This is a genomic window from Streptomyces capillispiralis, assembly GCF_007829875.1.
GTDB lineage: Bacteria > Actinomycetota > Actinomycetes > Streptomycetales > Streptomycetaceae > Streptomyces > Streptomyces capillispiralis.
Genome location: NZ_VIWV01000001.1, coordinates 5,676,468 through 5,734,138 on the forward strand (window position 1 = coordinate 5,676,468; position 57,671 = coordinate 5,734,138).

At 73.8% G+C, this 57,671-nt stretch carries 36 protein-coding genes and 1 pseudogene (2 of these 37 cut by a window edge); 28 read left to right on the forward strand and 9 right to left on the reverse strand.

The genetic code is table 11. The annotated features are described in order from the left end of the window. Positions 1-819, reverse strand: partial view of an AraC family transcriptional regulator gene (locus FHX78_RS24750; RefSeq protein ID WP_145869600.1) — the 5' portion only. The gene continues 168 nt to the left of window position 1, outside the view; the window shows 819 of its 987 coding nt (coding positions 1-819); it begins with the start codon at positions 817-819; the stop codon falls past the left edge of the window. Positions 820-944: 125 nt separating this feature from the next. On the opposite strand from FHX78_RS24750, the gene FHX78_RS24755 reads away from it, so the two are divergent. The 13 genes from FHX78_RS24755 to FHX78_RS24815 all read left to right on the forward strand — a co-directional run bounded on the left by FHX78_RS24755 (position 945) and on the right by FHX78_RS24815 (position 16,162). Further along, positions 945-2,258: an FAD-dependent monooxygenase gene (locus FHX78_RS24755; protein ID WP_145869601.1), complete on the forward strand. Its 1,314-nt coding sequence runs from the start codon at positions 945-947 to the stop codon at positions 2,256-2,258. A gap of 135 nt (positions 2,259-2,393) precedes the next feature. Next, positions 2,394-3,893, forward strand: coding sequence for a 4-hydroxyphenylacetate 3-hydroxylase family protein (locus FHX78_RS24760; protein WP_145869602.1), 1,500 nt, complete (start codon positions 2,394-2,396; stop codon positions 3,891-3,893). Then, complete coding sequence (locus tag FHX78_RS24765) at positions 3,880-5,340, forward strand: MFS transporter (RefSeq protein WP_145869603.1); 1,461 nt, start codon at positions 3,880-3,882, stop codon at positions 5,338-5,340. The genes FHX78_RS24760 and FHX78_RS24765 overlap by 14 nt, the downstream gene beginning before the upstream one ends. A gap of 71 nt (positions 5,341-5,411) precedes the next feature. Next, on the forward strand, positions 5,412-6,332 hold the full coding sequence (locus FHX78_RS24770; RefSeq protein ID WP_145869604.1) for an SDR family oxidoreductase: 921 nt from the start codon (positions 5,412-5,414) through the stop codon (positions 6,330-6,332). 83 nt (positions 6,333-6,415) lie between these two features. Beyond that, complete coding sequence (locus FHX78_RS24775) at positions 6,416-7,855, forward strand: beta-ketoacyl [acyl carrier protein] synthase domain-containing protein (RefSeq protein ID WP_145869605.1); 1,440 nt, start codon at positions 6,416-6,418, stop codon at positions 7,853-7,855. Between the two features lie 207 nt (positions 7,856-8,062). Continuing rightward, entirely contained in the window at positions 8,063-9,184 is a 1,122-nt protein-coding gene (locus FHX78_RS24780) for a monodechloroaminopyrrolnitrin synthase PrnB family protein (RefSeq protein ID WP_145869606.1), read from the forward strand. Continuing rightward, entirely contained in the window at positions 9,181-10,464 is a 1,284-nt protein-coding gene (locus tag FHX78_RS24785; protein ID WP_145869607.1) for a flavin-dependent oxidoreductase, read from the forward strand. The genes FHX78_RS24780 and FHX78_RS24785 overlap by 4 nt, the downstream gene beginning before the upstream one ends. Beyond that, positions 10,461-11,111: a DsbA family oxidoreductase gene (locus FHX78_RS24790; RefSeq protein ID WP_145869608.1), complete on the forward strand. Its 651-nt coding sequence runs from the start codon at positions 10,461-10,463 to the stop codon at positions 11,109-11,111. Before FHX78_RS24785 ends, FHX78_RS24790 begins: the two co-directional genes overlap by 4 nt. Positions 11,112-11,585: 474 nt before the next feature. Then, positions 11,586-13,409: an ATP-binding protein gene (locus tag FHX78_RS24795; RefSeq protein WP_145869609.1), complete on the forward strand. Its 1,824-nt coding sequence runs from the start codon at positions 11,586-11,588 to the stop codon at positions 13,407-13,409. A gap of 117 nt (positions 13,410-13,526) precedes the next feature. Then, a complete protein-coding gene (locus tag FHX78_RS24800) occupies positions 13,527-13,949 on the forward strand; it encodes a roadblock/LC7 domain-containing protein (protein ID WP_189908700.1) in 423 nt (140 codons plus the stop codon). Further along, positions 13,946-14,302, forward strand: a complete 357-nt coding sequence (locus FHX78_RS24805; RefSeq protein WP_167531847.1) for a DUF742 domain-containing protein — start codon at positions 13,946-13,948, stop codon at positions 14,300-14,302. The genes FHX78_RS24800 and FHX78_RS24805 overlap by 4 nt, the downstream gene beginning before the upstream one ends. After that, complete coding sequence (locus FHX78_RS24810; protein ID WP_145869611.1) at positions 14,283-14,900, forward strand: GTP-binding protein; 618 nt, start codon at positions 14,283-14,285, stop codon at positions 14,898-14,900. The genes FHX78_RS24805 and FHX78_RS24810 overlap by 20 nt, the downstream gene beginning before the upstream one ends. After that, positions 14,897-16,162: a cytochrome P450 gene (locus FHX78_RS24815; protein WP_145869612.1), complete on the forward strand. Its 1,266-nt coding sequence runs from the start codon at positions 14,897-14,899 to the stop codon at positions 16,160-16,162. The genes FHX78_RS24810 and FHX78_RS24815 overlap by 4 nt, the downstream gene beginning before the upstream one ends. Before the next feature lie 254 nt (positions 16,163-16,416). Here the strand turns inward: FHX78_RS24815 and FHX78_RS24820 are convergent, their stop codons facing one another. Further along, positions 16,417-17,643, reverse strand: a complete 1,227-nt coding sequence (locus FHX78_RS24820; RefSeq protein WP_145869613.1) for a cytochrome P450 — start codon at positions 17,641-17,643, stop codon at positions 16,417-16,419. A 243-nt stretch (positions 17,644-17,886) separates the two neighbouring features. Here FHX78_RS24820 and FHX78_RS24825 point away from each other — a divergent pair, with 243 nt between their 5' ends. Continuing rightward, positions 17,887-18,618 (forward strand): DUF7873 family protein, encoded by a 732-nt coding sequence (locus FHX78_RS24825; RefSeq protein ID WP_145869614.1) that lies wholly within the window; start codon positions 17,887-17,889, stop codon positions 18,616-18,618. Positions 18,619-18,891: 273 nt separating this feature from the next. Here FHX78_RS24825 and FHX78_RS38220 read toward each other — a convergent pair whose 3' ends face one another. Beyond that, complete coding sequence (locus FHX78_RS38220; protein ID WP_373313100.1) at positions 18,892-19,299, reverse strand: transposase family protein; 408 nt, start codon at positions 19,297-19,299, stop codon at positions 18,892-18,894. A 177-nt stretch (positions 19,300-19,476) separates the two neighbouring features. Between FHX78_RS38220 and FHX78_RS24835 the strand changes: the two genes are divergently transcribed. From FHX78_RS24835 to FHX78_RS24850, 4 genes and pseudogenes are all read left to right on the forward strand, one after another. Beyond that, positions 19,477-22,188 (forward strand): GDSL-type esterase/lipase family protein, encoded by a 2,712-nt coding sequence (locus FHX78_RS24835; protein ID WP_167531848.1) that lies wholly within the window; start codon positions 19,477-19,479, stop codon positions 22,186-22,188. 183 nt (positions 22,189-22,371) lie between these two features. Continuing rightward, a pseudogene (locus FHX78_RS24840) lies at positions 22,372-23,046 on the forward strand (transposase family protein); the annotation flags it as partial. 467 nt (positions 23,047-23,513) lie between these two features. Further along, complete coding sequence (locus FHX78_RS24845; RefSeq protein ID WP_145869616.1) at positions 23,514-23,732, forward strand: MbtH family protein; 219 nt, start codon at positions 23,514-23,516, stop codon at positions 23,730-23,732. A gap of 4 nt (positions 23,733-23,736) precedes the next feature. Then, a complete protein-coding gene (locus FHX78_RS24850; RefSeq protein ID WP_229924109.1) occupies positions 23,737-24,528 on the forward strand; it encodes a thioesterase II family protein in 792 nt (263 codons plus the stop codon). A gap of 85 nt (positions 24,529-24,613) precedes the next feature. On the opposite strand, the gene FHX78_RS24855 is transcribed toward FHX78_RS24850, so the two are convergent. The 3 genes from FHX78_RS24855 to FHX78_RS24865 all read right to left on the reverse strand — a co-directional run bounded on the left by FHX78_RS24855 (position 24,614) and on the right by FHX78_RS24865 (position 27,852). After that, positions 24,614-25,432 carry a hypothetical protein gene (locus FHX78_RS24855; protein WP_208766192.1) on the reverse strand — a complete coding sequence of 273 codons (819 nt, stop codon included), beginning with the start codon at positions 25,430-25,432 and terminating at the stop codon, positions 24,614-24,616. Positions 25,433-25,642: 210 nt separating this feature from the next. After that, positions 25,643-26,644 carry a beta-ketoacyl synthase N-terminal-like domain-containing protein gene (locus FHX78_RS24860; RefSeq protein WP_145869618.1) on the reverse strand — a complete coding sequence of 334 codons (1,002 nt, stop codon included), beginning with the start codon at positions 26,642-26,644 and terminating at the stop codon, positions 25,643-25,645. Then, entirely contained in the window at positions 26,641-27,852 is a 1,212-nt protein-coding gene (locus tag FHX78_RS24865) for a beta-ketoacyl-[acyl-carrier-protein] synthase family protein (RefSeq protein ID WP_145869619.1), read from the reverse strand. Before FHX78_RS24865 ends, FHX78_RS24860 begins: the two co-directional genes overlap by 4 nt. A 45-nt stretch (positions 27,853-27,897) precedes the next feature. On the opposite strand from FHX78_RS24865, the gene FHX78_RS36905 reads away from it, so the two are divergent. The 6 genes from FHX78_RS36905 to FHX78_RS24890 are packed head-to-tail and all read left to right on the forward strand — an operon-like array spanning position 27,898 to position 30,490. Next, a complete protein-coding gene (locus tag FHX78_RS36905; protein ID WP_167531650.1) occupies positions 27,898-28,071 on the forward strand; it encodes a hypothetical protein in 174 nt (57 codons plus the stop codon). Further along, complete coding sequence (locus FHX78_RS24870; protein WP_229924108.1) at positions 28,068-28,319, forward strand: acyl carrier protein; 252 nt, start codon at positions 28,068-28,070, stop codon at positions 28,317-28,319. Before FHX78_RS36905 ends, FHX78_RS24870 begins: the two co-directional genes overlap by 4 nt. Further along, positions 28,319-28,690 carry a DsrE family protein gene (locus tag FHX78_RS24875; protein WP_145869621.1) on the forward strand — a complete coding sequence of 124 codons (372 nt, stop codon included), beginning with the start codon at positions 28,319-28,321 and terminating at the stop codon, positions 28,688-28,690. The genes FHX78_RS24870 and FHX78_RS24875 overlap by 1 nt, the downstream gene beginning before the upstream one ends. Further along, on the forward strand, positions 28,690-29,100 hold the full coding sequence (locus tag FHX78_RS24880; protein ID WP_145869622.1) for a hypothetical protein: 411 nt from the start codon (positions 28,690-28,692) through the stop codon (positions 29,098-29,100). Before FHX78_RS24875 ends, FHX78_RS24880 begins: the two co-directional genes overlap by 1 nt. Beyond that, complete coding sequence (locus FHX78_RS24885; RefSeq protein WP_145869623.1) at positions 29,100-29,525, forward strand: hypothetical protein; 426 nt, start codon at positions 29,100-29,102, stop codon at positions 29,523-29,525. The genes FHX78_RS24880 and FHX78_RS24885 overlap by 1 nt, the downstream gene beginning before the upstream one ends. Continuing rightward, complete coding sequence (locus FHX78_RS24890) at positions 29,522-30,490, forward strand: ApeI family dehydratase (protein ID WP_145869624.1); 969 nt, start codon at positions 29,522-29,524, stop codon at positions 30,488-30,490. The genes FHX78_RS24885 and FHX78_RS24890 overlap by 4 nt, the downstream gene beginning before the upstream one ends. An 87-nt stretch (positions 30,491-30,577) precedes the next feature. On the opposite strand, the gene FHX78_RS24895 is transcribed toward FHX78_RS24890, so the two are convergent. From FHX78_RS24895 to FHX78_RS24905, 3 genes are all read right to left on the reverse strand, one after another. Beyond that, positions 30,578-31,381 (reverse strand): hypothetical protein, encoded by an 804-nt coding sequence (locus FHX78_RS24895; protein ID WP_145869625.1) that lies wholly within the window; start codon positions 31,379-31,381, stop codon positions 30,578-30,580. 115 nt (positions 31,382-31,496) lie between these two features. Further along, the gene (locus FHX78_RS24900; RefSeq protein WP_145869626.1) at positions 31,497-31,694 is read right to left on the reverse strand and encodes a ferredoxin; all 198 of its coding nucleotides are present in this window, start codon (positions 31,692-31,694) and stop codon (positions 31,497-31,499) included. Between the two features lie 5 nt (positions 31,695-31,699). Beyond that, positions 31,700-32,923 (reverse strand): cytochrome P450, encoded by a 1,224-nt coding sequence (locus FHX78_RS24905; protein WP_145869627.1) that lies wholly within the window; start codon positions 32,921-32,923, stop codon positions 31,700-31,702. 289 nt (positions 32,924-33,212) lie between these two features. Between FHX78_RS24905 and FHX78_RS24910 the strand changes: the two genes are divergently transcribed. The 4 genes from FHX78_RS24910 to FHX78_RS24925 form a co-directional block, all read left to right on the forward strand. Then, complete coding sequence (locus FHX78_RS24910) at positions 33,213-40,913, forward strand: non-ribosomal peptide synthetase (RefSeq protein WP_145869628.1); 7,701 nt, start codon at positions 33,213-33,215, stop codon at positions 40,911-40,913. 4 nt (positions 40,914-40,917) lie between these two features. Then, on the forward strand, positions 40,918-48,684 hold the full coding sequence (locus FHX78_RS24915) for a non-ribosomal peptide synthetase (protein ID WP_145869629.1): 7,767 nt from the start codon (positions 40,918-40,920) through the stop codon (positions 48,682-48,684). Next, on the forward strand, positions 48,681-57,536 hold the full coding sequence (locus tag FHX78_RS24920) for a non-ribosomal peptide synthetase (protein WP_145869630.1): 8,856 nt from the start codon (positions 48,681-48,683) through the stop codon (positions 57,534-57,536). Before FHX78_RS24915 ends, FHX78_RS24920 begins: the two co-directional genes overlap by 4 nt. A gap of 68 nt (positions 57,537-57,604) precedes the next feature. Further along, positions 57,605-57,671: the 5' portion of a thioesterase II family protein gene (locus tag FHX78_RS24925; RefSeq protein ID WP_145869631.1), read on the forward strand. It continues 635 nt past the right edge of the window; 67 of the gene's 702 nt are visible here — the first part of the coding sequence; the start codon lies at positions 57,605-57,607; the stop codon falls past the right edge of the window.

Consider the following 57,671-nt stretch of genomic DNA (forward strand, 5'->3'; position numbering starts at 1 on the left):
CTGGGGGACGGAGGTGTCCGTCAGCAGGCGTCGGGCCTCCTGGAGGCGGCGGACCGTCAGGTGCCGCATGGGGGGTTCGCCCACCAGCTCACGGAACAGCTGCGCGAACACCGACCGGGACATGCCGGCCTCGCGGGACAGCGACTCCACCGTCCACGGTTCGGCGTAGGAGCCGTGGATCGCCATCAGCGCCCTGCTGATGCCCGGGTGGTGCAGGGCGCGCAGCGCGGGTGACTCCTCCGCCAGTTGCTCCATGGCGATCCGCAGGGACAGGACGAACACGGTCTCGAACGCCCGCAGCGTCACCAGCCGGGTGCCGGGCGCCGTGCGTCTGATCTCGCAGGGCAGGGAGTCGAGGGTGCGCAGCAGCAGCGGCTCGCCCTCGAGCATGTGGCGCCGGAGCACGATGATCTGGGGCAGCGCCTTGTAGAGCCCGGGCTCACCGATCGCGCTGTAGTGCAGGCTCGCGCAGAGCATGCGCGTCCCGTAGGGAGGCGTCCCGACCCTGACCACGTCGGACTCGCCGGGGCGGCAGTGGGGTACCAGGGCCGACAGCGGTGTCGTCTGCACACCGTGTTCGGCGGCGAAGGAGTGGGCGGTGCCGTGCGGGAAGATCGCCAGGTCGCCCTGGTGCAGCTCCACGGGCGTGGAATCGTCGCCGAAGCCGATGACGCAGCCGTTCTCGATCATGTAGTGGACGATCGCGCAGTTGTCGTCGTGCCCCTTGACGCCCCAGGTACCTCCCGCCTGCCACATGCTGTGGAAGACGTCGATCAGCCACAGGGGGCGCAGTACCTCGCTGAGTACGTCGTCATGCACGGACGATCCTTAAAGCGATTCGGCTCTTGATTAATTGATCGTAGTCACCGCTCCACGAACGATGAGAGGCGAAGCCGGGCTGATTGGCCGGTTTGCGGGGGTCGCAGTTCTGGGGGGCTTGTTCCATGAAGATCGTGATTGCCGGTGCGGGCATCGGTGGCCTGACCGCGGCGCTCAGTCTCGACGCCGTCGGACTGCACGACGTCCGTGTCCTGGAGGCGGTTCCGGAGATCCGCCCGCTGGGGGCCGGGGTGAACCTCCAGCCCAACGCGGTGCGTGAGCTGGCCGCCCTCGGACTGGCCGAAAACCTCGCGGAGCTGGGCGCCGAACTGACCGGGCTCGGCTACTACAACCACCTCGGACAGGAGATCTGGCGCGAATCGCGCGGCCGGGCGAGCGACTCCCGGTGGCCCCAGCTGGGGCTGCACCGCGGCATGCTGCAGAAGGTCCTGGCCGACACCGTCCGCGCCCGCCTGGGGGACACGGCGATCACCACCGACGCGCGCGTCACCGGCTTCGCCCCGCTGCCCGGCGGGGGCGTCGAGGTGACCGTGGGCCACCGTGCCGGCGACCGGAGCGCGGACCGCATCCTGGCGGACGTGCTGATCGGGGCCGACGGACTGCGTTCCGCCGTACGGCGGTCCCTGTACCCGCGGGAAGGGGAGCCCCGCTCCCACGGCACCGCCGTCTGGCGGGGCGTGACCCGCGGCGCTCCCTTCCACGGCGGTCGCTCGATGGTCGTCATGGGGGACGGCCACTGGAAGGCGGTCGTCTACCCGCTGGCCGTACGCCCGGACGCGGACGGCCTCGTCCCGGTGAACTGGGCGGTCTCCCGCGCCGGACCCGAGCGGGACGTGCCGCCCGGCCCGGCCGACGACGGCTTCCTCGACGCGGTGTCCCACTGGCGGTGCGGCGACCTGCGGCTGGACGCGCTCGTCACCGGCACCGGCACCGGCACCGGGGCCGTCCCGTCCTTCCCCCTGCTCGACCGGGACCCCGTGCCCCGCTGGTCGTTCGGCGCCACGACCCTGCTCGGGGACGCCGCGCACGCCATGGCCCCGATGGGGTCGAACGCGACGACCCAGGCGGTCCTGGACGCCCGCAGCCTCGCCCACGCCCTGGCCACGCACGAGCACCCGGTCGCGGCCCTCGCCGCCTACGACCGGGACCGCCGGCCCCGGATGAACCGGCTCCAGCTGCTCAACCGCGCCAAGGGGCCCGAAGTGGTGATCGACCTGGTCCACGAGCGGGCCCCGGAGGGCTTCGGACGGGTGGAGGACGTCATCCCGGCCGCCCGGCTCGCCGAGGTCGCCCACACCTACGCCCGCGCCGCCGGCTTCGACGCCGCCTCCGTCAACGCCCCCTCCCCCTACGGCCGTCCGCTCCGGTCGCACCTGCCGCACACCACCGTGCACGGGCGCACCCCGCACGGACGCTGACGCGACCGCCGCGCACGACTTCCGCGCCACCGCCGCGCGGCCCCGCGCGCCACCGCCCGGCAAGCGGCCCGGCAAGCGGTCCGGGCTCCCGAACCTCCCCCGCACGACTCATCGCACCCCTCTGTCAGGAGAGACATGACCCGCAGCGGCCAGGAATACCTCGAATCACTGCGCGACGGCCGGGCCGTCTGGCTCGACGGTGAGCTGGTCAAGGACGTCACCGAGCACCCCGCCTTCCGCAACACGGCCCGCTCCATAGCGCACCTCTACGACCTGGCGCGGGAACCGGAGCTGCGGGACGTCCTGACGGTGCGCCCCGAGGGCCGGGACCGTGCGGTGCTGCGCGCCTACCACGTGCCGCGCACCCAGGCCGAACTGGTCGAGCGGCGCAAGGCGTTCAAGACCTGGTCCGAGGCCAGCTTCGGCTTCCTGGGCAGGTCCCCCGACTACATGGCCGCCGGCAGCGCCGGCTTCGTCTCGGTGCCGGACGTCTTCGCCGGGGAGACCTTCGACGGACGCGACAACCTCGCGGCGTACTACCGGCGCACGTCCGAGGGCGACCTCTACCAGGCGTTCACCATCACCAACCCCCAGATCGACCGCACCAGGGCCGCCGCCGAGCAGGAGGAGGACGACCTGTTCGTACGGGTCGTCAAGGAGCGCGACGACGGCATCGTGGTGCGCGGCGCGAAGATGATCGGCACCGGCGCGGTCTTCGGCGACGAGGTCGTCGTCGGCACGATCGAGCCACTGCCCCGCCAGGACGTCGAGTACGCCCTGTGCTTCTCCGTGCCCCTCGACACCCCCGGGCTGAAGTTCATCTCCCGGACCTCCTACGAGGCACGGGCCCGCAGCGTCTTCGACAACCCGCTGTCCGCCCGCTTCGACGAGAACGACGCGCTCCTCGTCTGCGACGACGTGTTCGTCCCCTGGGAACGCGTGCTGACCTACCGGGACGTCGACACCACCTTCAAGATGTGGTGGTTCACGCCCGCCTACAACAACTTCGTCCACCAGGCCGCCACCCGCTTCTGGACCAAGCTGGAGTTCCTCACCGGCCTGGCCATCCTCGTCACCCGGGCCAACAACACCTACGACCTGCCGCCCGTGCGGACGCAGATCGGCCGGCTCATGGGCTGGCTCAACATCGCCAAGTCGATGGTGCTGGCGGCCGAGACGACGTACGAGCGCGTGCCCGGCGAGGGCGGTGCCGTGCACATCAACCGGGAGATCGCCTCCGCCCACCGGGCCATGGCCGGCGACCTCTACCCGAAGGTGCTCGCCGAGATCAAGCTGCTGGCCGGCGGCGGCCTCATCCAGCTCCCGGCCTCCGGTTACGACCTGACGCACCCGGAACTGGGCCCGCTGGTCGCCAAGTACGTGCGCTCGCCCGGCACCCCGGCGGAGCAGCGGATCAAGCTGCTGAAGCTCGCCTGGGACGCCCTGGGTTCGGAGTTCGCCTCCCGGCACGAGCAGTACGAGCGCTTCTACCACGGCGCGCCCCACGTCTACCTGCCCGGCATCGTGCGCGACGGCGACCCCGACCTGCTGGCCGCCTTCACCCAGTCCTGCCTGGACGGTTACGAGATGGACGAACTCCCGGGCGGCGCGGGAGGTTTCGATGGCGTCCGCTGACCGCCGGCGGGCCCTGGCCCTGCTCGCCTGCACCCAGTTCGTCCTGCTCCTGGACACCTCGATCATCAACGTGGCGGCGCCGTCCATCGGCGAGAGCCTGGACATCTCGCCCGCCGCGCTGTCCTGGGTGGCCAACGCCTACCTCGTCTCCTTCGGCGGGCTGCTGCTGCTCAGCGGCCGCGCCGCCGATCTGCTCGGGCAGCGCGCTGTGTTCGCGGCCGGGCTGGGTGTCCTCTCGGCCGCCTCGCTGCTGGGCGCCCTCTCCGACAGCGCCGCCCTGCTGATCACCGCTCGCGCGGTCCAGGGCGTCGGCGCGGCCATGGCCGGCGCGGCGGCGTTCGCCCTGGTGCTCACGCTCTTCGAGGGCGGACCCGAACGGCACCGCGCGCTCGGGGTGTTCGCGGCGATGGCCGGCGCCGGAGGCGCCGCCGGCACCGTGCTCGGCGGGGTGCTCACCAGCTGGCTGGGCTGGGAGTCGACCTTCGTGCTGAACGTGCTGGCCGGCGCCGCCCTGCTGCTGCCCGTGCCGAGGCTGCTGCCGTCCGGCACGTCCCGTGCGGCCGACAGGTCCGCTGCACCGGCCGGGCGCGGTTTCGACGTGCCCGGCGCGGTGACGGTCACCGCCGGCCTGGGGCTGCTGGCCTTCGCCGTGGTCAACGCGGGCGAGGCCGGCTGGAACTCCACGCCGACGCTGGCCACCGGGGCGGCCGCCGTCCTGCTGCTGGCGGCGTTCGTGCTGATCGAACGCCGGGTGCCGCACCCGCTGGTCCCGCTCGCCGTGCTGGCCCGGCCCACGCTGCGGCTGGCCAACGTCCTGGCCGCGCTGTGGCAGGTGTCGCTGTTCCCGATGTTCTTCCTGGTGAGCCTGTACCTCCAGGCGGTGCTCGGGTACGAACCCGTCCTCGGCGGCCTCGCCCTGCTCCCGCTGTGCCTGGTCGTCATCACCGTCGCCTCCCTCACGGACCGGCTGATCGGCCGGTTCGGGCTGCGCGCGGTGATGGGCGCTGGGTTCGCGCTGGTCGCCGTGGGCATGGCCTGGCAGTCGCTGCTGTCGGCCGACGGGTCGTTCGTGACGGACGTCCTGCCGCCGAGCCTGGTGCTGGGCGTCGCCCTGCCCCTGGTCTCCATCACCGCGAACGTCGCGGCCACCCTCGACACCCGCGAGGAGGAGGCCGGCCTTGCCTCCGGCCTGGTCAACACCAGCCTGCAGTTCGGCTCCGTCATCGGGCTGGCCGTCCTGTCCGGTGTCGCCGCCGCACGCACCGACGCCTCCTCCGCGGCCCACGACGTGGCGCTCACCGAGGGCTTCGGCACGGCCCTGCTGATCGGGGCGGTCCCGGCCGTGGTCGCCCTGCTCCTCACCTTCCGGCTGCGGCTGCCCGCACCGGACGCCCCGGCACCGCCGGAGACGGTCACCGCCGCCGAGCGACGGCGCGCCGTGCCCTGAACACAACACCCCGCACACGTCCCCATGAACCTCAAGAACCCCCCTGCAGACCCCATGATGAAAGGCACGACATGACAGAACAGCACCGCAAACGCGTCCTCGTGACGGGAGCCAACGGTTTCCAGGGCGGTGCCGTGGCCCGGCTGCTGGCCGACCAGGGCCACGAGGTGCGCGGACTCGTCCGGGACGAGACGAAGGCCGTGGCGTCCCGCACCGCCGGGATCACCCCGGTGCGCGGCGACCTGGGCAGCCCCGAGGACCTGCGCGCCGCCTTCCGGGACGTCACGCACGCCGTCGTGGTGATGCCCCTGGAGTACGACCCCGACACGGTGGCGGGCTACGCCCGCAACATCGCCGAGGCCGCCCGCGAGGCCGGGGTGCGGCGGCTGGTCTACAACGTCAACACCCCGGTCCCGGACGAGACCACGCCGTACGCCGGGTTCGAGACGCGCCGCCTGGCGGAGGAGGTGCTGCGCGGCGGCGAGGTGCCCGTGGTCGTGGTCAGGCCGCCGGTCTACCTGGAGAACCTCTTCAGCCCCTGGAACGGCCCCGCGATCGTCAACGACGGTGTCCTCGCCTACCCGCTGCCGGCCGGGCAGCGCGTGGCGTGGATGAGCCACGGCGACCTCGCCCGCGTGGCGGCCCGGGCCCTGGACGACGACGTGCCGGCCGGCCAGGTGCTGAACGTCGGCGGCGCCGACGTGTTCACCGGCCCGGAGCTGGCCGACGCGTTCGGGCAGGCGCTGGGCCGGGAGGTCCACTACGTGCCGCTGGACGTCGCGCAGTTCGAGCAGGGGCTCGCCCGGATGCTCGGCGCCGAGGCCGCGGCGGGCGTCGCGGGGATCTACCACTACGCCGGCACCGGCCGGGCCGGTGACCTGCTCGCCCCGTCGCCCGCCGCCGTGGAGGGCGCCCTGGGCGTGCGGCTCACCCCGGTGATCGAGTGGGTCAAGGCGCAGCCCTGGGAACACTGGGCCCGGTCCGCCGGGTGATCCGCTGCCGGCACCGGGGCGCGTCCACGTGGCCCGGTGCCGGCCGGCGGCAGGTCAGTCGCACACCACACGGGGGGAAAGACGTGTCACACCAGAGCAGCCCGCTCGCCCAGGGGCGCACGCCGGTGCCCGTCGCCGTGATCGGCGTCGGATGCCGCCTGCCGGGGGCACACGGCTCCGGGCAGCTGTGGGAGCTGCTGCGCTCCGGCCGGGACGCCACCCGCCCCGCGCCCGCGGACCGGTTCCCGCCCGGCACGACCGTGCCGGCGGGCGGCAGGCGCGGTGGATTCCTGGACGGCGTCGAGGAGTTCGACGCCAGGTTCTTCGGCATCCCGGACGACGAGGCCGCCGCGATGGACCCCCAGCAGCGCCTGCTGCTGCTCACCGCGTGGGAGGCCGTCGAGGACGCGGGCCAGGACCCGCGGCGGCTCACGGGCAGCCGTACCGGCGTGTTCGCCGGGCAGTCGCACGCCGACCACTGGGAGCGGCTGCGCGAGGCCCGGGCCGGATCGCTCGACCTGGACGCCCTGGTCGGCGGCCACCAGCGGGCGATGCTCGCCGGCCGGCTCTCCTTCCACCTCGGCCTGCACGGGCCCAGCGTCACCCTGGACTGCGCGCAGGCCTCGTCGCTGGCCGCCGTCCACCTGGCCTGCCTCAGCCTGCGCGCGGGCGAGTCGGAACTCGCCCTGGCCGGCGGCGCGAACCTGCTGCTCGGCACCACGGCCACCGAGGTGTTCGACCGTGCCGGAGTGCTCTCCGGCGAGGGGCGCTGCCGCTTCGGGGACGCCGGCGCGGACGGTTTCGTACGGTCCGACGGTGTCGGCGTCGTCGTCCTCAAGGCGCTCGACCGGGCCGTCGCCGACGGCGACCGGATCCGCGCGGTGATCCTGGGCAGCGCCATGAGCCACGACGGCGCCACCAAGGAACGCGTCACCGACCCCTCCGGCCGCGGCCAGGCCCTGGCGATGCGCTGGGCCTACCAGGACGCCGGGATCGCCCCGGGTGACGTCGGGTACGTGGAGGCGCACGGCACCGGCACCCGGATCGACGCGGTGGAACTCGGCGCCCTCACCGAGGTGCTGGCCGAGGGACGTCCGCCCGGACGGCCGTGCCTGGTCGGCTCCGTGAAGACCAACATCGGGCACTGCGAGGCCGCCGCCGGCGTCGCGGGGCTCATCAAGGCGGTGCTCTGCCTGGAACACGGACAGGTGCCGCCCAGCCTGCACCACGACACACCCTCACCCCTCGTCGACTGGGACCGGCTGCCCCTGGTGGTGCCGGCGTCCCCGCGGCCCCTGCCCGCCGTCGCCGGACGGCCCGCGATCGCGGCCGTCAACGGGCAGGGCATGTCCGGAACCAACGTCCACGTGGTCCTCGGCCGGGGTCCCGGCTCCGGCACCCCGGCCGGGGACCACGACGTAGCGGAGGCCCTCCCGGACGGGCGCGGCACTCCGCCGGCCCGTGGCCGGCACCTCCGCGCCCACTCCCCGGCCGGTACCGCCCCGTCCCCGCACCGGGACTGACGGGGCCGGGGCCCGCCCCTCGCGGGTGCGGGACCGGCCCGACCGCGCCACCCGTTGATCCACCGGCCTTCCGCCGTTCCTCCGACCTGCCGCCACACCGTCGTCACCGCCGCCCGCGCGGCGGGCACGCGGTGCGCCCCGGCATGCCGGGCGGCGGCGGGAGTCCGCGACCGACGACTCCGTGACGACTCAGTTTGGAGACACACCATGACCAGCACGCTCGGCATCGATCTCGGCAGTTCCCCGCGCACGGCGGTGATCCGGGAGCTGGACCCGCTCGCCGCCGACGGGCCCTGCCTCGACCTGCGCCACCACAACGAGCGCTCCGACGTCCCCGCCCTCGTGGCGGCGCTGCGCGCCCTGGTGCCCTCCGCCGACGAGGTCGCCGGGTACTCCGTGGAGGCCTGCGTGGCGGCCATGCGCGACCTCGGCATGTTCCTCGGGTCGATCAAGCGGCACGGCCCCGAACCGCTCCCCCTGGTCCCGGAGGTGCTGCCCGTCCTGCTGGAACTGGGGCGGCGCACCGACATGGTGCCCCGCGACACGGTGCACCACTACACCAACTGGAACCCCACCGGCGGCCGCCAGCGCATGTACACGGGAGACATACAGGAGGCCTATCTCCAGGAATCCGTACGCATGGTCTTCCCGCACCTGCGCGAGGCCCTGGAACTGGCGGAGCGGCTGAGCGGCGCCGAGGTCGCCGACGCCAAGTTCGCCGCGCTCACCGAGGAGCTGACCGGCCATGTGGAGGCGATGGTCTCGGCCATCGACATGGTCGTGGCCAAGGTCAGCCCGGAGTTCTTCGCCCGGGGGCTGCGCGCGTACTTCGAGGAGATCACCCTCGACGGCCGGGTGCTGCTCGGGCCGGCCGCCGCGCAGGTCCCCCTGTGGCTGATCGACCAGGCGATCTGGGCCGCGGACAACAGCGAGCCCGAGTACGAGGAGTTCCTGCGCGACTCGGTGCCCTACAGCCTGCCGCGCTGGCGTGAGCTGTACGACCGCTGGACGGGCGTACCGTCGGTGGTCACCCGGCTGGTGGAGGCCTACGGCGACGACCCGGACGGCGCCGAGCGCCGGATGCCGGGCCTGAGACCGTCCACCGAGGCCCTCGCCCGCCTGCTGCGGGTGATCATCGTCTTCCGCGGCCGCCACCTGGGCATCGCCCGCAAGGCCTACGACGCCGACCTGCGCCTCTACCCGGTGGGCAGCGGCGGCGCCAGCGTCGACCTGCTGCGGCAGATCATCGACCTCACCCGGGCCACCGCCCGGCTCACCCGGCGCCCGGCCCCGTCCGCCGCCGCGCACGCCGAGCGGAGGTCGGCATGAGCGTCCTGATCGCGGGGGCCGGCATCGGCGGCCTGACCACGGCCCTGAGCCTGCACGCCGAGGGCGTGGACGACGTACGCGTCCTGGAGGCGGTGGCGGAGATCAGACCGCTCGGCGTGGGACTGAACATCCTGCCCAACGCGGTCCGCGAACTCGCCGGACTCGACCTGCTGGACGACCTGCTGGAGGTCGCCCTGCCCACCGGGAGCCTCGGCTACTACAACCGCCACGGCCAGCTCATCTGGCGGGAGCCGCGCGGTCTCGCGGCGGGATACCACTGGCCGCAGCTGTCCGTGCACCGCGGCCGGCTCCAGGCGGTGCTGGCCGAAGCGGTGCGCCGCCGGCTGGGACCCGACGCCCTCGTGACCGACGCCAGGGTCGAGGGGTTCACCCCGCGCGAGGACGGCGGCGCCGACGTGCGGGTGCACCACCCGAGCACCGGGCGGCGCTCCGTGACGGCGGCGGACGCGCTGATCGGGGCGGACGGCATCCACTCGAAGGTGCGCGCCGCCCTGTACCCGCAGGAGGGGCCGCCGCCGTGGAACGGGCTCGTGGTGTGGCGCGGCACCACCCTCGCCCCGCCGTTCCTGGACGGCCGGTCGATGATCATCGCCGGGGACGACCGGCGGCGTGCCGTCGTCTACCCGATGTCCGTCCCCGACGGGCCGGGCGGAGCGGTGCTGATGAACTGGGCCGTGGCACGGGCGGCCGACCCGGAGGCCGTCTTCGAGGACGCCGACTGGAACCGGGCCGTGGCACCGGAAACGTTCCTGCACCACTTCGCCGACCTGGCCTTCGACTGGCTCGACGTGCCCGCCCTGATCCGCACGGCCCGGGAGGCCTACGTGTACCCCATGGTCGACCGGGACCCGCTGCCGCGCTGGACGCACGGGCCGGTCACCCTGCTCGGCGACGCCGCCCACGCCATGTACCCGATGGGGTCCAACGGCGCCACCCAGTCGATCGTCGACGCCCGGGTGCTGGCCCGTGAGCTGGCGTCGCGGGACACCCCCGCCGCGGCCCTGGCCGCCTACGAGGCCGAGCGGCTTCCGGCGCTGACCCGCCTCCAGGCCGGCGCCCGGCGCCGGGGCCCCGAGGTGGTCATCGACCTGGCGCACGAGCGGGCGCCCGACGGCTTCGAGGACGTGACCGAGGTCTTCCCCGGGGACGAACTGCGGGATATCTCGGCGGAGTTCGCGCGGCTGGGCGGCTTCGACCCCGAGACGGTCAACGCCCCACGGCCCAAGGCCGTCCCGACCGGTACCGGAGGCCCGCGATGAGGATCGACATCTGGTCCGACGTCTCCTGCCCCTGGTGCTACATCACCAAGCGCACCTTCGAGATGGCGCTGTCGGCGTCCGGGCGCGGCGACGCGCACGTGGTGCTGCACCCCTTCCAGATCGACGGGGAGCGGCCCGCCGAACCCGTCCCGATGCTCGACTGGCTGGCCGGCAAGTACGGCCCCGAACGCGCCGCGTCGATGGACAAGGAGGTCAGCGCGGCCGGCCCGCGCCACGGCATCGCCTTCCGCAACGCCACGGGCTTCGCGGTCAACACCCTCGACGCGCAACGGCTGTTGTGGTGGGCGGGGCGCACCCGCGGGCGGCAGTCGCAGAGCCGGCTCGAAGAGCTGCTGTTCGCGGCGTACTTCACGCAGAGCGCCGACCTCTCCGACCACGAGGTGCTGCTGACCCGAGTGGAGCGGGCCGGCCTGGACCGCGGTGGGGCCGCCCGGCTGCTGGCCTCCGACGAGGCGGTGGCCGAGGTGCGCGCGGAGCTGCGCCGCGCCCGTGACCTGGGCATCACCGTCGTACCGCGCGTCGAGATCGCCGGCGGGCCGGTGATCGAGGGCCCGCAGGAGGACCCGGAGGTCTTCCTGCGGGCCCTGACCGCCTCCGCCGAGGCCCCCTCGGAGCCACGGCGCTGACCGGCACGGCCGCGGCGGCCACCGCGCCGCCGCGGCCCCGGCCACCACCCCGGTGCGCCGGGCTCGTCCGGGGTGTCGAACAGGGGCGGGGAGGGGCCTCACGGCCGTGTGGTTGGCTGAAACTGAACAGTCGGTGCGTGGAATTGGTCCGTGACATCCGTTGCGTTCCCCCGTTGTTGACGCATTGTCAGGTGAATCGCACGCGCGTTCCTTCTGGTTCTTCTCCCCTGATGGGGTGGTTCGTTCGGTGTCGTCCCGGCTACCACGGCGGCCCCGTACGGGCGATCGAATCGCGACGAACTCGGATTGCTTACTGACTATGCGGTCAGTGGGGACTTCCCGCCCGGCGGGATGGCTAGCATGGGCCGTAACCGGCCGGAAGATCGCCCTCCTCTTGGCTGCCCTCTTCCCGGCCCACGGCCGCCCTGCTCCGGTCGTCCCACACCCTGCTCTCACGGACCGAGGGACCGCACCATGTCAGTGCCTGCTCCGCCCCGCCAGCACCCATCGGCGAAGGCGCCGCGCACCTCGCCCGCCCTGTCGTTGGCCGTCGTGGTGGCGACTGCCGCCGGCGGCGGCGCGGCGGTCGCCCTGGCACCGTCCGACGCCCACACCTGGGCCCTGATCGTCGTGGCGACCGCCTGGGTGTGCGTGGCCGTCTCCGTCCTCGCCGGCCACCGGCTCGTCCAGCGGGCCCGGAAGGCGGCCGCCGGACAGGAGGCGGAGAACGGCCGCCTCCGGGCGGAAGCGGCCCGGAAGGCGGCCGAGATCTCGCACCTGGCCGGGGTGACGCTGCCCGCCGTGGCCGGCCGGCTGCGGGAGGGCGCGAGCGCGGCCGAGGTGCTGGGCAGCGTGCCGCCGCCGTCCGACCCGCAGTTGCAGCGGATCTCGCACACCTTCGCCACCACCGTCGAGGACGACGTGCGGCGGGCGGCCTCCCTGGACGTCGAGTACCGGAAGGCACGGCAGGAACTCGACCAGGCGGTCGCCGAGTTGGAGCGGCTCGCCCGCGAGACGCTGCCCACCGCGGTCGCCCGGCTGCGTGAGGGCCGGTCCGCCGAGACCGTGCTCGCCGAGGTCGACCTGCCCCGGCTGCCCGCGGTGCGCACCCCGGCCGAATCGTTCGTCCGCGAGCTCGCCCACAGCGAGCGGCGTGCCGCCGCGGCACAGGCCGCCTCCGCCAAGGCGCTCAGCCGCGTCCAGGCCAAGGCCGTCCGCATGCTCGCCGACCTGCGGGACATGCAGGAGCGGCACGGCGAGGAGGTCTTCGGCGACCTGCTGAAGCTGGACCACGGCACCTCCCAGCTCGGCCTGATGACCGACCGGCTGGCGCTGCTCATGGGCGGCCGGTCCAGCCGCGCCTGGAACAAGCCGATCGTGATGGAGAGCATCCTGCGCGGTGCCGTCGGCCGCATCGCCGCCTACCAGCGGGTGCGCCTGCACTGCTCCACCCGCGCCGCCGTCTCCGGCTTCGCCGCCGAGGGCGTGATGCACCTGCTCGCCGAACTCATGGACAACGCCGCGAACTTCTCCCCGCCCATCGACGAGGTGCACGTCTACGTCGAGGACCGCAGCGCCGGCATCGTCGTCACCATCGAGGACAGCGGCCTGAAGATGGCCGACGCGGCGATGCGCCGCGCCGAGGAGGCCGTCAGCGGCCGCGTCACCGACCTCGCCTCGTTGCAGGGCACCCGGCTCGGCCTGGCCGTGGTCGGGCGGCTCGCGGTGAAGTACGGCATCAGCGTCAACTACCGCCCCTCCTCCCGCGGCGGCACCGGTGTCGTCGTCCTGCTGCCCCTGAACCTGCTCGCGCAGCAGCGCGACGGCGTCCCGCACGAGACGGCCCCCCGGCCCGCCGCCGAGACGGCCGCCCTCACGCCCGCCCCCGCCGCACCCGCGGCGCTCCCCGCGGCGCCCGCCGCGCCGGCCGTGTCCGCGGCCGGCCCCGGCCCGCTGCCCGAGCTCGCCGACCGCGGGCCGGCGGCCGAGCGGCCCGAAGCCCCGGAGCGGCCCGCCGCACGGGCCGAACTGCCCGAACACGGGCGGCACCGGCGTCCCGACGGCACCACGCCGAACGGGCTGCCGGTCCGCGCCCCCGGCCGCACCATGGCCGAGGCGGAGCGCGAGCGCGAGCAGCGCCTGTCGGCGTCCGAGCCGGCCGCCGACGTCCCGGCGGCACAGCGCCCGGCACGCGACGCGGGCTCGCGGTTCGGCGCCTTCGCCCGTGCACGGCAGCCCGGAAACGGCACCGCGGGACCGGACACCCGGCCCGCCTCCGAGCCGCCGACGGCTCCGTAGTCCCCGCCCTTTCCGTACGGCGGACGGGGCGACGGCGCCCCGTCCCGCTCGAGTTCGTGAGATAGGAGGAACGGGCCGGTGACCGGTCAGCCGGGCACCACCGTCCCATCACCCATCATGCAGACCACCGACAACAGCCTCAGCTGGCTCCTGCAGAATCTCCTGGAGCAGACGCCCGGAACCCGGCACGCCCTGGTGCTGTCCCGGGACGGCCTGAAGCTCTGCTGGAGCGAGCACCTGACGCTCGACCGGGCCGACCAGCTCGCGGCGATCTGCTCCGGCATACAGGCCCTCGCCCAAGGCGCCTCCGTGGAGTTCGGCGACGGCACCGGCGGCGTCCGCCAGTCGATGACCGAGTTCCACGGCGGCCTGCTGTTCATCGTCGAGGCCGGGGAGGGCGCGCACCTCGCCGTCGTCGCCGGGGAGGACGCCGACCCCGGCGTGGTGGGCCACCAGATGTCGGAGCTGGTCGAGCAGATCGGCGAGCACCTGCGGGCCGAACCGCGCGGCCAGGCCGCGCGGGGGAGCGGCACCTCGTGATGCGCAAACCCGTCGACACGGGTGACCCCGACCGGCTCTACACGGTCACCGGCGGACGGAGCCGCGCCGACGACTCCTTCGACCTGGTCACCCTCATCGTCAGCGAGAGCGGTCCGGTGCCGGGCATGCAGTCGGAGCACGTCCGGATCCTGGAACTGTGCCGGCATCCCACCGCCGTGGTCGAGGTGGCCGCGGAACTCGGCCTGCCGATCACCGTGGTGCGGATCCTGCTCGGCGACCTCCTCGACACCGGCCGCATCACCGCCCGGCATCCGCGCGCGGCGCCCTCCGTCGCCTCCCTGCCCGATTCCGCCCTACTCCAGGAGGTGCTCCATGGGCTCCGCAACCTCTGAGCTGCCCTCCCACCGCACGCCGCTGAACGACACCGCGGAGACCGGTCTGAAGATCGTCGTCGTGGGCGGGTTCGGCGTCGGCAAGACGACCCTGGTCCGCTCCGTGAGCGAGATCCGGCCGCTCAACACCGAGGAGGTGATGACCCAGGCGGGCGTGGGCGTCGACGAGACCAGCGCGGTGGCGTCGAAGACCACCACGACGGTCGCCTTCGACTTCGGCCGGATCAGCCTCAACGAGCGCATGGTGCTGTACTTGTTCGGCGCGCCCGGACAGGAACGCTTCTGGTTCCTGTGGGACAGGCTGTTCTCCGGGACGCTGGGCGCCGTGGTCCTCGTGGACACGCGCCGGATGGACGACTCCTGGTACGCCATCGACCGGCTGGAGCACCACCGCACGCCCTTCGTGGTGGCCGTGAACCGGTTCGACGACGACACCGCCCGGTACTCCCTGGACGAGATCCGCCAGGCGCTCGCCCTCCCGGCCCACGTGCCGATGGTCGACTGCGACGCGCGGGTCCGGCAGTCCGGCAAGGACGTGCTGATCACCCTGGTCGACCACCTCCACGCCATGGCCATCGCCGAGGAGGCGACACTGTGACCGACTCCGGCTACTCCTCCGAGCAGCAGGCGCCCCCACCGGGCTGCCCCGCCCACGCCGGCGCGGTGCGCCTCGGAGGGCTCCAGTACCAGCAGACGCCGTCGCAGCTGTACCGCGCGATGCGCAGGGAGCACGGCCCGGTCGCACCGGTGCTGCTCGACGGGGGCATCCCCGCCTGGCTGGTGCTCGGCTACTCCGAGGTCACGTACGTGACCAGCCACGACGAGCTGTTCGCGCGCGACTCGCGGCGCTGGAACCAGTGGGAGCACATCCCGCAGGACTGGCCGCTGCTGCCGTTCGTCGGGTACCAGCCGTCGGTGCTGTTCACCGAGGGCGAGGAGCACCAGCGGCGGGCCGGGGTGATCACCGAGGCGCTGGAGGGCGTCGACCAGTTCGAACTCGCCCGCGACTGCGAGCTGATCGCCGACGACCTCATCGCCCGCTTCGCCGGCAGCGGCCAGGCGGAGCTGATGGCGGACTACGCGCACGCCCTGCCGATGCGGGCCGTGGTGCAGATGTGCGGCATGCCGACCTCGGGCGAGGACACCAGTCGGCTCGTCGACGACCTGCGGATCTCGCTGGACGCCTCGGAGGGCGACGACCCGGTGGCCGCGTACGGGCGCGTCGGCGAGCGGCTGCGGCAGCTGGTGAAGGACAAGCGGGCCGCTCCGGGTCCGGACGTCACCTCGCGCATGCTGACCCACCCGGCGGGCCTGACCGACGAGGAGGTCGTCCAGGACCTGATCTCCGTGATCGCCGCGGCCCAGCAGCCGACGGCGAACTGGATCTGCAACACGCTGCGTCTGCTGCTGACGGACGCGCGGTTCGCGGTGAACGTCTCGGGCGGCCGGCTCAGCGTGGGCGAGGCGCTCAACGAGGTGCTGTGGCTGGACACGCCGACGCAGAACTTCATCGGACGGTGGGCCGTACGGGACGTCCAGCTCGGCGGGCGGCAGATCCGGGCCGGCGACTGCCTGGTGCTGGGCCTGGCCGCCGCCAACACCGACCCGCAGATCTGGCCGGAGTCCCACGTCGGCGCGGAGAACGCCGCGCACCTGTCGTTCAGCAACGGCGAGCACCGCTGCCCGTACCCGGCCCCCCTGCTGGCGGACGTGATGGCGCGGACGGCGGTCGAGACGCTGCTGGAGCGGCTGCCCGACCTGGTGCTGGCGGTCGAGCCGGAGGAGCTGACCTGGCGCCCGTCCATCTGGATGCGGGGACTGTCGGCGCTCCCGGTGCGCTTCACGCCGGTCGTGCAGTAGGGCGGGCCGGGGCCCCGGGCGGGCCGGGGGGCGTACGTCCGTGCCCGCCCCCGGCCCCAGGTTCCGGGCGCACGCCGCGCGGCGGGGCGTGCGCCGTCCCGGGCCCCGCGACCGGGGCCCGGACCGCGGCGCGGGCCGGTGGACGGGCGGAGCGAGCCCCGCGGGCAGGGGAGCCCGGCGGGTGGCGGCGGACGGACGGCGTGCGGGTGCCGTGCCGACGGGTGCCGCCCCCGGCGGCCGCCCGCGCGGTCGGGTCAGCCGCCCACCGGTGTGAACCGCACCGGCAGCCGCTGCGGGCCGCGGGTGAACACGCCCTCCTCGGCCGGTTCGAAACCGTCCGCGAGACGCAGCTCCGGCATCGCGTCCAGGAGCTGGCCGACACCGATCTCCACCTCCGCCTTGGCCAGCAGCGCGCCGACGCAGAAGTGCCGGCCGAGCGCGAAGGCGAGGTGGTCGGCGGCGGCCGAGAACGCGGTCGTGGTGGTGAGGTCGTCGCGGAAGATGTCGAAGCGGTCCGGGTCGCGGTAGCGGTTCTCGTCGCGGTTGGCGGCGCCTATCAGACAGGTGACGGTGGCGCCCGCGGGGATCGTGCCACCGCTCAGCTCCACCTCCGTGGCGGACTGCCGCATGATCATGTGCACGGGCGGGGTGAACCGCAGGGTCTCGGCGAAGGCACGCGGGATCAGCGAGTGGTCCGCGCGGACGGCCGCCAGCTGGTCGGGATGGAGCAGCAGGTTGGCGAAGATGCCGGCGATGGCCTTGTCGGTGGTCTCACCGCCGGCCGCGAGCAGCAGGCTGCAGAACGCCTTGACGTCCTCGTCGCTCATCCGCACCCCGTCGACCTCGGCGGCGCACAGGGCGGACAGCAGGTCGTCGCCCGGGTTCTCGCGGCGCTCCCGGATGATCGGCAGCATGTACTCGGCGAACTCCACCCGGGTCCGCTCGCCCGCGGCGGTCACCTCGGCGTCGCCCGACAAATTGCCCAGGAAGGCGATGACGGCCGTGTACCAGCGGTGGAAGCGGGCGTGGTCGGTCTTGTCCAGCCCCAGCATGTCGGCGATGACGTTGACCGGGAAGCGGGTGGCGTAGTCGGTGACCAGGTCGGCGGAGCCGCTGTGTCGGAAGGCGTCGATCAGCTCGCGGGAGTTGCGCTCGATGACGGGCAGGAACTTCTGCTGCAGCTCGCTGCCGCGGAAGGCGGGCACGACGAGGGCCCGGCGCACGGCGTGCTCCCGGCCGCTGAGCTGGAGAATCGTCTTGCCGTGCACGGGTTCGAGCTGCCAGGCGTAGTTGTCGGTGGTGAACTCGCCGGCCTTGTCCTTGAAGACGCGCTCCACGTCCTCGTAGCGCGAGACGATGTAACTCTGCGTCGCCTCGTGCCAGATGAGGGGCGCGGTCTCCCGCATCACGCGGTACGCGGGGTAGGGGTTCGCCGCGAACTCGGGCGAGAGGATGTCGGGCACCTGCTGGGCGGTGGACATGGAGCTCCCTGCGGTCGTGACTTCGTGTACCGCACAAGGTTATTGATCAACCATCAGTTGGGACAGAGCTGCCGCCAACCCGTACGCCCGGGAACGACGTCGGCCGAAAACCGCCCCCGGCCCGGACGCGGAGAGGGGCGGGCGGGGTGCGGGCGGGTGGCCTGCGCGTCCGGCCGCGGACAAAGCGCGTGCGCGCGTTCGAGCAGGTGGGGTAAGTTCCTGCCTGTTCGAAGGGGGAGTCCAGTGGCGAAGCTGAACCAGATCATCGCTGTCGAAAAGGGTGTCAAGAGCAAGTCGCTCCAGGACGTCAACGCGGCGCACACCAAGGTGCAGAAGCCCGCGCTGATGGCCGGCATCTCGCGCACGTACCAGCCGAAGGACGAGGAGGGCGAGCAGCTGCCGCCCGAGTCCACGCGCGTACAGGTCCAGGCCGAGGACGTGCTGCGGGAGATGGCGGCGTCCCTGACCCGGCTGTTCGACGTGACCGCCACCAAGGACTGGGCGAACTGCACGGCCCGCGCGGACGTCACGGTCGAAGGACGGACCGTCGTCGCGGACGTGCCGGTCAGTTACCTCCTCTTCCTGGAGAAGCAGCTCACCGACCTGCACGCCTTCATCAGGAAGCTCCCCACCCTCGACGCCGCCGAGTCCTGGTCCCACGACCCGTCCACGGACTGGTGGAAGACGGACCCGGTCCGCACGATCCGCACCAAGAAGGTCCCGCGCAACCACGTCAAGGCGGAGGCGACCGACAAGCACCCTGCGCAGGTCGAGGTGTACTACGAGGACGTGCCGATCGGTTACTGGACCACGGTGAAGTTCTCCGGCGCCCTCCCTGCGCGGCGGGTGAACGAGCTGGTGGAGCGGGTCGAGAAGCTCCAGCAGGCGGTCAAGTTCGCCCGTGAGGAGGCCAACGGCGCCGAGGTCACCGACCAGCGGGTCGGCGACGCGGTGTTCGGCTACCTGTTCGGCTGACACCGGCCGCCGGTAGCATCCATGATCGCCCCCGCGTGCGAGCGCGGGGGTGCGCGACCCGCGCGGGCCGGAATTGAGGACCGGTTCGCGTACGGAGCGCAAGCTGACACTGAAGTTCAGCCTGAAGAGCGGCTCGGGACACCGGCCGCGGTCAATCTCAGACTCTCGCTCCAGTCTCAGCATCGCCGCCGATCGCCGGTGCGACCGGGGACGGACGAATGCCGTCGGATGTGAGTTCGAATCTCGCCTGCACCTCTCGCACGGTGCGGTAGTTCAAAGGAAGAACACGACGGCTTGATGACTGATCCGTCCTCTCAAACGCCGCCGGCGTGCGCAATTGGGTGGCATCCCCAGGGGCCCGGGAGCTGGATACGACTCCCGGGCTCCGCCACGTCCCGGCAGTAAGCCTTTTCCCACCTCACGCTGATGCGTGTGAAGGACGAAAACGGCCCTCACCAGGTTCTTGATGGTGGCCATGGCCTGCTCGCCGACGCAGCGGATCTTGGCGTGAGCGGTGTTGCGGTGACGCTTCCCTCGCTGGAGGCGGCGGCCCCGAAACGGAACCCGAACGGATCCGCCGGCACCTTGATACGCCTTGTCTGCCCAGCATTTGAGCCCCTCATCTGCGAGAGCTCCGATGATCCCGTGCTGCCGCGCGGCGGTCAGGTCATGAGTGGACATGCACGCGAAGCTCCTGGCGGACACGGGTGAGTGCCCACACGGCCGGTCGCCTCACCGGCGTGCTGTCCCCCGTGCGAGCTACACGCGGATGGCGCTGCGGGGTGACGACCTTCAGGGTCCGAATCCGTAGGGTTTTCAGGTTCGCGGATGTTGACCACGCTGATTGAGGGGACGTTCATGAGAAGACCCGGGTGGCTGACCGCGCTCGTCTTAGCAGTGACGCTGATGACGGCGGGGATGACGGAACCGGCCGAGGCGGCGGGGGAGGCGTGCGCCACGGCTGGATCGAACTTCGCCAGCCAGCCGATCGCGGAGAACACGGCGGCGTTGCGGATGGGATGCGCCCGCGACGCCGGATCTCTGCGGCCGCTGGCGAACAGCGACACCGACATGGTGGCCGCCATCGACTTCAACACCGCGCAGCAGCCGGACGAGTGGCAGCGGCAGATGTCGCAGATGGTCAACACGGTGCGCGCCGACAAGGACAAGGGGATCACGCTCAGCGAGTCCTTCGACCTGCAGGCGCAGAAGAGCAACGTGGACTTCTACGACCGGCAAAGCGACGTCCGGTTCGACGGCAGTATCCAGGTCGTCGGCGACAGCCTCGTCATCGTCATACCCACGGGCGAGGTGAACGCTTCGGCGAACTGGTGGCAGAAGATGATCGCCATCGCGGTCGGCTTCGCGGTGTGGGCGGTGGCCCTTGAGGTGTGCGAACTTTCCTTCGGCCCCGCCGCGCCTCTCGCCGTACCGGTCTGCGCGGCCGTCTCCTCCGGACTGGGCGGGCTCACCGGTGACCTGCTGAACTCCTACTTCGACGGGCGGTCGCTGGGCGATGCGGATGTCTGGAAGGAGGCGCTCGCCGTACTCGCGGCGAGCGTGGCGGTCGGGTTGGGCTCGGCGGCCCGCGAGACCCTGAGGGCATGGGCCTCGAAGGGAATGGCCTGGGTGATCGAGGCGGTGGGGAAGACCGCGCGGAACATCAGTGCCCGGCTCGGCTCGTGGCCGACCCCGTTGGAGTACATCAGCAACCTGTTCACCCCCGACTTCGCGCAGAGCGTCAGGTTGGCCATCGAACGATTGCTCCAGGGCCAGCGAGCCTCCGCCTGGCCGTCGACGATCCGGGTGATGGTGGTCGGTGACTCGATCAGCCAGGGCCACGAGGGCGACTACACCTGGCGCTACCGGTTGTGGCAGTGGTTCCAGGAGAACAACATCTCGGTCGACTTCGTCGGTCCTTACCACGGCACGTTCACCCCTGACCAGCCCTCCCCGCCGAAACCGCCGCTCTTCGTCGGCGAGAAGCCGGCGGACCAGGGCATCCGCGTCGACGGCGGCTACGCGGCCGGGGTCGCCTTCGACAGCGACCACTACGCGCACTGGGGCAGGCAGGCCGCACAGATCAAGGGCGACATCCGCCGGCAGGTCGAGACCTACAAGCCGGACCTCGTCCTGCTCGCGGCCGGCTTCAACGACATGGGCTGGTTCGTCAGCGACGAGAACGGCACCCTGGACAGCATCGAGACCATCATCGACCAGGCCCGCGCGGCCCGGCCGGGGGTCGACTTCGCGGTGGCCACCGTGCCGCACCGGTCGAAGATCGGCGGCCGGGACGATCTGATCACCAAGACCGACAACTTCAACCGGCTGCTCGCAAACGCGGCCCCCCGGTTGAGTAAATCCATCTCCCAGGTGGAGGTCGTCGACTGGCAGAAGAAGTACTCCTGCGCCCCCGCCTCCTGCCCGGCCTCTTACGACGGCCTGCACCCCAACGCCTACGGCGAGTACCAGCTCGCCATCGCCTTCGAGCAGACCCTGCACGACCGGTACGGCCTGGGCCGGGGCCCGATCCCCTTCCCGCCCGAGAATCTGCCGGTCCGGCCGACGCCCGTGCCGAGCGGTCTGAAGGCCGAGTCCAGTCCCCAGGGAGTGACCGTCACCTGGGACCCGGTGTACGGGGCGTTCGGCTACGACGTGCGGTCGCGGGTCGCCGGCCAGACGACCTGGGGCGAGGGCCGCGTCAACAGCAACCGTGCCGACACCACCTGGACCGTCGACGGCATCCAGTGGGAGTACCAGGTGTGCACCGTCGGCGGTGACAACGTCAAGGGCCCATGGTCCGGCACGGTCAGCGCGGTCGCCCGCCCGAAGACGGCCCCGCCGCCGCGGATCCTCGCCAGCCGGCCCATCGGCCGGGACAGCATCGAGCTCGAAATCGCACCACCCGACTACCCCACCACCATCGACCGGCACGAAGTGATCCTCTTCGACAAGGACACGCCCGGCGCCTGGCTCACCGGCACCGGCTTCCGCGGCAACCGGGTGCAGATCCACGGGCTGAAACCGGGCCACCGCTACCTCGTCGCGGCGGCCACCTGGAACGCCGCCGGCGGCGGGCTGCCCGCACTGGCCCGTCCGGTGATGGTCGGCGGCGGTACCCCGGCCGCCCCGACCGGCCTGCGGGTGACCACCGTCGATCCCACCACGGTGGAACTGGACTGGAACGGCGCGAACTCGGCGGCCGGCTACCGGCTGTGGGTCTCCAACATCAAGGACGGCGGCACCACCCCGCCGAAGGCCGACGAGAACATCATCGAGGACACCCACTACGGCGTCGGCTTCCTGTTCCCGGGCGTGTGGAACTACGAGTTCTGCGTGACGGCCATCAACGGCTCCCTCGAATCCGACAAGTCCAACTGCGTCATCCCGCCCCATCCCGACGGCAGCGCACCGACCAACCCCGGCGGCAGCGCGCTGAACCGCTCACCGAGCGCTCGCACCGCGGCGCCGGACGCGGTGGACATCGGTTCGCTCACCACCCTGAGGAACCCGGACGGTACGGCAAGTCCCGTCGCGGTCGGTGTCGGGGTCAACGGGGGTGACCGGTAGCCCGGCCTTGATGTCCCGTGGTGCTGCCGCGAACGCGGCAGCACCACGGGACACCGGTGAGCAGATCAGCCGACCGCGAGGCCGAAGACGGGCACTGTCACGCTGCCCATGACCGCCGCAGCCAAAGGAGCACACGCGGGCGGAGGCCCATACCGCTGCACAGTGCGCTGCGACACCCCCAACTGGCGCCGGCTGGGAACGGACCGGCAGGCTCTGCTGGTCCTGGCCCACCTGCGGTGCGGGCACACCTACGCCCAGCTCGCAGCCGGGTTCGGCATCAGCGTCAGCACCGTCTGCCGGTACGTGTCCGAGGCCGTCGAACTGCCGGCCGCGCTCGCTCCCGGCCTTGCCGAGGCCGTCCGGGCCGCTTCCCGCAAAGCCTTCGTGATCCTGGACGGCACGCTGCTGCCGATCGACCGCATCGCCGCCGACCGGCCCTTCTACTCCGGCAAGCACAAGAAGCACGGCATGAACGTGCAGGTCCTCGCCGACCCGGCAGGCAGGCTCCTGTGGGTCTCGCCCGCACTGCCCGGCGCCGTCCACGACATCCGCGCGGCCCGCGAGCACGGAATCATAGACGCCCTGACCGAGGCCGGCATCCGCTGCTGGGCGGACAAGGGATACCAAGGGGCCCGGGGTACGATCCGGGTGCCCTACCGCGGCCGCTGGGAGCAACTCTCCGCCGGCCGGCAGGAAGTCAACCGCGCCCACGCGCAGATCCGCGCCCTCGGCGAACAGGCCATGGCCACTCTCAAGACCTGGCGGCTCCTGTGCAAGCTGCGGTGCAGCACCACCCGCATCACCGACCTGGTCATGGCTGTCCTCGTCCTCCACCTGACCTGCTCAAACGAAGGTTGAAAACAGCTCAGTGCCTCACGCGGCTGCCGCCGTTCCACGCCGGAGAAATGCCGCGCCCCGCCTTTCCGGCCGGGCGCGCGTCTGCCTTTCTCGCTTTCCGACGCGGTGGCCGACGGGGCCGCCGGTGCCCGGTGCAGGTTGATGAAAGGGCGGGAAAGGGAAGAGTTCGGGGTCGGTAGCGTGAGGGTGCGGCGGGTTTTGTGATCGGGTTCTGCCGTCGGTGTGGCCACGGATGGGGGGAGGATGCGTGAGTGCGGATTTCCGGGCTTTCGCGCCGACCGCGAAACACGGGCGCATCGACGTCACTGCGCGGTGAACCGCGTCACGCGCGACCGGCGATCACCTGTCAGGTCCCACGACCCGAGCAGTCCTCCGGCTTCGCACGACCGACAGCGTGCGGGACGCGAAACACGGTGCCGGCCCCGCCGTTCAGGGAACGAACAGTGACCTTGCCTGGAGAGTGGACGATGAGCAGCAATCCTTTCGAGGACAACGACGCCCAGTACCGCGTGCTGGTCAACGACGAGGGCCAGCACTCGCTGTGGCCCGCGTTCGCCGAGGTCCCGGCGGGCTGGACGGTGGCCCACCCCGAGGACAGCCGGCAGGCCTGCCTCGACTACGTCAACGAGCACTGGACCGACATGCGCCCGCTCAGTCTGGTCCGCCAGATGGAAGGCGCCGGCTGAACCGGTGAACAGGCCGACGATGCTCTCCGCGCCCGGCGGCGCCGCCGTGCACCGGCCCCGGCCGCGGCCGGACGCCGAACGGGTCCTGGTGTGCCTGAGTTACTGCGGCGGCGGCACCGCGCCGTTCCGGCAGTGGGCGAACGCCCTGCCGGACGACGTGGAACTGGCGCTGATCTGCTACCCGGGCCGGGAGGCGCGGTTCGGCACGCCGTTCGCCCGGGTCTGGACCGACCTGCGGGACGACGTGGTGCGCGCCGTGCGCGGTCTCACCGGGCGGCCCTACATCCTGTTCGGCCACAGCATGGGGTCCTGGGTGGCCTTCGAGACCGCCGCGGAACTCGAACGCCTGGGGCTCGCCGTGCCCGAGGCGCTCGTGGTGTCGGGCGGTGTGGCACCGCCCAGGCGCCGGGAGGTGCCCGGGGACGTCGTGCCGCGGTCCGACGACAGCGCGGAGGCCCTGGTGCGGTGGATGCGGGACCTGGGGCAGGTGTCCCCGGCGATCGCCGCCGAACCGGAGCTGGTCAAGATCGCGGTGGATCTGCTCCGCGCGGACCTCGCCGTCTCGGAGTCCTACCGGTTCGTGCCCGGCTCACGGGTGTCGGTGCCGCTGCGGGTGCTGTACGGGACGGAGGACGCCGCGCCGTTCGCCGATGTCGAGCGGCACTGGCGGCCGTTGACGGACGGCGCCTTCCAGGCCGTGGAGCTGCCCGGCGGGCACTTCTACACGCCCGACGTGTGGGCCAGGCTGCCGGAGTGGTGCACCCTGCCGGTACCCGGCGCCGCCGTTGCCCACTGACCATGGGCTCGCAGGACATGGGCCCGTACGACATGACACCGCCGCGCGGGGATCGCGCGGCGGTGTCATGTTCCTACGGCGGGTGTCAGCCGGTGGTGCGCAGGGCGCGCCGGCGGTCGTGCAGGACCAGCAGCAGCGTCATGCCCATCATCACGCCCAGGACCGCGCTGACGTCCCTCGCCAGTGCTCCCGCTATGGGAAGTTCGGGGGAGGGCTGCTGCATGTCGGTGAGGGTGAGCAGGTTGTAGACGCTGTACGAGAAGAGCATGCCGGACGACACCCACGCGGCGGCCATCGGCGGCAGGAACCGGCGGGTGCCGCGGCGGGCGGTCAGGACGAGGATGCCCCAGGCCCCGGCGAGCGCCCAGGCGGCCGTGCTCAGCGACAGCATGTGCCACCACAGGTCACGCCGCTCCAACTGGCCGGACTCCAGACCGAGGGTGCCGCCCGCCGCCCAGAACACCTTCACACCGGCGAGCAGGACACAGCCGGCCGCGATCAGCCGGGCCAGCGTCACCTGCAACTCGCGCGTCCCGCCCGCCGGTTCGTCGTACGCCAGCGGGCCGCCCAGGGCCTCCGGCCAGCGCGCCCGGGCGTAGCCCGCGAGGGCGAGGGGCAGCCCGACGCCGACGCCGACCAGCGAGATCATCACGAGGATCTGCTCGTAGATCCAGAAGTCCGGTGAACCGGCGTCCTGGTCACGGGTCATGGCGGCCGGGCCGAGCACCGGCGCCAGCAGCAGCATGGGCACGAGCAGCCCGGTGCCCACCCACACGGGCAGCGCCACCAGCCAGGCGGGCAGCCGCTCGCCCCAGGGCCGGGAGAACGCCATCGCCAGCACGATGCCGACGGCGGCGAGGAACGCGGTCGCCGCGTTGATCGCACGCCAGTCCGCACCGCCCATTTCCTCGGTCGGAATGAAGAAACCGAAAGTCCAGACGATTTTGATGAGCAGATACGGTGTCACCGCTATGGCTGCTCCGAGGCCGCCGATTCGGCGAAACCTGGTCAATCGGTCGATCGGCTGTTCTGCCCTTACAGTCATATCGGCACGCTATCCGGGGGTCGGTGGACGGGTCAAAGCCGGCCCGGTGCATCTGCGGATATCCGCCACTCAGATGAATTCTGGACCAACGGTTTCGGGGCGGTGGATTCCTATTGCGGTGAGATGCCCGGGTTCGGAAAGGGAGACCAGCAGGGCGGGTTCGCCCGCGCGGGCCAGGCCGACCAGGTCCAGCAGGCCCGACACCGCGCAGTGCCGGGCCGGCCGCGTCCCGTCGGCGGCCGGGTCCCGTACCGGGATGCCGGACTCGGCCAGGGCCTCGGCCACGGCGTCACGGACCTCCGCCGCGCGGGAGGCGGCGGCCGGTGGTGCGCCGACGACCAGGCGCACGCCGTCCGTGCCCCGGGCCAGGGCGGCGACGCGGGCGGCGCTCGCGGCGAGGGCCGCGGGGTCCACGGCACCGGCGGGCCCCGGAGGGAGGAACCGGGAGAGCCCGCCGGTGACCGCGGCGAGGGGGCCCTCGGCGCCTGCCGGGCCGGGAGTCCGCCCCCTCGCGGCCAGGACGACCGCCGCGGCGGCGTCGTACGCGCCGCTGCCGCCGCGGTCCTCGGGGGCCTGGTCGGTCGCGGCGGCCACCACCACGTCGGCGCGGCCGGCGCGCAGCGCGGTCACCGCGAACTGCACCGCCTCCAGACCGGCGGTCACCGGGTTGGTGAGCGTCACCGAGAAGGCGCGGGCGCCGGTGCTGATGGCCAACTGGCTGCCGGGCGTGTTCATCGAGAAGCCCGGCACCTCGGCGGGGCTGATGCCGCGCACGCCCTCGGTCGTCAGGACGGTGTCCATCCGGCGGTGGACGCGGGCGATGGCGTACTGGGTGCCGGTCACCACACCGAACCGTTCGGCCTCGGCCCCGGTGAGCGGCGGGTCGGTGTGGCGTCTGCCGAGCGCCTCGTTGCCTGCCGCCAGCAGGTAACGGGTCGCCGGGGTCAGGTACTTCCAGCCCCGCCGGCCCAGATGGGCGGCGGCGTCGAACCAGGGGCCGTCCTCGCCCTGCCCCTGACCCGGGCGCGGCTCCTCGGCGACGGCGCCGACTCCGGTGATCACCACGGTCATGCGGCGGCCCGCCAGGCCAGTACGGCGTTGTTGCCGCCGAAGCCGGTGCCGCTGACCAGGACCGTCGGACGGGCCAGCGGGGCCGGTGCGTCCAGGGGCACCGTCAGCGGGCAGTCCGGGTCCGGGTCCGTGACGTGCGCGTTGGGCGGGACCAGGCCGTGGCGCAGGACGAGGGCCGCGATCACGCAGCCGAACACCCCGGCCGCGCCCGCCGTGTGACCCATGACGGCCTTGGGCGCGTAGCCGAGCACCTCGCCGGGCGATCCGCCGGCGGCGGTCACCGCCGCGCTGATCGCCGTCGACTCCACGGTGTCGTTGACCGCCACACCGGCGCGGTGCAGCACGGCCGCGCCCGGGGCCCCGTCGATCCCGGCGAGGGCCCGCGCGGCGGCGCGGCGCAGCTGTTCACCGGACGGTTCCGGCGCCATCGGGTGGTGGGCGTCGCAGCTCCAGCCGTGACCGGCCAGCACGGCGTGCGCCGTCCGGCCGCGCCGCCGTGCCGACTCGGCGGACTCCAGCACCAGGGCGGCGGCGCCCTCACCGGTGACCATGCCCGCGCGGCCGGTGTCGAAGGGACGGCAGCACGCGTCGTCCAGCAGCCCGAAGCGCTGGAGCGTGCCGACGGCGACACGGGAGAAGGCGTCCCCGCCGCAGGCCACGACGATGTCCGCCTGGCCCGTCCCGATCAGCTCGGCGCCCCAGGCGACCGCGTAGGCGCCGGCGGAGCAGGCGGTGGAGAGGGTCTGGCCGGGGCCTCCGATCCCGAACCGGGAGGCCAGGGAGGCGGCCACCCGGTGGGTGGCGGGCGGCGGCACGGACACGGCGCCGTCGAACGGCGCGCCCGCGCCCGTAACCGTGTCCTGACCCGGACTGGAGCCCGCGCCCGTTCCCACGCCGTGTTCCGACAGGTCGATGTCCCCCAGGGAGGTCCCCACCGTCAGTCCCGCGTCCCGCAGGTCCCCGGCCGTCAGGCCGGCCTCCGCGACGGCCTCGGCGACCGCGGTCGCCAGCAGCGCGCCGGTGCGCCCGGTGCCCCGCCCGGGGGCGTCGGCGTCCGGCACCGCGTACAGGTGCGGGCGGGCCGGCAGGCCGCAGACGTCCGGTGCGGGATCCGGCCGCCGGCTCGCGCCGAGCAGCCCCTCCCACAGGGCGCCGATGCCGCTGCCGAAGCAGCTCACCGCACCGAGTCCCGTGACCACCACCGTCACCGTGCACCTGCCTCGCTGTTGGCTCTTTCCCGAGGGCGCGGCACAATGGCCGACACCATTCAGGATGCATTCCCGGCATTCACCGCCCGCGGCGCTTGCAAGTACCTGCAGGGATCAGCCGCCCGCCTCGTCACCTTCCGTCGCGCTGACCTAGCATCCATCCGCGAAACACAATTCCGTAAAACGCGCGAATGGCCCGAGGAAAGGGAATTCCGGTGAGTGCCGAAACCACGCTGGACGTGTCGGAACTTCGCGAGCTGGTGGCGGACACGCTGGATGTCGAACTGTCGGCGCTGACCGACGACGTCCTCCTGATCGAGGAACTGGGCGTCGACTCCGTCGTGGCCCTGGAACTCATGGTCACGCTGGAACAGCGCTACGGGACCAGGATCCCCGAGGAGGAACTCGGCTCGGTCCGCACGTTCCCCGACATCCACGTCCTGCTCAACCGGAAGCTGGGCGGTTGATGGACGCGCAGACGGCGGCCGCCGGCACCACCGCCGGTGCCGGCGCCGCGTCCTACTTCCTGGTCGAGAGCAAGGGAAACTGGGCGGGCCCCAACGCGGGCGCGTTCCTCATGGACGCCGTGGCGCTCGCCGAGGCCGGCCACCGGGTGCGGGTGTTCCTCGTCGAGGACGGCGTCCTGAGCGCCGTCGGCGGCGACGTCCCCGAGATACGGCGGCTGGCCGAGGCCGGCGCCGAGATCCTCGTGGACGACTTCTCGGCGGCGCAGCGCGCGCTGTCCGCCACCACCCTGTCGCCACACGTCAGGATCGCCGGCATGGACCTCGCCGCCGCCGCGCTCACCGAGGACGGCTGCCGGGGGGTGTGGCACTGATGGCCGGCCTGGAACGCCGGATGTGGGACCTGCTGCTGATCCTGACCGCGGCCCCGCACTCCGGTGACGTCGTGACCTCGGCGCTGCGCCTGTCCCAGGCGGTGCTCGACCGGGGCGGCTCGGTCCGGGTCTGGGCGTGCGGCTACGCCAACATGATGACCCAGGACACCTTCGGCGCCACCAAGCTGCCCAACACCCGCGACCCCGAGGGGCACTACCCGTCCCCGTCGGCCGTCGTGCAGCGGATGATCGCCGACGGCGAGGGCCGCTTCGGGTGGATCGCGTGCACCGCCTGCTCCGAGGAGCGCGGTGCCGTGCACCACGTGCCGCAGGTACGGCACCGCTCCCCGCTGCGGTTGGCGACGACCATCGCCGGCGCCCGGCAGACGCTCTACCTCGGAGGGGCCTGATGAGCAGCAGCACCACCACCGCCGCCGGCCGCGGCTCGGGCCCGCCGGTGCTGTGCGTCCTGGACCGCGCCTACCGGGGCGCGGTCGAGGCGCAGTTCTTCCACGCCCTGTACGGACTGCTCGACCTGCACGGCCAGTTCCGGCGGGTGGACGTCGCGCTGCGCGGCGCCGCGGTGACCCTCGCCGTCGAGGAGGACGTCTACCGGCCGTCGGTCCGGCTCGGCACGATGACGCTGGACACGCTGCCCGACTACCGCGGCTCCGTGCGCGACCTCGTCGCCGAGGACTTCACCGTCTTCGTGGACCGGGACGCGGTGACGGCCCTGGGCTTCGCCCCGGACCGGCTCGTCGCCGGGACCGTCCTGCTCGACCCGGCCGAACTCGCCCTGCGCTGGCCCGAGTACGACCAGGTGTGGTTCGTATGACCGGGGCCGGGGCCGGGGCCGGGGCCGGGGCCCGCTCCGCGCGGCGCGCCTACGCGGCGCCGCTGCGCGCGGTGGACCGCACGGAGCCGCTGTCCGAGGGGCCCGGGACCCGGTTCGTGCTCTACAAGACCGTCGACCCCGAAGACCCGTACATGGAGGGCCACTTCCCGGGGCTCACGCTGCTGCCGGCCGTGTTCGTCCTGGAGGCGCTGCGCCAGGCGGTGACCGACCTGACCGGCCCGGACGAGCCGCTGAACCTGCTGGAGGTGCGGTCGGGCCGCTGGCTGGCGCCGATGCAGGGCGGCGACGAGATCCGCCTGGACGTCACGGTGACACCGGACGGGCCGGGACGCCTGGCGGTGACCGCCGACGGCGTACGGCAGGACGGCACCCCCGTCGCGGCGGTGAAGGCGACGCTCGGCGACCGCGCGGCCGTCCTCGCCGCGCGGCCCCCCGACGGCCTCCCGCCCGCCGAGGCCGGCGGGCCGCCCGGACCCGACTACACCGGGATCCTCGATCTGCTGCCGGTGCGGCACCCCATGCTCATGGTGGACCGGGTCGAATCCCTCGACCCCGGACGCCGGATCACCGTCGCCAAGGCGGTCTCCGGCTCCGAGCCCTGCTACCGGGGCCTGGCCGACGGACTGCCCCTGTCGCGGTACATGTACCCGAGGTCCCTGATGCTGGAGTCCTTCGGGCAGGCGTCGGTGCTGCTGTGGCTGTCCACCGGCACCGCGGAGGGCGTGCCCGTGGCCGCCGCGTTCCGCGACTGCCGCTTCTACGGCGAGGTGCGGCCCGGCGCCGTCCTGCGCCATGTGTCGCGCATCGACCGGCTGATGGCGAACAACGTGTTCGTCTCCGGGCAGACCTGGGACGGCGACCGGTGCGTGATGACGGTCGGCGCCCTGGTCGGCTCCAGCCGGCCCCGGGACCGGGTCGACCGCGCCATGACCGCCGCCCCCTGACCACGGCACAGGCACGCGCCCCTCGCGCCACCGCGCACACGACCGGCCCCCGTCCTCCGGCGGGGGCCGGTCCGGTCCCGCGTGCGGTCAGGACGTCACGTACGAGCCGAGGATGCGGTTGACCGCCTCGGCCACCCGCGCGTCACGCAGCATGTCCGCGTGGTCGACGTCGATGCCGACGCCCCGCCCGGCCAGCGCCGCGCCCTGCGAGGGGGTGCGGGAGCTCACCGCGGTGCCGGTGCTCCACGCGGCCGCCGGGTCGATGCGGCGGGCGGCGTCCAGGTAGGAGACGTACGACCGGAACACGGCGGCGAACTCGTCCAGCATCTCGGTGTCCAGTTCCTCGCGGGCGAACGCCGCGCCCGCCCGCTCCGTGAAGATCCGCACGAGGACGTCGCCGTACGCGCCGAAGTCCACGTCGGCGGTGCGGGCGGCCTCCGCCTCCCGCTGGGCGGCGCCCACCTCCTCGGCGGTCAGCACCGAGGCGAACTGGTTCATCATGGCGGCGAAGTCCCGGTACAGGCCGTCCGGTTCGGGCACCTCCGGCTCGAACAGCACCAGGTGCGGGGCCTCGCCGCCCTGCCGGGCCGCGACGCGCGCGGCGAGTTCACCGGCGAACACGCCGCCGGCGCAGTAGCCGAGCACCGCCCGCACCCGGCGGCCGTCGGCCGCCGCCCCGCCGTCCCACAGCGCGAGGTAGTCCTCGGCGGTCAGGGGCGCGGTGCCGGCCGGCTGCCGGGTCTCCCACACGGCGAGCGCCGGGTCGAGGCGCGGGGCGAGGTCGCTGAAGGACGAGTCGGAGCGGCCGGTGGTGGCGAAGTCGACGGCGAGCACCAGGTCGCCGCCGCCCCTGCCGGGGCTGAGCACTTTCCATCCGCTGAGCTGAGTCATGGGTCTGTCCACTCCAGTACGGGTGCGGGAAGGGCGGGGAAACGGCCGCGGGTCCGGCCCCTCGTCCGTGGTGGACGGGGAGCCGGACCCGCGGCCCGGGGACGGGGGTACGGGGTCAGCCGCCGGTGATCCGGACGGCCTTGCCCGGGCAGAGGTGTTCCGCGACCTTGCGGGCGTCGTCGGCGTCGGTGCCGGTGGGCCTCTCGTTGAGGACGACCACCATCCCGTCGTCCTCCTGGTCGAAGACGGCCGGGGCGTGCAGCGTGCACAGACCGGCGCCGATGCAGCGGTCGCGTTCGGCGTGGACCTTCATGGCGCCTACCAGCCGATCGTCAGCTTGTGGACCGGCGGCAGCCCGTCGATCAGCTCGATCGGCTCGTCGCTCTCCACCAGGCGCAGCCCGGGGAACCGCTCGACCAGGCTGGTCAGGCTCATCTCCAGCATCAGGCGCGCGACGTGCTGGCCGAGGCACTGGTGGACGCCGTAGCCGAAGGCCAGGTGGTCGCGGGAGTCGCGGTGGATGTCGAAGACGTCCGGGTTCGGGTACTTCGCCGGGTCGCGGTCGGCCAGGCCCTTGAGGACCAGGATGCCCTCGCCCGCCTTGATGGTGACGCCGTCGATCTCGACGTCCTCCAGCGCCACCCGGGCGATGATCTCGTCGACGAGGCTGTAGTACCGCAGCACCTCGTCCACGGTCTTGGGCATCAGCCCCGGCATGTCGGCGCGCAGCGCGGCGAGCTGCTCCGGGTTCTCGACCAGGGCCTGGATGCCGAGCGCGATGCGGTTCACGATGAACTCGTAGCCCGCGAGCAGCAGCATCTTGGTCATCAGGGTCAGACCGTGGTGGTCGAACTCGTCCGTCTTGCCGGCCCGGGCGATGAAGTTGCCCAGCATGTCGTCGGTCGGGTTGCTCTGCTTCTCGGTGACGAGGGCCGCGAAGTACTTCATCAGCTCCTCGTTGGCCGCGAGCTTCTGCTCCATGGTGTACGAGTGGCGCGTACCGACCATGATCGCCGCGTTGCGGGTGAAGATCTCCCGGTCGTTCTCGGGGATGCCGGCCAGCTCGCAGATCACCTGCGCGGGGAAGGGCAGGGCCAGCGCCTGGACCAGGTCGGCGGGGGCGCCCTCGGCCTCCATCTTGTCCAGGTAGTAGTCGATCAGGTCCTGCATCCGCGGCCGCAGCTTCTCGGCGGCCTTGATGGTGAAGTCGGGCAGCGCCATCTGCCGGACCCGGGTGTGGCGCGGCGGGTCCATGGTCACCAGCAGGTTCTTCGCGTCCCGGGCGATCATGTCGAGCAGTTCCTGCGGCGCGGGGAACCGGATCGGGAACGTGGGGTGCGGCTCGACGCTGAAGCGGTTGTCGGCCAGCAGGCGCTGGATCTGGTCGTGCTGCGCGACCAGCCACGCCTTGCTGCCCGACGGCATGGTGACCTGCGTCAGCGGCCGGCCTTCCGGCAGTTGGTCGTACTCCGGCAGCAGCGGGTTGGGCCAGCCGTGCGGGGCGACAGGGCACTTCGCCATCTTCGTCTCGGCGTCGGTCATGACGTTACCCCTAAATCTGAGCTGAGGTCATTTCTTGCGGGCGATCCTAGGGACGCCGAGGGCGCTTCCCGAGCGGGTTGCCGCTAGCTGCAGAAGGCCGGTCCGAAGAAACTGAATTCCCTCGGTGCGGGGTCGTTTCCGGAAATTGCACCGGCCCGCGACAGCGATTATCCCCGTCGTGTATCCGTTGACTCGGTACGTCCGAGTACCCGGCCTTTGAGTACCCGGCCTTTCACTCCCTCGACCGCCGAACACCGGATCCGCCCGGCCCGAAGAAAACAGAGGACAGATGTCTGACTCGTCAGCCACGGTTCTGCCACTGACCGCCGGCCAGGCCGGGATCTGGTACGCACAGAGCCTGAGCGGCCCCAACGCCACCTTCAACGCGGCCCTCTACCTGGACATCGAAGGAGCGGTCGACGAGCGGCTGTTCGTCGCCGCGATGCGCCAGGTCGTCACCGAGGCCGAGGCCCTGCGGGCTCGTATCACCGACGACGGCACCGGCCCGGTGCAGGTCGTCGAGCCCGTCGGCGACTGGGCCGAACAGCCCGTGCGGGTCGTGGACTTCACCGCGGCCGAGACGCCGTGGCAGGACGCCGAGGCGTGGATGTGGGCCGACGCCGGCACCCCGCTGGACATGAGCGGCGAGCCGCTGTACCGGTTCGCGCTGCTGAAGGTCGCCGACGACCGGTCGCTGTTCTACTACCGCTACCACCACGTGGTGATGGACGCGGCCGGCGCGAGCCTGGTCGCCGCCCGGGTCGCCGAGGTCTACACCCGGCTCGTCGCCGGGGAGGACACCACCGACGGCGCGTTCCCGCCGCTGCGCGCACTGGTCGAGGACGAGGCCGCCTACCGGGCCTCCGCCGCCTTCGAGGCCGACCGGGAGTACTGGACCGCCCGGTTCGCCGACACCCCGGCCGTCCCCAGCCTCGGCGACCGGCCCACCGCGATGCCCCACCACCAGCTGCGCGGCGGCGCCCGCGTCCCGGCCGGCGTCGCCGCCGGGGTCCGCGACGCGGCCCGCACGGTCGGTGTCGGCTGGCCGGCCGCTGTCCTGGCCGCCCTCGCCGCCTACACCAGCCGGGTCACGGGCAGTCCGGACGTCGTCGTCGCGCTGTCCGTGGCCGCCCGCACCACCGCCGCCGGCCGCGCCGTGCCCGGCATGGTCTCCAACGTCATCGGCGTACGCCTGGACGTGCGGCCGGAGATGACGGCCGCCGAACTCGTCCGGCACGCCCACCTGAGGATGCGCGAGGCGTCCCGGCACAAGCGGTACCGCTACGAGGACCTGCGCCGCGACCTGAAGCTCCTCGGCTCCGACGGCCGGCTGCTCGGCCCCCGCCTCAACCTGCACGTGGCGTCCCCCGCCGTGGAGTTCGCCGGCCTGCCCGCCACCCTGCACCCGCTCACCGCCGGGCAGGACGACGACTTCTCGCTGATCGTGATGGCCGAGCCGGACGGCGGCTTCCGCTTCGACATGACGGCCAACCCTGACGTCTACCGCTCCGGTGCCGCCGAGCGCCACCACCGCCTCGTGATGCGGCTGCTCGGCGAGTTCGCCGCCCGACCGCACCGCCCGGTCGGCGCGTTCGACACGGTCGACGACGAGCTGCGCACCCGGCTCGTGAACGACTGGGGCGGCGTGGACGCCACGGCCTCCGCCCCGGAGCAGGTGCTGTCGACCCTGACCGAACGTTTCGCCGGGGCGGCCGCCGCCCACCCCGGCCACACGGCCGTGATCGCCTTCGACGGCGACGACCGCCGCACCCTGACCTACCGGGAGCTCGACGAGCGCTCCAACCGGCTGGCCCGCCTGCTGATCTCGCGCGGAGTCAGGCGCGGCGACCTCGTCGCGCTCGCCATGCCCCGCTCGGTGGACCTGCCCGTGGCGCTGCTCGCCACGGTGAAGGCCGGCGCGGCCTACCTGCCGATCGACCCCGACTCCCCGGCCGACCGGGCCGCCTACATCCTCGGCGACGCCCGCCCGACCGCCATGGTCACCGCCCACCAGGACACCCTGGCGGCCCGCCCCGACGGCGACGTCCCCACGATCGTGCTGGACGACCCGTTCATCCGCATCGCCCTGGCCGCGCTGTCCGACGCCCCCGTCGAGGACGGCGAACGGGGCGGCCCGCTCCTGCCCCACCAGGCCGCCTACGTCATCTACACCTCCGGCTCCACCGGCCGCCCCAAGGGCGTCGTCGTCGCCCACCAGAACGTGATCCGGCTGCTCGACCGCACCCGCCACTGGAGCGGCTTCGGCCCGGACGACGTGTGGGCACTGTTCCACTCGTACGCCTTCGACTTCTCCGTGTGGGAGATCTGGGGCGCCCTGCTGCACGGCGCCGGACTCCTGGTGCCCCCGCACCACGTGACCCGCTCCCCGCACGAGTTCCTGCGGCTGCTGGCCCGCGAACAGGTGACCGTCCTCAACCAGACGCCGTCCGCCTTCTACCAGCTGATCCAGGCCGACGCCGACGAACCGGACACCGGCGCCGAACTCGCGCTCCGCTTCGTCGTCTTCGGCGGCGAGGCGCTGGAGTTCGGCCGGCTCGCCCAGTGGTACGAGCGGCACGCCGAGGACGCGCCGCGGCTGGTCAACATGTACGGCATCACCGAGACCACGGTGCACACCACCGAGCTGATGCTGGACGCCGCCGACGCCACCGCCGGCACCGGCAGCATGATCGGCCTCGGCATCGACGACCTGCGCCTGTACGTCCTCGACGGCGCGCTGCGCCCCACCCCGCCCGGCGTCCCCGGCGAGCTGTACGTCAGCGGCCCCGGCGTCGCCGACGGCTACCTGGGCCGCCCCGACCTGACCTCCACCCGCTTCGTCGCCGACCCCTTCGGCCCGGCCGGGCAGCGCATGTACCGCTCCGGCGACGTGGTGCGCTGGGCCGAGGACGGCTCCGCCAACCTCGAGTACCTGGGCCGCTCCGACCACCAGGTCAAGATCCGCGGCTTCCGCATCGAACCCGGCGAGATCGAGTCCGCCGTCCTGCGCCAGCCCGACGTGCGGCAGGCCGCGGTCGTCGTGCGCGAGGACACCCCCGGCGACAAGCGCCTGGTGGCCTACGTCGTCGGCGGCCAGGGCGACGGCGCCGTACTGGAGCCGGCCGCGCTGCGCAAGCACGCCGCCGCCGAACTGCCCGACCACATGGTGCCGTCCTGGTTCGTGCAGCTGGACGCGCTGCCGCTGACCACCAACGGCAAGCTCGACACCCGGGCCCTGCCCGCGCCCGACTTCGGCGCCGGCGCCTCGGGGCGCGCCCCGCGCACCCCCGAAGAGGAGATCTTCTGCGGTCTGTTCGCGGAGATCCTCGGCCTGCCGTCGGTGTCCCTGGACGACAACTTCTTCGACCTGGGCGGCCACTCGCTGCTCGCCACCCGGCTGGTCAGCCGCGTGCGCGCCGCGTTCGGCGTGGAGCTGGCCATCCGCACCGTCTTCGAACACCCCACCCCGGCCGCGCTGATCGGCTGGCTGGCCGGCACCGGCAACGTGCCCGAGGCGCGGCGCCCGCTCACCGTGATGGACAAGCCGCAGGACATCCCGCTGTCCTTCGCCCAGCTGCGGCTGTGGTTCGTCGACAAGATCGACGGCGGGGCCGGCACGTACAACATCCCGCTCGTGGTGCGGCTGCTCGGGGCGCTCGACGAGGAGGCGCTGCAGGCCGCGATCGGCGACGTGATCGCCCGGCACGAGAGCCTGCGCACCGTCTTCCCCGACCGGGACGGCACCCCGCGCCAGCACATCCTGTCCGCCGCCGAGGCCACCCCCGTCATGGGCGTCACCGAGATCGCCGCGGAGGAACTGGCCGACGCCATGGCCGACATGGCCGCCATCGGCTTCGACCTGGCCACCGAGGCCCCGGTGCGCGCCCACCTCTTCCGCGTCGCCGAGGACGACCACGCGCTGCTCATGCCGGTGCACCACATCGCCGGCGACGGCTGGTCCCTGGTGCCGCTCACCCGGGACCTGGAGACCGCCTACACCGCCCGCAGCCAGGGCCGCGTCCCCGACTGGAAGCCGCTGCCGGTGCAGTACGCGGACTACACGCTGTGGCAGCGCGAGATCCTCGGCGACGAGGACGACCCGAACTCCGCCATCCGCGCCCAGCTCGCGCACTGGAAGCAGTACCTGGCCGGGCTGCCCGAGGAGGTCACCCTCCCCACCGACCGGCCCCGCCCGGCCGTCGCCTCCTACCGCGGCGAGACCCTGCGCTTCCGGCTCACCCCCGAGCAGTACCAGCAGCTGATGCGCTGCTCCCGCGAGTTCGACGTCAGCCCGTTCATGGTGGTGCAGACCGTGCTGGCGGCGCTGCTGAGCAAGCTCGGCGCCGGAGACGACATCCCCCTCGGCATCTCCATCGCGGGCCGCACCGACGAGGCGCTGGACGACCTGGTCGGCTTCCTCGTCAACACCCTCGTCATGCGCACCGACCTGGCCGGCGACCCCCGCTTCGACGACCTGCTCGGCAAGGCCCGGGTGGACGGCCTGGCCGCCTTCGCCAACCAGGACCTGCCGTTCGAGCGGCTGGTCGAGGCGGTCAACCCGGAGCGCTCGGCGGGCCGCCACCCGCTCATCCAGATCGGCCTCGGCTTCCAGAACAACGCCACGCCGACCCTCGACCTGCCCGGCCTCGACGCCTGGATCGAGCCGGCCGTCACCCGCACCGCCAAGCTCGACCTGCTCTTCGACTTCCGCGAGGTGCGGGACGAGGGCGACGGCCCCGACCACATGGTGTGCGCCGTCGAGTACGCGACCGACCTGTACGACCGCTCCACCGTGGAACTGCTCGTCGAGCGGCTGGTGCGGCTGCTGGACCTGGCGACCGCCCGCCCGGCCGCCCGGCTGAGCGAACTGGACGTGCTCCGCGACGACGAGCGCCGGCGCGTCCTCGTCGAGTGGAACGACACCGCGCGCGCCGTCGACTTCGACACCCTGCCCGCCCTGTTCGCCGCCCAGGTGGCCCGTACGCCCGAGGCGCTCGCGCTGGTCGCCGGCGCCGAGGAACTGTCGTACGCCGAGCTGGAGGCGCGGGTCAACCGGCTCGCCCGGCAGCTCGTCGCGCGGGGGATCGGCGCGGAGGACCGCGTCCTGCTGGTCATGCCGAAGTCGGTCGACCTGGTCGTGGCGCAGCTCGCCGTGGTCACGGCGGGCGCCGCGTTCGTGCCGGTCGACCCCGGATACCCGCGCGACCGCGTGGCCTTCATGGCGGGGGACTGCGCACCCGCGCTGATGCTGACCCGCGCCGACGTCGCGGAGACGGCCGCCGACGTCGTCCCGGACGCGCCGACGCTGGTGGTCGACGACCCGGCCACCGCGGCCGAGATCGCCGCCCGGCCCGACACCCGGCTCACCGACGCCGAACGGGTCCGCCCCGCCGCGGTCGACCACGCCGCCTACGTCATCTACACCTCCGGCTCGACCGGCCGCCCCAAGGGCGTCGTCGTCACCCACCGCGGCATCGGCAACCTCGCCGCCGCGCAGATCGAACGGTTCGCGATCCGGCGCGACAGCCGGGTCGTGCAGTACGCCACGCCCAGCTTCGACGCGGCCGTGTCCGAGACCTGCATCGCGCTGCTGCGCGGCGCCGCGCTGGTCCTGCCCGTCGACACCGGGCTGCTGCTCGGCGACGCCCTCGCCCGGTTCCTCACCGAGTACCGCGTCACCCACGCCACCATCCCGCCGGTCGCGCTGACCGGCCTGGACCCGGCCGCCGTACCCGCCGGCATGGTGCTCACCGTCGCCGGCGAGGCCTGCCCGGCCGAACTGGCCGGCACCTGGTCCCACGGCCGCCGCATGATCAACGCCTACGGCCCCACCGAGACCACGGTCTGCGCCACCATGAGCCGGCCGCTCACCGAGGCGGCCGTCCCGCCCATCGGCACCCCGATCACCAACATGCGGGTGTACGTGCTGGACTCCCGCCTCAGCCCGGTCCCGCCCGGCGTCGACGGCGAACTGTACGTCGCCGGTGTCGGCCTGGCCCGCGGCTACCTCGGCCGCCCCGGACTGACCGCCGAGCGGTTCGTCGCCGCGCCGTTCGGCGAGCCGGGCGAGCGGATGTACCGCACCGGCGACGTGGTGCGCCACCGCGCCGACGGACAGCTGGAGTTCGTCGGCCGCGCCGACGACCAGGTCAAGCTGCGCGGCTTCCGCGTCGAACCCGACGAGATCGCCGGGGTCCTCACCGACCAGCCGCAGGTCGCGTCGGCGGCCGTCGTCATCCGCGAGGACCGGCCCGGCGAGCGCAGGCTCGTCGGCTACGTGGTGCCCGCCCGGCAGGCCACCGAGGGACGCGACACCGGCCTGGAGACCGACCAGGTCGACAAGTGGCAGGTCATCAACGACGAGGTGTACGGCGCCGCCGACGACGCCGACGGACCGCCGCTCGGCGAGAACTTCGCGGGCTGGCACAGCAGTTACGACGGCTCGGTGCTGCCCGAGGAGGAGATGCGCGCCTGGCGCGCGGCCACCGTCGAGCGGATCCTGGACCTGCGGCCGAAGCGGGTGCTGGAGATCGGCGTCGGCGCCGGTCTGATCATGGCGCCGGTCGCCCCGCACGTGGAGCTGTACTGGGGCGCCGACCTGTCCGGCACGGTCATCGAGACCCTGCGCCGGCAGACCGCCGCCGACCCGGTGCTGGCCGGCCGCACCCGGTTCACCGCCGCCCCGGCGCACAGCCTGGAGGGCGTGCCGGAGGGCACCTTCGACACCGTCGTCATCAACTCGGTGGCGCAGTACTTCCCCAGCGTCGACTACCTCACCGAGGTCATCACCAAGGCGTTCGCCCTGCTGGGCGACACCGGCGCGGTCTTCCTCGGCGACCTGCGCGACCTGCGGCTGCTGCGCTGCATGCGGGCGGGCGTCCACCGCGTGGCGCACCCCGGCGACAGCCCCGCCGCCGCGCGCGCCGCCGTCGACCGGGCCGTCGAGCGGGAAACCGAACTGCTCGTCGACCCGGGCCTGTTCGACACCCTCGCCGACACCCTGGACGGCTTCGGCGGCGTCGACATCCGCATCAAGCAGGGCGCCTACGACAACGAGCTGAGCCGCTACCGCTACGACGTGGTGCTGCACAAGCGCCCCGCGGACGCCGTCTCCCTCGCCCCGGTGCCCGCCCTGGCCTGGGACGACGCCGGCGGCCTCACCGGGCTCGCCACCCGGCTGCGCGAGAGCGCCGCCGGCCCGCTGCGCGTCACCGGCATCCCCAACGGGCGCCTCGCCGCGGACCTGGTGGCCGTCGCCGAGATCGACGGCGTCCCCGCACCCGACGGCATCGCCGTGGGCGCGCTCACCGACATCGGCTCCCGCGCCGGCTACCGCACCCTGGTCACCTGGACCGCCGCGGCCGCCGACGGCCGGCTGGACGCCGTGTTCGTCCCGTCCGGCGCCGGCGAGGAACCCGAGCCCGCCTACCGGGACCTGTACCTGCCGGGCCCGGCCCCCGAGCGGTACGCCAACGACCCGCTGGCCGGCCGCAAGGACGGCGCCCTGGTCGCCGAGCTGCACGACGCGCTCGCCGCCCGCCTGCCCGACTACATGGTGCCCGCCGCGCTGGTCGTCCTCGACGCGCTGCCCGTCACCCCGAACGGCAAGCTCGACCAGAAGGCGCTGCCCGCCCCGGACGCCGCCGCCTCCGCCTCGCACCTGGCACCCGCCACACCCGAGGAGGAGACCGTCGCCCGGATCTTCGCCGAAGTGCTCGGGCTCGCCCGGGTCGGCGCCGACGACGACTTCTTCCGCCAGGGCGGCGACAGCATCGTCTCCATCCAGCTGGTCAGCAAGGCCCGGGCGGCCGGACTGACCCTGACCGCGCAGGACGTCTTCGCCCACCGCACCGTCCGGGCCATCGCCGCGGCCGCCACCCCCGCACCGGACGACACCGGCGCGGCCGGCGGGCCGGACGGCAGCGAGTGGGACATCCCCCTGGTCTCCCAGGACGAGCTGGACGAGTTCGCATCGAATTGGAGCGTTTGAGTCAATGAGCACCGACCCCTCGTCGCTGGAAGCCGTCCTGCCGCTCACCCCGCTGCAGGAGGGCCTGCTCTTCCACGCGCAGTACGACGAGCAGGACGGCCCGGACGTCTACGTCATGCAGCTCGGCATGGACATCGACGGACCGCTCGACGTCCCCGCCCTGCGCTCCGCCGCCCGCGCCCTGCTCCAGCGGCACGGCAACCTGCGCGCGGGCTTCCGGGACGGCGGGGCGCGGCCCCTGCAGTTCGTCCCGAAGCAGGTCGACCTGCCCTGGCGGGACGTCGACCTGAGCGAGGTGCCCGAGCCGGAGCGGGAGGCGGCGCTGCGCGAGGTCACCGAACGGGACCGGGCCGCCCGCTTCGACCTGCACCACCCGCCGCTGCTGCGGTTCACCGTGGTGCGCACCGCGCCGCTGCGGCACCGGCTGCTGGTCACCAACCACCACATCCTGCTCGACGGCTGGTCGGCGCCGGTCCTGGTGCGCGAACTGTTCGAGCTGTACGCGGCCGGCGGTGACGCCGCGGCGCTGCCGCCGGTGACACCGTTCCGCTACCACCTGGGCTGGCTCGCCCGGCAGGACCGCGACGCGGCCGGCCGGGCCTGGCGGGACGCGCTCGCCGGGCTCGACGGGCCGACCCTGCTGGCCGCCCTGCCCGACGACCGCTCCGCGTCCGTGCTGCCCAGCAAGGTCGCCGCGACGCTGTCGCCGGAGACCACCCAGCTGCTCGACCGGCGCGTGCGCGAACTCGGCCTCACCCTCAACACCGTCGTGCACGCCGCCTGGGGCCTGCTGCTGGGCCGGCTGACCGACCGCACCGACGTCACCTTCGGCATGACCCTCGCCGGCCGGCCGCCGGAGATCCCCGGCGTGCACACCATGGTCGGCCTGTTCCTCAACACCGTGCCGGTCCGGGTGCGCCTGGACCGCGACGAGTCGCTGCTCGCGCTGTGCCGGCGCCTCCAGGACGAACAGCGCGCCCTGATGGCGCACCAGTTCCTCGGCCTCGCGGAGATCCAGCGCACCGCCGGGCACGGCGACCTGTTCGACACCCTCACCGTGACGGAGAACTTCCCCGTCGACCCGGCCGCCCTCGACCTGCCCGGAGGACTGTCGGTCGCCGGGGTCTTCTCCACCGACGGCGCGCACTACCCGCTCGCGCTCATGGTCATCCCCGGCGACTCGCTCGAACTGCGCTTCACCTACCGCGCCGACGCCTTCACCGAGGCCCGCGTCGAGGGCTACAGCCGCGCCCTGACCGCCGTACTGGAGGCGTTCGTCGCCGACCCGTCCGTCCCGGCGGGCACCGTCGACGTGCTGGACACCGCCGTACGGTCCCGGCTGCTGGACGAGTGGAGCCCGCGGCCCGTCCCCGCCGCCGCGCGGACCCTGCCCGACCTGCTCGCCCTGCGCACCGCCGAGACACCCGACCGGGAGGCCCTGGTCTGCGGCGACCTGTCGCTGACCTACGCCGAACTCACCGACCGCGTCGAGCGGATCGCCGCCTGGCTGCGCGGGCGCGGGGTGCGCGACGAGGAGCCCGTCGGCATCGCCATGGACCGCTCCGCCGAGTACGTCCTCGCCGTGCTCGGCGTCATCCGCGCGGGCGCCGTGTACGTGCCGGTCGACCACCGCTGGCCGGCGGCCCGGCGCGAGCACGTCCTCGGCGACAGCGGCATCCGGCTGATCCTGGAACAGGGCGACCTGCCCGAGGACCATCCGCTGCCCGAGGGCGGCGTCCCGATGCCGCCCGGCCCCGACCGGACCGCGTACATCATGTACACCTCCGGCTCGACCGGCCGGCCCAAGGGCGTCGCCGTCACCCACCGCGGCATCGCCGACCTGGCCGCCGACGGCCTGTTCGCGGGCGGCGCGCAGGAGCGGGTGCTGCTCCAGTCGGCGCACGCCTTCGACGCCTCCACCTACCAGATGTGGATCCCGCTGCTGAACGGCGGCACCCTCGTCGTCGGACCGCCCGGGGACCTGGACATCGCCACCATCGGCCGCACCCTGGTGCGGCACCGCGTCACCGCCACGCTGTTCACCACCGGCCTGTTCCGGCTGATCGCCGCCGAGGCGCCCGAGACGTTCCGGTCGCTGCGCGAGGTGTGGACCGGCGGCGAGGCGCTGCCCGCCGCAGCCGTCCGCCAGGCCCTCGACGCCTGCCCGGACCTGACGGTCGTCAACGCCTACGGGCCCACCGAGGTCACCGTCATGGCCGCCGCGCACCGGCTGCCGGCCGGCGCGCCCGTCCCGGAGTCCGTGCCCATCGGCCGTCCCCTCGATGGCAAGCGCGTCCTCGTCCTCGACAGCGGCCTCAGGCTGTGCCCGCCCGGCGTCGCGGGCGAACTGTACGTCGCCGGCGTGGGCCTCGCCCGCGGCTACGTCGGCCGGCCCGACCTGACCGCCGAGCGGTTCGTCGCCGACCCCTACGGCGAGCCCGGCGCCCGCCTGTACCGCACCGGCGACGTGGTGCGCTGGCGCGAGGACGGCCTGCTGGAGTTCGTCGGCCGCACCGACAACCAGGTGAAGCTGCGCGGCTTCCGCATCGAACTCGGCGAGATCGAGGCCGTGCTGGCCGGGCACGACACCGTCGGCCAGATCGCCGTCGTGGTCCGCGAGGACCGGCCCGGGGTGCGCCACCTCGTCGGCTACGCCGTCCCGGCCCCCGGCGCGACCCTCGACACCGAGGAGCTGCGCACCTGGGCGGCCGAGCGGCTGCCCGACTACATGGTGCCCCGGCCCGTCGTCGCCCTGGACGCGCTGCCGCTGACCACCAACGGCAAGCTGGACGTGCGGGCCCTGCCCGCGCCCGAGCACGCCGAGGAGGACACCCGCGGCCCGCGCACCCCGCACGAGGAGCTGCTGTGCGGGCTGTTCGCCGAGGTGCTGGGCCTCGACACGGTCTCCGTGCACGACAACTTCTTCGAGCGGGGCGGCCACTCGCTGCTGGCCACCCGCCTGGTCAGCCGGGTCCGTGCGGTGCTCGGCGTCGAACTGCCCATCCGCCGCGTCTTCGAGGAACCGACGGTCGCCGCGCTCGCCGCCCGGCTCACCGACACCCCGGCGGCCGCCCGGCCCGCGCTGCGCCCGGCCGACCGGCCGGAGCGGGTGCCGCTGTCCTTCGCCCAGCGCCGCCTGTGGTTCCTCAACCGCATGGAGGGGCCGAGCGCCACCTACAACATCCCGTTCGCCGTACGCCTGTCCGGGGCGCTGGACACGGAGGCGCTGACCGCCGCGTTCAACGACGTGGTCGCCCGGCACGAGGCGCTGCGCACCGTGTTCCCGGACACCGACGGGGAGCCCTGGCAGCAGGTCCTGCCGGCCGGGCACGCCGTCGTGGACATCGACGTCACCGACGTCACCGAGGCCGGACTGCCCGCCGCCCTGCACGCGGCCGGCACGGCCGGCTTCGACCTCGCCGTCGACCTGCCGGTGCGCGCCTGGCTGTTCCGCCTCGCCCCCGACCGGCACGTGCTGTGCGCGGTCGTGCACCACATCGCCGGCGACGGCTGGTCCCAGGCACCCCTGGTCCGCGACCTGTCGGCGGCCTACCGGGCCCGCCTCGCGGGCACCGCGCCCGACTGGCGGCCGCTGCCGGTGCAGTACGCCGACTACGCCCTCTGGCAGCGCGACCTGCTCGGCGACGAGCAGGCCGACGACAGCACGGCCGCCACCCAGCTCGCGTACTGGAAGGAGCAGCTGGCCGGCGCGCCGCAGGAACTCGACCTGCCCACCGACCGGCCCCGCCCGGCCGTCGCCGGACACGAGGGCGGCACCGTGCCCGTGCACGTCGACGCCGAACTGGCCGGCGCGCTGCGCGAGCTGGCCGCGAAGACCGACACCACGCCGTTCATGGTGTTCCAGGCCGCGCTGGCCGCGCTGCTGTCCCGGCTCGGCGCCGGCGACGACATCCCGATCGGCACCCCCGTCGCCGGCCGCACCGACGCCGCCGCCGACGACCTGATCGGCTTCTTCGTCAACACGCTGGTGCTGCGCACCGACGTCTCCGGCGACCCGACCTTCACCGACCTGCTGCGCCGGGCACGCGCGGCGGCGCTGGGCGCCTACGCCCACCAGGACCTGCCGTTCGAGCGGCTGGTCGACCTGGTCGGCGCCGACCGCTCGCTGTCGCACAACCCGCTGTTCCAGGTGATCCTCGCCTACCAGAACAACGACCTGCGCGCGGTCGAGCTGCCCGGCCTGGAGGTCACCCCGCACGAGATGCTGCTGCCGGTCGCCAAGGTCGACCTGGAACTCACCCTGGTCGAGGACACCGCCACCGGTTCCGTCTCCGGCCTGCTGAACTACGCCACCGACCTGTTCGACCGCGACAGCGCGGAGCGCGTCGCCGGCCACCTGGTGGCGCTGCTGCGGGCCGCCGTCGCCGACCCCGCCCGCCCGGTGCGCGACCTGGAGATCCTGCCGCCCGCCCAGCGCGAGCAACTGCTCACCGGCTGGAACGACACCCGCCGCCCGGTGCCCGCCGCCACCGTCCCGGAGCTGTTCGCCGACCGGGCCGCCGCCCACGCCACCCGCCCCGCCGTCGTCGGCGAGGACGGCGAGCTGGACTACGCCACGCTGGCCGACCGGGCCAACCGGCTCGCCCGGCTGCTGATCGAACGCGGCGCAGGACCCGAGGACCGGGTCGCGCTGGTCCTGCCGCGCTCCGCGGACCTCACCACCGCCCTGCTCGCGGTGATGACCGCGGGCGCCGCCTATGTGCCGGTCGACCCGCACCACCCCACCGACCGCATCGACTACATGCTCACCGACGGCGACCCGGTGCTGGTGGTCACCCTCACCGGGCTGGCGGACCGGCTGCCCGACCAGATCGCCGAACCGGTGTTCCTGGACAGCCCCGACGTCGTCCAGGCCCTCGCCCGCCACTCCGGCGCCGAGGTCACCGACGCCGACCGGCGCTCCCCGCTCACCCCCGACCACCCGGCCTACGTCATCTACACCTCCGGCTCCACCGGCCGCCCCAAGGGCGTCGTCGTCGGCCACCGCGGACTGGGCAGCCTCGCCGCCTGGCAGGCCGACCACCTCGGCGTGACCCCCGACAGCCGGGTCGGGCAGTTCGCCGCGCCCAGCTTCGACGCCGCCGCCTGGGAGACGGTGATGGCACTGCTCAACGGCGCCGCCCTGGTCCTCGCACCCTCCGACGGGCCGGTCCTCGGCGACGCCCTCACCGCCTTCCTGCGCGAGCGGGCCCTCACCCACGCCACCCTCACCCCGACCGCCCTGTCCGGCGCCGACCCGCGGTCCGCGCCCGCCGGCCTGACCCTGGTCCTCGCCGGCGAGGCCGTCCCGCGCGACCTGGTGGCCCGCTGGGCGCCCGGCCGCCGGGTGATCAACGCCTACGGCCCCACCGAGACCACCGTCTGCGCCACCGCGTCCGCGCCGGTCGACGGCACGGCCACCCCGCCCATCGGCGGGCCGGTCGCCAACACCCGGGTGTACGTCCTGGACGGCGCGCTCAACCCGTGCCCGGTCGGCGTCGCGGGCGAGCTGTACGTGGCGGGCACCGGACTGGCCCGCGGCTATCTGCGCCGGCCCGCCCTCACCGCGGAACGCTTCGTCGCCGACCCGTTCGGCGCGCCCGGCGCCCGGCTGTACCGCACCGGCGACGTGGTGCGGTGGCGGGCCGACGGCACGCTGGAGTTCGTCGGCCGCCGCGACAACCAGGTCAAGCTGCGCGGCTTCCGCATCGAACTCGGCGAGATCGAGGCGGTGGTGTCGGGCTGCGCCGGAGTGGAGGCGGCGGCCGTCGTGGTCCGCGAGGACCGGCCCGGCCCGCGCCGGCTGGTGGCGTACGTGGTGCCCGGCGGGGACGCGGAGTGCGCGCCGGAGACGGTGCGCGCCCACACGGCCGAGCGGCTGCCGGAGTACATGGTGCCGCAGGCGGTCGTCGTCCTGGACGCGCTGCCGCTGACGGTCAACGGCAAGCTGGACCAGGCCGCGCTGCCCGCCCCGGAGTTCGGCGGCGACGACGGCGGCCGGGCGGCGGCCACCGACGCGGAGAAGATCGTCGCCGAGGCGTTCCGCGCGGTGCTGGGGCTGCCCGAGGTGAGCGCCGACGCCGGATTCTTCGAGCTGGGCGGCGACAGCATCGTCTCCATCAAGCTGGTCGGCGAGGTCCGCAAGGGCGGCCTGGTCATCACCCCGCGCGACGTGTTCGAGCACAAGACGGTCGCCGGTCTCGCGGCGGTCGCCCGCAGCGTGGACGACCTGCCCGAGCAGGACCCGGACGCCGGCATCGGCGAGGTGCCGCTCACCCCGATGACGCACTGGCTGCGCGAACTGGGCGGCAGTACCGAGCGGTTCCACCAGTCGGTGCTGCTGCGGGTGCCCGCAGGACTCGGCATGGAGCCGCTGACGACGGCCGTGCGCACCGTCCTCGACCACCACGACGCGCTGCGGCTCACCCTGTCCGACACGGACGGCCGGTGGTCGTACGCGGTCCGGCCGCGCGGCGCGGTGGACGCCGCCGGCTGCGTCACCCGGGTCGACGTCAGCGGTGCCGGGACGCGGGAGCTGCGGGCCGCGATCGCCGAGCACGCGGAGCGGGCCGTCGGTGAACTGTCGCCCGCGGACGGCGAGATGGTGCGGGTGGTGTGGTTCGACGCCGGGGCGGACGCCCCGGGCCGGCTGCTGCTCCTCGCCCACCACCTGGTGGTCGACGGGGTGTCCTGGCGGATCCTGGTGCCCGACCTGGCCGCCGCCTGGCAGGCCGCCGCGTCGGGCGCCGAGCCCGCGCTCGAACCGGTCGGCACCGCGTGGCGGCGCTGGGCCCAGTGGCTCGGCGAACTGGCCGCGCAGCCCGCCCGCGCCGCCCAGGTCGCCTGGTGGGCGGACCAGCTGCGCGACGAGGACGTGATGGTGACCGCCGAGCGGCGCGACCCGGCCGTCGACACCATGGGTACCCAGAGCGCGCTCGCCGTCACCCTGCCCGAGGACGTCACCGAGCGGCTGCTGACCGCCGTACCGGCCGCGGCGCGCTGCGGCGTGGAGGACGTGTTCCTGACGGCGTTCGCCCTCGCGGTCGCCGACTGGCGCAGACGGCGCGGACTCGGCGCCGGCACCGCCGTCCTGGTCGACGTCGAACGGCACGGCCGGCAGATACCGCCCGGCCACGACCTCGACGTCTCGCGCACCGTCGGCTGGTTCACCAGCCTCGCCCCGGTCCGCCTCGACCTCGGACCGGTCTCCTGGGGCCAGGTGTTCACCAGCCCCGCCGCCCTGCACAAGGCGCTCTCCCGGGTCAAGGAGACCCTGCGCGAGATGCCCGACGAGGGCGTCGGCTACGGCCTGCTGCGCCACCTCAACCCGCGCACCCGGGACGAACTGGCCGCCTACGGGCAGCCCCAGTTCGGCTTCAACTACCTGGGCCGCACGGCCGTCGCCGGCGCGGACGCCCAGGACGCGGACGCCGGGGACGACTGGAGCATGTCCGCCGACGGCGAGGTGCTGCGCGACCTGGGCGGCGGCGACCCGCACATGCCCGCCCCGCACGCGGTCTCCCTCAACGTCGTCGTCGAGGACGGCCCCGCCGGACCGCGCCTGGTCGCCAACTGGACCTGGCCGCGCCGCCTGCTGGACCCCGGCGAGCTGCGCGGGCTGGCCGACGGCTGGTTCCGCGCGCTGACCGCGCTCGCCGACCACGCCGCCGAGGAACAGCCCACCGGCCTCACCCCCTCGGACCTGTCACTGATCGACCTCGAACTCGACGACCTCGGGGTGCTGGAAGCAGAGTGGAGGAAGACCCAGTGACCAGCAACGACCTCTTCGAGGACATCCTTCCCCTGGCACCGCTGCAGGAGGGGATGCTCTTCCACGCGACCTACGACGAGGACGCCCTCGACGTCTACACCGTGCGCCTGGCCATCGACTTCGAGGGCCCCTTCGACCTGGACGTGTTCCACGACGCGGTGCGCGCGCTGCTGGTCCGCCGGAACAACCTGCGGGCCGGTTTCCTCTCGGAGAACCTGAGCCGGCCCGTCAGCGTCGTGCCGCGCGCCTTCGACACGCCCGTCGTCGTGCACGACCTGTCCGCGCTCGACGCCGCCGGGCGGGCGGCGCGGCTGGCCGAACTGCAGGCGGCCGAGCGGGCCGTGCGCTTCGACCTCACCGCGCCGCCGCTGCTGCGGTTCACCGTGGTGCGGCTGGCGGAGAACGGCTGGCGGCTGATGTTCGCCTGCCACCACATCCTGCTCGACGGCTGGTCCATGCCGATCGTGCTCGGCGAACTCTTCGCCCTGTACGGGGCGCGCGGCGACGCCTCCGTCCTGCCGCCCGCCGCGCCCTTCAAGCTGTACCTGGCGTGGCTGCGCAAGCAGGACAAGGAGCGGGGCCTCACGGCGTGGCGTTCCGCGCTCGACGGCCTGCCCGGCGCCACCCTGGTCGCCCCGGACGCCGACGACGCCCCCGAAGCGCTGCCCGGCCGGATCGTCGCCGACCTGCCGGCCGGGCCGAGCGCCCGCCTGGCCGCGCTCGCCCGCCGCCTCGGCATCACCGTCAACACCGCCGTCCAGGCCGCCTGGGGCCTGCTGCTGGCCCGCCTCACCGGCACCGAGGACGTCGTCTTCGGCGCGACGGTCTCCGGGCGCCCGCCCGAGATCGACGGCGTCGAGACCATGGTGGGCCTGTTCATCAACACCGTGCCGGTCCGTGTCCGGCTCGCCCCCGGCGAGACCCTGCGTGACCTGCTGCTGCGGGTCCAGGACGAGCAGTCCGCCCTCCTCGACCACCACTACCTCGGCCTCACCGAGGTCCAGCGCGCGGCGGGCCACGGCCGGCTCTTCGACAGCCTCGTCGCCTTCGAGAGCTACCCGGTGGACGCGGACTCCCTCCAGTCGTCCATCGGCGACCTCACCGTCACCGGCGTCACCGGCGACGACGCCACCCACTACCCGCTGACCCTGATCGTCGTCCCCGGCGAGCGCGTCCAGCTGCGACTGGGGTACCAGGGCGGCGTGTTCACGCCGGAGGTGGCCGGCGCCCTGCTGACCGAGCTGGAGCGGCTGCTGACGGCCGTCGCCGACGACGACACCCGGCCGGTGACCGAGGCGCTGGCGTCGGTCACCGTGCCCGGCGGCCGGACGATCGGGGCTGCGGGCGCCGAGGGCGCCGCGGGCGCGGCGGGCGGCACCTCGGTGTCGGACCTGACCGTCGTCACCGGCGGGGGGCGGGCCCCGAGGACCCCGCACGAGGAGGTGCTCTGCGGACTGTTCGCCGAAGCCCTCGGCGTGCCCTCGGTCTCCATCGACGACAACTTCTTCGACCTGGGCGGTCATTCGCTGCTCGCGACCCGGCTGGTCAGCCGCGTCCGCAGCGTCTTCGACATCGAACTGCCCGTCCGCGCCCTGTTCGACGCGCAGACGGTGGCGGCGCTCGCCGAGCGCGTCGTCGGCTCGTCGGCGGGCGGCCGGCCGCCGGTGCGCGCGGCGGAGGAGCGCCCGGAGCGGGTGCCGCTGTCGTTCGCGCAGCGCCGCCTGTGGTTCCTCAACCGCATGGAGGGCCCGAGCGGCACCTACAACATCCCGCTCGCGGTGCGGCTGTCGGGCACCCTGGACGTGGCCGCGCTGCGGTCGGCGCTGGGGGACGTCGTGGGCCGGCACGAGTCGCTGCGCACGGTGTTCCCGGACGTCGACGGACAGCCCTGGCAGCAGGTGGTGCCCACGGCCGGCGTCGACCTGCCGCTCGAGGTCACCGACGTGACCGAGGAGGGTCTGGAGGCCGCGCTGGCCTCGGCGGCCTCGGCCGGGTTCGACCTGGCGGTGGACCTGCCGGTGCGGGCCTCGCTGTTCCGGGTCTCCGCGACCGAGCACGTGCTCTGTGTCGTGGTGCACCACATCGCGGGCGACGGCTGGTCGCAGGCGCCGCTGGCGCGCGATCTCGGCCGGGCCTACCGGGCGCGGCTCGCGGGCACGGCACCGGACTGGGAGCCGCTGCCGGTGCAGTACGCGGACTACGCGCTGTGGCAGCGGGACGTGCTCGGCGGTGAGGAGGACCCGGAGTCCCCGATCGCCGCGCAACTGGCGTACTGGCGCGAGACGTTGAACGGGCTGCCGGACGAGCTGGGCCTGCCGGTGGACCGGGCGCGCCCGGAGGTGGCGTCCTACCGCGGCGGTCTGGTGCGGGTGGACCTCGGCGCCCGTCTGCACCGGGACCTGGTGGGGCTCGCGCGCGCCACCCGGTCGTCGCTGTTCATGGTGTTGCAGGCCGGTGTGGCCGGGCTGCTGTCCCGGCTCGGCGCGGGCACGGACGTGCCGCTGGGCACGGCGATCGCGGGCCGCACGGACGCGGCGCTGGACGACCTGGTCGGCTTCTTCGTCAACACGCTGGTGCTGCGCACCGACGTCTCCGGCGACCCGGGGTTCCGGGAGCTGGTGGAGCGGGTCCGGGTCGCCGACCTGGCCGCGTACGCCCACCAGGACCTGCCGTTCGAGCAGTTGGTGCACGCGGTGCAGCCGTCGCGGTCGCTGGCCCGGCACCCCCTGTTCCAGGTGATGATCGTGCTCCAGAACAACGCGGTCGCCTCCCTGGACCTGCCGGGGCTGTCCGCCCGCCCGATCGACGGGGACATCGGCGCCGCCAAGTTCGACCTCGGCTTCAACTTCGTCGAGCGCAAGGACGCCATGGGCGCGCCCGCCGGGGTCGAGGTGACGGTCGAGTACAGCGCCGACCTCTTCGACGCCGACACGGTCGCCCTCCTGGGCCGGCGCCTGGTGCGCCTGCTCACCCTCGCCGTCGCCGACCCCGCCATGCCGCTGAGCGGGCTCGACCTGCTCGAACCGCGCGAGTGGCAGCGGCTGCTGACCGGCCGGCCCGGCGTCGAGCAGACCGACGGGCCCGAGCCCGCCGACACCGTGCCGGGGCTCTTCGCGGCCCGGGCGGCGCTCACCCCGGACCGCCCGGCGGTCGTCGGCGAGGACGCCGAGCTGACCTACGCCGCGCTCGACGAGTGCTCCGGCCGCCTCGCCGCGCTGCTCGCCGCCCGTGGCGTACGCCGGGGCGACGTCGTCGCCGTCGCCGTGCCCCGCTCGGCCGCCCTGACCGTCGCGCACCTCGCGGTGCTGCGGGCCGGCGCCGTCTGCCTGCCGGTCCGGCCCGACGACCCGGCCGGCCGGATCGCCCGCCTCCTCGACGAGACCGCGCCCGCCGCCGTCCTCACCACCCGGGACGCGCGGTCCTGCCTGCCCGCCTCCGTGACGGAGCCGGTACTCATCGACGAACCGGCGGCCGTGACCGTCCACGCGGACCACGAGCCGCCCGGCCCGCTGCCCGACGCGCCCGCCTACCTGATCCGCACGCCCGGCGGGAAGGACGTGCTGCTGTCGCACCGGGGCCTCGTGAACCGGCTGCTGTGGATGCGCGACGCCTACGGCCTCGGCGCCGACGACCGGGTGCTGCACAAGGCCCCCGAGGACGCCGACGTCTCCGTCTGGGAGCGGTTCGCGCCGCTGGCCGCCGGCTCCGCCCAGGTGGTCGCCGGGCCCGGCACCGACCGCGACCCGGTCCGCCTGGCCCGGCTGATCCGCCGCGCCGGCGTGACCACCGTCCACTTCGCGCCGTCGCTGCTGGAGGTGTTCCTCGCCGAACCGGAGGCCGCCCACTGCACCGGGCTGCGCCGGGTGCTCTGCGGCGGCGAACCGCTGCCGGCCGGGCTGCCCGACCGCTTCCGGGCGCTGTCGGCGGGCGCGGACCTGCACGTCCTGCACGGCGCCCCGGAGACCTCCTCCGACGCCCTGGCCTGGGACGGCACCAGCGGCACGGCCACCGCCCACCCGCCCGCCGGACGCCCGGTCCGCAACACCCGGGTGTACGTCCTCGACGGGCGCCTCGCCCCGCTGCCCGCGGGTAGCACCGGCGAACTGTACGTCGGCGGCGCACAGGTGGCGTACGGCTACCGGAACCGCCCCGACCTGACGGCGGAGCGGTTCGTGGCCGACCCGTACGGCCCGCCCGGCTCCCGGCTCTTCCGCACCGGCGACCTGGCCCGGATCACCCGGGACGGCACGGTCGAACTCGTCGGCCGCACCGACGACCGGATCACCGTTGGCGGCCGGACCGTCGAACCCGGCGAGGCCGAGGCCGTCCTGACCGCGCACCCGGCCGTCGCCGCCGCACTGGTCACCGCCCGCCCGGGCCCGGCCGGCGCGACCGTGCTCGTCGCCCACCACGTGCCCGCCGACCCGGCGGCCCCGGCGGACGCCGAGACGCTGCGCGCCCACGCCGCCGCCGCGCTGCCCGAGTACGCGGTCCCCGCGCACTACCTGGCCCTCGACGCCTTCCCGCGCACCGCCGACGGCCGGATCGACCGCGCGGCCCTGCCCGAGCCCCACCGGAGCACGTCCCGCGCCCCGCGCGACGACATCGAGCGGACCCTGTGCGGGCTCTTCTCCGACCTGCTCGGCAAGCCGGTCACCGGCATCGACGACAGCTTCTTCGACCTGGGCGGCCACTCGCTGCTCGCCACCCGCCTGGTCAGCCGGGTCCGCTCCACCTTCGGCATCGAGCTGCCGTTCCGCGACATCTTCGACGCGCAGACCGTGGCGGCGCTCGCCGAGCGGGTCGTCGCCTCGTCGGCGGGCGGCCGGCCGCCCGTCCGCGCGGTCGCGGAGCGCCCGGAGCGGGTGCCGCTGGCGTTCGCGCAGCGCCGCCTGTGGTTCCTCAACCGCATGGAGGGCCCGAGCGGCACCTACAACGTCCCGGTGGCGGTACGGCTGACCGGCCCGCTGGACGTGGCCGCGCTGACCACCGCCGTCAACGACGTGGTCGCCCGGCACGAGGCGCTGCGCACCGTGTTCCCCGAGACCGACGGCGAACCGTGGCAGCGGGTCGTCCCGGCCGACCGGGCCCTCGTGCCCGTCGAGGTCACCGACGTGACCGAGGACGGCCTGGAGGCCGCGCTCGGGGCGGCCGCCTCGGCCGGGTTCGACCTGGCGGCGGACCTGCCGGTGCGGGCCTCGCTGCTCCGGCTCTCCCGGACCGAGCACGTGCTGTGCGTCGTCATGCACCACATCGCCGGCGACGGCTGGTCCCAGGCACCCCTGGGACGTGACCTGGCCACCGCCTACCGGGCGCGGCTCGACGGCACCGCGCCGGACTGGGAGCCGCTGCCGGTGCAGTACGCGGACTACGCGCTGTGGCAGCGGGACGTGCTCGGCGGCGAGGAGGACCCGGAGTCCCCGATCGCCGCGCAACTCGCCCACTGGCGCGAGACGCTGGCCGGACTCCCGGACGAGCTGAGCCTGCCGGTGGACCGGGCGCGCCCGGCGGTGGCGTCCTACCGCGGCGGAGTGGTGTCGGTCGAGCTCGGCGCCCGGCTCCACCGGGACCTCGCCGACCTCGCCCGCACCACCCGGTCGTCGCTGTTCATGGTGTTGCAGGCCGGTGTCGCGGGACTGCTGTCCCGGCTCGGCGCGGGCACGGACGTGCCGCTGGGCACGGCGATCGCGGGCCGCACGGACGCGGCGCTGGACGACCTGGTCGGCTTCTTCGTCAACACGCTGGTGCTGCGCACCGACGTCTCCGGCGACCCCGGCTTGCGGGAACTGGTGGAGCGGGTCCGCGTGACGGACCTGGCCGCGTACGCCCACCAGGACCTGCCGTTCGAGCAGTTGGTGCACGCGGTGCAGCCGTCGCGGTCGCTGGCCCGGCACCCCCTGTTCCAGGTGATGATCGTGCTCCAGAACAACGCGGTCGCCTCCCTGGACCTGCCCGGCCTGACCGCCCGCCCGGTCGACGGGGAGACCTCCGCCGCCAAGTTCGACCTCGGCTTCAACTTCGTCGAGCGCACCGACCTCGACGGCGCCCCCGCCGGCATCGACGTCTCCATCGAGTACAGCGCCGACCTGTTCGACGCCGGCACCGTGCGGCTCATCGGCGAACGGCTCGCCCGGCTGCTCACCACCGGCGTGGCCGAGCCGGCCACCCCGCTCACCCGCATCGACATCCTCGACGCGGACGAGCACGAGCGGCTGGTCACCGGCCTCAACGACACCGCCCGCGCCCTCGACCTGCCGCCCGTGACGGAGTCCGGCTTCGCGCCGGAGACCATCGCCGGGCTGTTCGCCGCCCAGGCCGCGAGCACCCCGGACCGCCCGGCGGTGATCGGCGAGGACGCCGAACTGAGCTACGCCGCACTCGACGACCGCTCCTCCCGGCTGGCCGCGCTGCTCGCCGCCCGGGGCGTGCGCCGCGGTGACGTGGTCGCGGTGGCCGTGCCCCGCTCCGCCGCCCTGACCGTGTCCCTGCTCGCCGCGCTCAAGACGGGCGCCGCCTACCTGCCGGTGGAGACCGACTACCCGGCCGAGCGGATCGCCTACGTCCTCGGCGACGCCCGCCCGGCCGTCCTGGTCACCACCTCGGCGGCGCTGCGCGCCCTGCCCGAGGCCGTCAAGGGCACCGTCCGCTCCCTGATCGTGCTGGACGACCTCGGCACCGACTGGGAACTGACCGCCGTGACCGCCGAGGAGGTCCGCGCCCTGCCCGGCCCGCTGCCGGAGTCACCCGCGTACGTCATCTACACCTCCGGCTCCACCGGCCGCCCCAAGGGCGTCGTCGTCCCGCACCGGGGCATCGTGAACCGGCTGCTGTGGATGCAGGACACCTACCGCATCGGCGCCGACGACCGGGTGCTGCAGAAGACCCCGTCCGGATTCGACGTCTCCGTCTGGGAGTTCTTCTGGCCGCTGGTGGCCGGCTCCACGCAGGTCGCCGCCCGGCCCGGCGGCCACCGGGACCCCGCCTACCTGGCCCGGCTGGTGAGGGACGCGGGCGTCACCACCGTCCATTTCGTGCCGTCGATGCTGGAGGTGTTCCTCGCCGAGCCCGAGGCCGCCCGCTGCACCGGGCTGCGCCGGGTGCTGTGCAGCGGCGAGGCGCTGCCCGCCGGACTGCGCGACCGCTTCCGCGCCGCGCTCGGCGGCGTCGGGCTGCACAACCTGTACGGCCCGACCGAGGCGTCCGTCGACGTCACCGCCTGGGACTGCGCCACCGCCCCCGGCACCGCGTCCGTACCGATCGGCCGGCCCGTCTGGAACACCCGCACCTACGTCCTGGACGCCGCCCTCAACCCGGCCCCGACCGGAAGCAGCGGCGAACTGTACCTGGGCGGCGTGCAGTTGGCGCACGGCTACCTGAACCGCCCCGACCTCACGGCGGAACGGTTCGTGGCCGACCCGTACGGCCCGCCCGGCTCCCGGCTCTACCGCACCGGCGACCTGGCCCGCGTCACCCGCGACGGCGTGATCGAGTTCCTCGGCCGCACCGACGACCAGGTGAAGATCCGCGGACAGCGCATCGAGCCCGGCGAGATCGAGCACGCCCTCACCCGGCACGAACGCGTCGGCAGCGCCGTCGTGACCGCGCACCGGGACCCCTCGGGCGACACCCGCCTCGCCGCGTACGTCACCGCCGCCGTGCCGGACGCACCCGTGGCGCCGGAGGAACTGCGCGACCACCTCGCCGCGCTGCTGCCCGACCACATGGTGCCCGCGCACTACGCGGTCATCGACGCCGTGCCGGTCACCCCGAACGGCAAGGTCGACAAGAAGGCCCTCCCGGCGCCCCGCCTGCTCGACCGGCGGCCCGGCCGCGCCCCGCGCGACGCGACCGAGACGGCGCTGTGCGAGATCTTCGCCGAACTCCTCGGTCACGCCACCGTCCACATCGACGACAACTTCTTCGACCTCGGCGGCCACTCGCTGCTCGCCACCAAGCTCATCAGCCGCGTCCGCGACCGGCTCGGCACCGACCTGTCCGTGGTGTCGATCTTCGAGGCGCCGACGGTGGCGACGCTCGCCGGCCGCCTCGGCCGGGACACCGCCACCGGACCGACGAGCCCGCTGCTCACCCTGCGGCCCGGCGGCACGGACACCCCGCTGTTCTGCGTCCACCCGCTCGGCGGCCTCAGCTGGCCCTACGCCGGTCTCGCCGAACACCTGCCGGCGGAGATCGGGCTGCACGGCCTCCAAGCCGTCGGACTCGAAGGCGACGAGCCACTGCCGGAGACCCTGGAGGAGATGGCGGACGACTACGTCGCCCGGATCCGCACGGTCCAGCCGGAGGGCCCCTACCGGCTGCTCGGCTGGTCGCTCGGCGGCCGGATCGCCCACGCCATGGCCGAACGGCTGGAGGCCGCGGGCCAGGAGGTCGAACTGCTCGCCCTGCTCGACGCCTACCCGAACACCACCGCCGACCCCGACGCGCGGTTCTCCGAGCGGGAGTTCCTCGACGGCATCCTCGCCGCCGCCGGACTCGACGCGGACGCGCTGGACGGCCCCGTCGACCTCGACACCGTCATGGCGGCGGTGCGCGCCGCCGGCGCCGACCTGGCCGGCCTCACCACCGGCCAACTGCGGCGCCTGCAACGCGTGATGGCCAACAGCTTCCGTCTCGACGGGGCCGCGCCCACCGGACGCTGCCGGGCCGGCGCGGTGCTGTTCGCCGCGACCGTCGACCCGGCCGGCGAGCCCGGCCACTGGCACGGCCACGTCGACGGCGGCCTGGAGGTCCACCCCGTCGCCGCCGGCCACAACGACCTGATGCGGCCCGAACCGCTCGCCGAGATCGGGGCGGTGCTGGCGAAGAAGCTGGCCCGCGCCACCGGCGCCTGACCCCCGGCCCACACCGCCCACCCACACCGCCCCACACCGCACCACTCAGCACAGAAAAGGGAATCACCATGGCAAAGACGGTCGTGCTCTGCGTGCCGTTCGCCGGGGCCGGCGCCTCGGTCTTCCGCCCCTGGG

Bases quoted from the DNA above. Each gene is read 5' to 3' on its own strand.
- FHX78_RS24755 (WP_145869601.1), top strand. From the start codon at position 945: ATGAAGATCGTGATTGCCGGTGCGGGCATCGGTGGCCTGACCGCGGCG.
- FHX78_RS24760 (WP_145869602.1), top strand. From the start codon at position 2,394: ATGACCCGCAGCGGCCAGGAATACCTCGAATCACTGCGCGACGGCCGG.
- FHX78_RS24765 (WP_145869603.1), top strand. From the start codon at position 3,880: ATGGCGTCCGCTGACCGCCGGCGGGCCCTGGCCCTGCTCGCCTGCACC.
- FHX78_RS24770 (WP_145869604.1), top strand. From the start codon at position 5,412: ATGACAGAACAGCACCGCAAACGCGTCCTCGTGACGGGAGCCAACGGT.
- FHX78_RS24780 (WP_145869606.1), top strand. From the start codon at position 8,063: ATGACCAGCACGCTCGGCATCGATCTCGGCAGTTCCCCGCGCACGGCG.
- FHX78_RS24785 (WP_145869607.1), top strand. From the start codon at position 9,181: ATGAGCGTCCTGATCGCGGGGGCCGGCATCGGCGGCCTGACCACGGCC.
- FHX78_RS24790 (WP_145869608.1), top strand. From the start codon at position 10,461: ATGAGGATCGACATCTGGTCCGACGTCTCCTGCCCCTGGTGCTACATC.
- FHX78_RS24795 (WP_145869609.1), top strand. From the start codon at position 11,586: ATGTCAGTGCCTGCTCCGCCCCGCCAGCACCCATCGGCGAAGGCGCCG.
- FHX78_RS24800 (WP_189908700.1), top strand. From the start codon at position 13,527: ATGCAGACCACCGACAACAGCCTCAGCTGGCTCCTGCAGAATCTCCTG.
- FHX78_RS24810 (WP_145869611.1), top strand. From the start codon at position 14,283: ATGGGCTCCGCAACCTCTGAGCTGCCCTCCCACCGCACGCCGCTGAAC.
- FHX78_RS24820 (WP_145869613.1), bottom strand. From the start codon at position 17,643: ATGTCCACCGCCCAGCAGGTGCCCGACATCCTCTCGCCCGAGTTCGCG.
- FHX78_RS38220 (WP_373313100.1), bottom strand. From the start codon at position 19,299: ATGTCCACTCATGACCTGACCGCCGCGCGGCAGCACGGGATCATCGGA.
- FHX78_RS24835 (WP_167531848.1), top strand. From the start codon at position 19,477: ATGAGAAGACCCGGGTGGCTGACCGCGCTCGTCTTAGCAGTGACGCTG.
- FHX78_RS24845 (WP_145869616.1), top strand. From the start codon at position 23,514: ATGAGCAGCAATCCTTTCGAGGACAACGACGCCCAGTACCGCGTGCTG.
- FHX78_RS24855 (WP_208766192.1), bottom strand. From the start codon at position 25,432: ATGGGCGGTGCGGACTGGCGTGCGATCAACGCGGCGACCGCGTTCCTC.
- FHX78_RS24860 (WP_145869618.1), bottom strand. From the start codon at position 26,644: ATGACCGTGGTGATCACCGGAGTCGGCGCCGTCGCCGAGGAGCCGCGC.
- FHX78_RS36905 (WP_167531650.1), top strand. From the start codon at position 27,898: ATGGCCGACACCATTCAGGATGCATTCCCGGCATTCACCGCCCGCGGC.
- FHX78_RS24875 (WP_145869621.1), top strand. From the start codon at position 28,319: ATGGACGCGCAGACGGCGGCCGCCGGCACCACCGCCGGTGCCGGCGCC.
- FHX78_RS24880 (WP_145869622.1), top strand. From the start codon at position 28,690: ATGGCCGGCCTGGAACGCCGGATGTGGGACCTGCTGCTGATCCTGACC.
- FHX78_RS24885 (WP_145869623.1), top strand. From the start codon at position 29,100: ATGAGCAGCAGCACCACCACCGCCGCCGGCCGCGGCTCGGGCCCGCCG.
- FHX78_RS24890 (WP_145869624.1), top strand. From the start codon at position 29,522: ATGACCGGGGCCGGGGCCGGGGCCGGGGCCGGGGCCCGCTCCGCGCGG.
- FHX78_RS24895 (WP_145869625.1), bottom strand. From the start codon at position 31,381: ATGACTCAGCTCAGCGGATGGAAAGTGCTCAGCCCCGGCAGGGGCGGC.
- FHX78_RS24900 (WP_145869626.1), bottom strand. From the start codon at position 31,694: ATGAAGGTCCACGCCGAACGCGACCGCTGCATCGGCGCCGGTCTGTGC.
- FHX78_RS24905 (WP_145869627.1), bottom strand. From the start codon at position 32,923: ATGACCGACGCCGAGACGAAGATGGCGAAGTGCCCTGTCGCCCCGCAC.
- FHX78_RS24910 (WP_145869628.1), top strand. From the start codon at position 33,213: ATGTCTGACTCGTCAGCCACGGTTCTGCCACTGACCGCCGGCCAGGCC.
- FHX78_RS24915 (WP_145869629.1), top strand. From the start codon at position 40,918: ATGAGCACCGACCCCTCGTCGCTGGAAGCCGTCCTGCCGCTCACCCCG.